The organism is Psychromonas sp. psych-6C06, from assembly GCF_002835465.1.
Lineage (GTDB): Bacteria > Pseudomonadota > Gammaproteobacteria > Enterobacterales > Psychromonadaceae > Psychromonas.
Window position 1 is genome coordinate 1 of record NZ_PIZM01000010.1, and the last position, 49620, is coordinate 49620.

General features: G+C 39.4%; 42 protein-coding genes. 18 read left to right on the plus strand and 24 right to left on the minus strand.

Annotated elements, in window-relative coordinates; translation table 11 throughout:
* Positions 1–215: 215 nt before the first annotated feature.
* The 3 genes from CW745_RS17055 to CW745_RS13640 form a co-directional block, all read right to left on the minus strand.
* Positions 216–740, minus strand: a complete 525-nt coding sequence (locus CW745_RS17055; protein ID WP_343226085.1) for a hypothetical protein — start codon at positions 738–740, stop codon at positions 216–218.
* Positions 674–1207: a transposase gene (locus tag CW745_RS17060; protein ID WP_343226086.1), complete on the minus strand. Its 534-nt coding sequence runs from the start codon at positions 1205–1207 to the stop codon at positions 674–676. The genes CW745_RS17055 and CW745_RS17060 overlap by 67 nt, the downstream gene beginning before the upstream one ends.
* 148 nt (positions 1208–1355) lie before the next feature.
* Positions 1356–2726: a PIN domain-containing protein gene (locus CW745_RS13640; protein ID WP_101109249.1), complete on the minus strand. Its 1371-nt coding sequence runs from the start codon at positions 2724–2726 to the stop codon at positions 1356–1358.
* Positions 2727–2936: 210 nt separating this feature from the next.
* On the opposite strand from CW745_RS13640, the gene CW745_RS13645 reads away from it, so the two are divergent.
* The gene (locus CW745_RS13645) at positions 2937–3191 is read left to right on the plus strand and encodes a hypothetical protein (protein ID WP_193755610.1); all 255 of its coding nucleotides are present in this window, start codon (positions 2937–2939) and stop codon (positions 3189–3191) included.
* Between the two features lie 11 nt (positions 3192–3202).
* Here the strand turns inward: CW745_RS13645 and trxC are convergent, their stop codons facing one another.
* On the minus strand, positions 3203–3634 hold the full coding sequence (gene trxC, locus CW745_RS13650) for a thioredoxin TrxC (protein WP_101109250.1): 432 nt from the start codon (positions 3632–3634) through the stop codon (positions 3203–3205).
* 18 nt (positions 3635–3652) lie between these two features.
* Positions 3653–5071, minus strand: a complete 1419-nt coding sequence (locus CW745_RS13655; protein WP_101109251.1) for a PLP-dependent aminotransferase family protein — start codon at positions 5069–5071, stop codon at positions 3653–3655.
* A 196-nt stretch (positions 5072–5267) separates the two neighbouring features.
* Here CW745_RS13655 and CW745_RS13660 point away from each other — a divergent pair, with 196 nt between their 5' ends.
* Together CW745_RS13660 and CW745_RS13665 are read left to right on the plus strand one after the other, a co-directional pair.
* Positions 5268–5474, plus strand: coding sequence for a hypothetical protein (locus CW745_RS13660; RefSeq protein ID WP_101109252.1), 207 nt, complete (start codon positions 5268–5270; stop codon positions 5472–5474).
* A 1-nt stretch (position 5475) separates the two neighbouring features.
* On the plus strand, positions 5476–6084 hold the full coding sequence (locus CW745_RS13665; RefSeq protein WP_101109253.1) for a LysE family translocator: 609 nt from the start codon (positions 5476–5478) through the stop codon (positions 6082–6084).
* 21 nt (positions 6085–6105) lie between these two features.
* On the opposite strand, the gene CW745_RS13670 is transcribed toward CW745_RS13665, so the two are convergent.
* The gene (locus CW745_RS13670) at positions 6106–8499 is read right to left on the minus strand and encodes a DNA polymerase II (protein ID WP_101109254.1); all 2394 of its coding nucleotides are present in this window, start codon (positions 8497–8499) and stop codon (positions 6106–6108) included.
* Between the two features lie 129 nt (positions 8500–8628).
* Here CW745_RS13670 and CW745_RS13675 point away from each other — a divergent pair, with 129 nt between their 5' ends.
* The 4 genes from CW745_RS13675 to CW745_RS13690 are packed head-to-tail and all read left to right on the plus strand — an operon-like array spanning position 8629 to position 15834.
* Positions 8629–10389, plus strand: coding sequence for a long-chain fatty acid--CoA ligase (locus CW745_RS13675; RefSeq protein WP_101109255.1), 1761 nt, complete (start codon positions 8629–8631; stop codon positions 10387–10389).
* A gap of 37 nt (positions 10390–10426) precedes the next feature.
* A complete protein-coding gene (locus CW745_RS13680) occupies positions 10427–11716 on the plus strand; it encodes a thiolase family protein (protein WP_101109256.1) in 1290 nt (429 codons plus the stop codon).
* 58 nt (positions 11717–11774) lie between these two features.
* Complete coding sequence (locus tag CW745_RS13685; RefSeq protein WP_101109257.1) at positions 11775–13946, plus strand: 3-hydroxyacyl-CoA dehydrogenase NAD-binding domain-containing protein; 2172 nt, start codon at positions 11775–11777, stop codon at positions 13944–13946.
* Complete coding sequence (locus CW745_RS13690) at positions 13939–15834, plus strand: acyl-CoA dehydrogenase family protein (RefSeq protein WP_193755611.1); 1896 nt, start codon at positions 13939–13941, stop codon at positions 15832–15834. The genes CW745_RS13685 and CW745_RS13690 overlap by 8 nt, the downstream gene beginning before the upstream one ends.
* Before the next feature lie 131 nt (positions 15835–15965).
* On the opposite strand, the gene CW745_RS13695 is transcribed toward CW745_RS13690, so the two are convergent.
* A complete protein-coding gene (locus CW745_RS13695; protein WP_101109258.1) occupies positions 15966–16667 on the minus strand; it encodes a PEP-CTERM sorting domain-containing protein in 702 nt (233 codons plus the stop codon).
* A 558-nt stretch (positions 16668–17225) separates the two neighbouring features.
* Between CW745_RS13695 and CW745_RS13700 the strand changes: the two genes are divergently transcribed.
* The 4 genes from CW745_RS13700 to CW745_RS13715 all read left to right on the plus strand — a co-directional run bounded on the left by CW745_RS13700 (position 17226) and on the right by CW745_RS13715 (position 22150).
* Entirely contained in the window at positions 17226–17465 is a 240-nt protein-coding gene (locus tag CW745_RS13700) for a hypothetical protein (protein WP_193755612.1), read from the plus strand.
* 546 nt (positions 17466–18011) lie between these two features.
* On the plus strand, positions 18012–19553 hold the full coding sequence (locus tag CW745_RS13705) for an ethylbenzene dehydrogenase-related protein (RefSeq protein WP_101109259.1): 1542 nt from the start codon (positions 18012–18014) through the stop codon (positions 19551–19553).
* Complete coding sequence (locus tag CW745_RS13710; RefSeq protein ID WP_101109260.1) at positions 19547–20182, plus strand: DUF1566 domain-containing protein; 636 nt, start codon at positions 19547–19549, stop codon at positions 20180–20182. The genes CW745_RS13705 and CW745_RS13710 overlap by 7 nt, the downstream gene beginning before the upstream one ends.
* Positions 20183–20251: 69 nt before the next feature.
* Positions 20252–22150: a pre-peptidase C-terminal domain-containing protein gene (locus CW745_RS13715; RefSeq protein WP_101109261.1), complete on the plus strand. Its 1899-nt coding sequence runs from the start codon at positions 20252–20254 to the stop codon at positions 22148–22150.
* Between the two features lie 109 nt (positions 22151–22259).
* Here CW745_RS13715 and leuB read toward each other — a convergent pair whose 3' ends face one another.
* From leuB to phoB, 6 genes are all read right to left on the minus strand, one after another.
* Positions 22260–23363 (minus strand): 3-isopropylmalate dehydrogenase, encoded by a 1104-nt coding sequence (leuB, locus tag CW745_RS13720; RefSeq protein ID WP_101109262.1) that lies wholly within the window; start codon positions 23361–23363, stop codon positions 22260–22262.
* A gap of 508 nt (positions 23364–23871) precedes the next feature.
* A complete protein-coding gene (locus CW745_RS13725; protein WP_101109263.1) occupies positions 23872–25413 on the minus strand; it encodes a methyl-accepting chemotaxis protein in 1542 nt (513 codons plus the stop codon).
* 14 nt (positions 25414–25427) lie between these two features.
* Positions 25428–25991 (minus strand): hypothetical protein, encoded by a 564-nt coding sequence (locus tag CW745_RS16700; RefSeq protein ID WP_193755613.1) that lies wholly within the window; start codon positions 25989–25991, stop codon positions 25428–25430.
* Between the two features lie 250 nt (positions 25992–26241).
* A complete protein-coding gene (locus CW745_RS13735) occupies positions 26242–26997 on the minus strand; it encodes a Nif3-like dinuclear metal center hexameric protein (RefSeq protein ID WP_101109264.1) in 756 nt (251 codons plus the stop codon).
* 81 nt (positions 26998–27078) lie between these two features.
* Entirely contained in the window at positions 27079–28368 is a 1290-nt protein-coding gene (phoR, locus tag CW745_RS13740) for a phosphate regulon sensor histidine kinase PhoR (protein WP_101109265.1), read from the minus strand.
* 36 nt (positions 28369–28404) lie between these two features.
* Positions 28405–29088: a phosphate regulon transcriptional regulator PhoB gene (gene phoB, locus CW745_RS13745; RefSeq protein ID WP_101109266.1), complete on the minus strand. Its 684-nt coding sequence runs from the start codon at positions 29086–29088 to the stop codon at positions 28405–28407.
* Between the two features lie 187 nt (positions 29089–29275).
* Here phoB and rdgC point away from each other — a divergent pair, with 187 nt between their 5' ends.
* The 4 genes from rdgC to CW745_RS13765 all read left to right on the plus strand — a co-directional run bounded on the left by rdgC (position 29276) and on the right by CW745_RS13765 (position 32371).
* Positions 29276–30184, plus strand: coding sequence for a recombination-associated protein RdgC (rdgC, locus tag CW745_RS13750; RefSeq protein WP_101109267.1), 909 nt, complete (start codon positions 29276–29278; stop codon positions 30182–30184).
* Positions 30185–30331: 147 nt separating this feature from the next.
* On the plus strand, positions 30332–31522 hold the full coding sequence (purT, locus tag CW745_RS13755; RefSeq protein ID WP_101109268.1) for a formate-dependent phosphoribosylglycinamide formyltransferase: 1191 nt from the start codon (positions 30332–30334) through the stop codon (positions 31520–31522).
* Positions 31523–31708: 186 nt separating this feature from the next.
* Positions 31709–32125 (plus strand): SulA-like leucine-rich domain-containing protein, encoded by a 417-nt coding sequence (locus CW745_RS13760; RefSeq protein ID WP_101109269.1) that lies wholly within the window; start codon positions 31709–31711, stop codon positions 32123–32125.
* Between the two features lie 42 nt (positions 32126–32167).
* Complete coding sequence (locus CW745_RS13765) at positions 32168–32371, plus strand: YaeP family protein (protein WP_101109270.1); 204 nt, start codon at positions 32168–32170, stop codon at positions 32369–32371.
* 81 nt (positions 32372–32452) lie between these two features.
* Here CW745_RS13765 and CW745_RS13770 read toward each other — a convergent pair whose 3' ends face one another.
* The 8 genes from CW745_RS13770 to CW745_RS13805 all read right to left on the minus strand — a co-directional run bounded on the left by CW745_RS13770 (position 32453) and on the right by CW745_RS13805 (position 39204).
* Positions 32453–32926 carry a copper chaperone PCu(A)C gene (locus CW745_RS13770; RefSeq protein ID WP_101109271.1) on the minus strand — a complete coding sequence of 158 codons (474 nt, stop codon included), beginning with the start codon at positions 32924–32926 and terminating at the stop codon, positions 32453–32455.
* Positions 32920–34044, minus strand: coding sequence for a hypothetical protein (locus CW745_RS13775; RefSeq protein ID WP_101109272.1), 1125 nt, complete (start codon positions 34042–34044; stop codon positions 32920–32922). The genes CW745_RS13770 and CW745_RS13775 overlap by 7 nt, the downstream gene beginning before the upstream one ends.
* Entirely contained in the window at positions 34037–35203 is a 1167-nt protein-coding gene (locus CW745_RS13780; RefSeq protein ID WP_101109273.1) for a methanobactin export MATE transporter MbnM, read from the minus strand. The genes CW745_RS13775 and CW745_RS13780 overlap by 8 nt, the downstream gene beginning before the upstream one ends.
* A gap of 5 nt (positions 35204–35208) precedes the next feature.
* Entirely contained in the window at positions 35209–36129 is a 921-nt protein-coding gene (locus tag CW745_RS13785) for an MbnP family copper-binding protein (protein ID WP_202973201.1), read from the minus strand.
* A gap of 421 nt (positions 36130–36550) precedes the next feature.
* The gene (locus CW745_RS13790; RefSeq protein ID WP_101109274.1) at positions 36551–37000 is read right to left on the minus strand and encodes a hypothetical protein; all 450 of its coding nucleotides are present in this window, start codon (positions 36998–37000) and stop codon (positions 36551–36553) included.
* An 89-nt stretch (positions 37001–37089) separates the two neighbouring features.
* On the minus strand, positions 37090–38001 hold the full coding sequence (nlpI, locus tag CW745_RS13795) for a lipoprotein NlpI (RefSeq protein WP_101109275.1): 912 nt from the start codon (positions 37999–38001) through the stop codon (positions 37090–37092).
* 127 nt (positions 38002–38128) lie between these two features.
* Complete coding sequence (locus tag CW745_RS13800; RefSeq protein ID WP_101109276.1) at positions 38129–38830, minus strand: DUF4124 domain-containing protein; 702 nt, start codon at positions 38828–38830, stop codon at positions 38129–38131.
* 92 nt (positions 38831–38922) lie between these two features.
* Positions 38923–39204: a DUF1315 family protein gene (locus tag CW745_RS13805; RefSeq protein ID WP_101109277.1), complete on the minus strand. Its 282-nt coding sequence runs from the start codon at positions 39202–39204 to the stop codon at positions 38923–38925.
* Positions 39205–39273: 69 nt separating this feature from the next.
* Here CW745_RS13805 and CW745_RS13810 point away from each other — a divergent pair, with 69 nt between their 5' ends.
* On the plus strand, positions 39274–40116 hold the full coding sequence (locus CW745_RS13810; protein ID WP_101109278.1) for a DUF2989 domain-containing protein: 843 nt from the start codon (positions 39274–39276) through the stop codon (positions 40114–40116).
* 56 nt (positions 40117–40172) lie between these two features.
* On the opposite strand, the gene glgX is transcribed toward CW745_RS13810, so the two are convergent.
* Genes glgX through malQ form a run of 3 tightly spaced genes read right to left on the minus strand, consistent with a single transcriptional unit; the run spans position 40173 to position 46845 of the window.
* A complete protein-coding gene (gene glgX / locus CW745_RS13815; RefSeq protein WP_101109279.1) occupies positions 40173–42284 on the minus strand; it encodes a glycogen debranching protein GlgX in 2112 nt (703 codons plus the stop codon).
* The gene (gene glgB, locus CW745_RS13820) at positions 42285–44630 is read right to left on the minus strand and encodes a 1,4-alpha-glucan branching protein GlgB (RefSeq protein WP_101109280.1); all 2346 of its coding nucleotides are present in this window, start codon (positions 44628–44630) and stop codon (positions 42285–42287) included.
* 10 nt (positions 44631–44640) lie between these two features.
* A complete protein-coding gene (malQ, locus tag CW745_RS13825; protein ID WP_101109281.1) occupies positions 44641–46845 on the minus strand; it encodes a 4-alpha-glucanotransferase in 2205 nt (734 codons plus the stop codon).
* A 296-nt stretch (positions 46846–47141) separates the two neighbouring features.
* Between malQ and CW745_RS13830 the strand changes: the two genes are divergently transcribed.
* Positions 47142–48035: a D-hexose-6-phosphate mutarotase gene (locus CW745_RS13830; RefSeq protein WP_101109282.1), complete on the plus strand. Its 894-nt coding sequence runs from the start codon at positions 47142–47144 to the stop codon at positions 48033–48035.
* A gap of 412 nt (positions 48036–48447) precedes the next feature.
* The gene (gap, locus tag CW745_RS13835; RefSeq protein WP_101109283.1) at positions 48448–49440 is read left to right on the plus strand and encodes a type I glyceraldehyde-3-phosphate dehydrogenase; all 993 of its coding nucleotides are present in this window, start codon (positions 48448–48450) and stop codon (positions 49438–49440) included.
* The last annotated feature ends 180 nt before the right edge of the window (positions 49441–49620 follow it).

Here is a 49620-nt window from a genome sequence, read left to right on the forward strand (position 1 = left end):
TTTACAAGCAATCGAGGACATCCCAACTTCTATGTTGAACAAGGGATACAATTTTATTTATTTCAGTCGTCATCACATGGAATATTTCAGTTCAATTGTTAAAATTGCCTTGAAAATGAAATTAAAGAGAATATTTGAAGACTTTATTGATTTTAAGATGCAGTAAGCCTTAGTGGAAACTAATGCTATGTGTTTATGATGATGCGCCGTTATTGTTAATGATATATTCGTCGTAGTTTATTTTGACCTGAAATCCACTGCTTACCTGTATGCTCAGCAAATAATGCCAACTCTTCTAATGATCCCACTGCTCCGTGATATTCTTTGCCAAAATCATTCGCTAACTTAAGCCAGATTTCGTTATCTAGCCCAAGTATGCCTAGCAAAGCAGGAGTTTTCTCTGATATTACACCACGCTTGCCTTCCCGAAGAATACGCCCACTCCAATCAACCAACTCAAGATAATCAATCAGTGAAAAATGAATGCCTTGTGGTTGATGCTGTTGCTCTGCACCAATAAATTTAACCAGTGGCTTGCTTTCAACTTCCCCTTTATTTTCCGTATCGTTTGACTTGTTATGTAACCGTTCAAATACAGAGGTATATTCAGATTCTTCAACACTTGCTGACATCTTTGCACGGATAGGGTTCAAGTCTACATAGGCCATGCAAGTCAACAGTGCTTTTTCATCGAGTAATGCTTGTGATTTAAACCGACCTTCCCAGAAGCGCCTTTGCACTTGTCTTCTTTGTTTGCTTTACAGGCTATAAACTCATTTAAACAACGCATAAACCACGAGATGCTTGATAAACGTTGGCGCCACTCGGTAATCACTTCAAGCGCATTCTCTTTTTGGGCATCTGAATTCAACTCCCCTTTCTGCCATCTCGATACAATTGGTGTCAGTGAGTATATTTTATTCCAACGCTCGCATATTTCGCTGTCAGAACAATGAGCTAACGCTTCTTCATTAACAAACAATACAAGATGATAATGGTTAGACATGATCGCATAAGCACAAATTTCAATAGGAAACACATCCGTTAAATATTTCACTCTATCAATAACCCACTGACGTCGATGTTCAAAGCTTTGCCCTGTGTATTTGTCTTCGCCACACAAAAAGGCACGGCGGACACAGCGGGAGATACAATGGTAATAAGGGGTATCGGAAAGTGAAATTAAGCTATCGCGAGATTGAGTCATAAAACCTCCAACTAATTACCTATGGTGTATATACAACCATAGGTTAATCGCGGAGTTCAGTCAAAAAGATACGGCTGTCCCCGTTTATCCGTATCCGTATGCCCCTAGAATGCAGAAAGCCCATCAACGGGGCAAACCTTTGATGGGACTATAGAAAGCTAGGGCTGTCGATTTGATCAGGATTTAGCCGACTCGCACCAACAACTGAACGCTTTTCACTCTGCATGTTTGCAATATTTTGACTTAAACCCATAAGTATTGTGTCTAGACGTTCAAGCTCTCTCTTTGACGCCTCAATCATATTACCTAGCTCAATACCTCGACTTGAGGAATCCCCTTCTGAAATAACTAAACCCGAATATTCTTTTTCTAAGTTGAATGAGATTTTGCGCTGTTCACTGATTTTAGCCAAAGTAGTGAGTCTTTCGTGTCGCAACCTTTCAATCTCGTTAAGAGCGGCATCGTACAAAGCTCTTAAATTTTTTCTCTTCTTCGTTGAAAATGAGTGGTCGATAAATTCTGAATCATTCTCGCCTCTATCATTATAGTATTCCATCGGAAGATCGTATTTATCAGGGCGATCATGATGCCGATATTTATTAAAACTTTCTAAAACATCTGCAAATTCAATTGTCTCTCTTTGGCTTACTTCTTGGACCTCTTTCAATGTTTCATCACTAGCTTCACTACCCAGGTATTTTCTAGCTAAAACCAAAAACTTATCAGCTGAGTACATATGGAAATCTTTTTTAACGACGCTAACGAACTCTTCTGTAAGCTCCGGTCTAGGCCCAATAGTCACTTTACCTGCTAGTTCCCACCAATCTTCTTTACTATCATCAGTAATGAAGATTACACTGTTATCTTCCTCTTTGGCTTTTTCCAATAACTGCTTCCAGACAATCAAATCACCGTAAGGTCTACATTTTTCCTTTAATACCTTGCAATCACCATTAACTTTCTTGGTCTTAGCATCCATATAACCAGGAGGTATCTGTTGTTCATACCGTTTAGCGCCGTCCATGATAATTTCTTCTAATGTCTTATCAGAATAGCTTTCACCTGTTCGTCCTTCAAAAATCAAACCAAGGGAGTCTTTTATATCGTCGTTAACAATTCGGTCTGTATGTACTGCTTTGTTCCCGTTAAGCTCTGTTTTCAACTCTTCGAATACATCGTCTAATTTGTCCAGAATTTCAGATTTCACAAATGGGTGTTGAGTAGACTCTTTGAGACTTTTTCTGACCTTTCCAATGCTATTGATGCTATCTTCATAACTCTTTTTTTGCGCATTAATAGTCGTAATTCGGTTTTTCAAATATTCCGCGGCAGCCTGATGAGGCAGGAAAATTCGGTCTTTTATCTGTTCCATCAAAGCCAAAAAATCTTGTCGGGTAGTATCAGAATACCTGTAAAGGTTTAGTAAAATATTCGCATCAAAAACAAACAGGGAGTTTTCCCAAATATCAGTTAATTTGGTTTCATCATGCTTGAAATGGCCAGGAAATACATTTTTCATCGACACCCTTATATTTGAAAATTATTTAATTGCCTTATTATTGGCGACAACTTGCTATTAAACAATAGGTTATTTCTATCTTGATTGTTTATTTGATTTCGACCTAATCGGCGACACCCAAAGACCAATTATAATAACTAGTTGTTTTTATTCGTTTCAAACTTTGGGTGCTCATCTTTTTTTTCGGCAGAAAGTTATCAAGCTATTATCGTGTTTCGCTATTTACATCGCCCACTAATGGCGCAAATTCACCAAGCGATTGCGCCGGCTGGATTGATTATTTACGAAACCTTCATCACTGAGAACAGGCAATTTGGACGCCCGAATCGTGATGCCTTTTTATTGCAAGAGAATGAATTAAACATGCTCTTGCAAGGCTGGCACTGTTTGCACTATTTTGAAGGGATAAAGCGCAATCCAGATCGCGCGATTGCACAGATAATCAGTCAAAAACCGTACGTTTAACTTTCTGTAGATTACTTTAACAGCGCCTGCTGTAGCCAAGATTGGAACTGCGCTTTAGGTAGCGCACCATTTAAAGTATCCACCACTTTTCCCTGTTTAAACACCATTAATGTTGGGATACTACGAATATGGTATTGCGCCCCCAGCTGCTCCTGCGTTTGAGTATCTACCTTCACAAACCGTACTGTTTTGTGTTGCTGCGCAATATCACTAAAAATAGGTGCGAAGTTAATACAGGGACCACACCATGGCGCCCAAAAATCAACAACCACAGGTTGTGCTGCATTAATCAACGCATTTAAATTTACCGCGGTACCTTCAATCGGCGCACCTTGTAAGAGATCCATTTTACAGCGACCACAACTAGGATTAGCATCGATACGCGTTATCGGTAATCGATTCATCGATTGGCAGTGGGGGCAACGGGTGTTGATCATCGTCATGCTTATTTACTCACTTTATTATTTGAATTGATTTTGCTGATTAATATAAAACGCCAATTGACGAATGCCTTGTTCGCGTTCAATTTCTGTTTGCTCACTGAAATTAAGGCGCATGCAGTGTCGATATTTCCCCGTTGCTGAAAACAACGTGCCGGGTGCGATACTCACTTCCCCCTCTTTACACTGGGAAGCAAGTTTAACCGTATCATAGTCTTTGTTTAGCTCGACCCATAAAATATAGCCCCCCTGTGGAAAGCTAATACGCGTATCACTAGGAAACTCACGCTTGATACATTTAATTAAATGATCTCTTCCCTGTTTATATAACAAACGCACCCGCCGCGTATGCTTGCTATAACCACCAGATTGAATAAAGTCAGCAATGGCGAGTTGTGGTAACGTCGGGCACATAGAGCTACTCACATACTTTACATGGGTCACTTTATCGCGATACCGTCCCGGTGCAATCCACCCCACTCGCACGCCGGGAGCGACGGTTTTAGAAAAAGAGCTACACAGTAAAACACGTCCATCTTCATCAAAAGATTTAATGCTTTTAGGCCGCGGTAACTGATAACTAATATCTCCATAAATATCATCTTCGATAATGCAGATATCATAACTTTGCGCTAACTGATAAAGGCGTTTTTTATCAGCCTCTGGCATGCTATAACCCATCGGGTTATTACAGGTTGGCGTCACTAAAATCGCCTTAATAGGCCACTGTTCAAGAGTTAACTCTAGCGCCTCTAAACTTAAACCGGTTGAGGCATTGGTAGGGATTTCAATCGCTTTTAAATTAGCGGCTTTAATCGCTTGCATTGAACCATAAAAACTCGGTGACTCCACAGCGACGACATCCCCGGGATTTGTCACTGCACGTAAACAAACCGACAAACCTTCTTGGCATCCAGAGGTGATCACCAGATCATCTGGGTGTAATAGTGCACCAGAATTAAGCGCTAATTTAGCAATCTGTTCACGTAATACTAACGCTCCCTTTATATCGCCATAGGGCAAGCTCAATGCCATTTGATGGCGCATCAATTGCGACATTTTTTTCAGCAAAGGTGTTAACGTCGCCTCACTCATATTAGGCATTGCATGTTGCAACTGGATCGTATCCACGCCCTCTTTGGTCAGTAATACCTCTAACACCTCTTGCCATTGCGACACTTCAATTGGGCGCTGTGCAGGCCGAGAAGTTTCTGGCAATACTGGAGGTGTTGCTTGATAACAGACGAAATAACCGGATTTAGGGCGTGCTTCAATCAAATTTTCTAGCTCAAGCTGATGATAGCCCTGTTGTACGGTTGAAATGCTAACTTGGTGCTCTGCCACTAATTGACGAATAGAGGGCATTTTATCACCCACAACAAATAAACCGGCATAGATATCGTCACGTAACTGATTCGCTATTTTTTCGTATAATTTCATACTCATCACCTTCTTATCATTCAACCGTATCATCCTATATAAGAAACACGCGATCAAACCACACAGATAACAGAAATATGTGCAATACAGAAGCTAAAACAGCACATCTGTATCGTAAATATAGTTTATTTTGGGTCTGTATCCAAAAACGGCAATCACTACAATAATTATTCAGTGATTTAAAGGAGGAGATACTATGAAGATTAAAAACGGCATACTCAATGGCTTACGTCGCCATCAAACACGTCAACAGCTTAAATATATACCTGAGCATATTTTTAAAGATATCGCGCGTACGCCTGCTGAGGTCAATAGAGAGATCAATAAGCGCTCTATCACATCACTTATATTAACCGGTTTACGCCGATTACAACGATTACAACGATTACATCGAGGAGGTTAATATGGATGGTTCACTTATTTTAGCAATTTCATTGTTTGCCTTCGTGATGTCTGTGACACCGGGGCCAAACAATATTATGTTGCTCGCCTCTGGGGCGCAATTTGGTTTTCAAAAAACTTTACCTCATATTTTCGGGATTTTACTGGGAATGGCAAGTCTACTCTCTGCTGTTTTACTTGGTTTGGGCGCCGTTTTTGAGTTATACCCAGCGCTATATGATCTGCTAAAAGTATTGGGGAGTATTTATCTCTGTTGGCTTGCATGGAAAATCGCCAATGCCCCCACCAATGATCAACTGCGTGATAACAAGCATCGTAGCGATAAACCGATGAGTGTGTTTGGCGCGTTAGTATTCCAGTTTGTGAACCCTAAAGCATGGGCAATGTGCATTGGCAGTATCAGTAGTTTTACCTTGGCTGGTGAGCAATATATCGAATCGGGATTGTGGATCATGCTCTGCTTTGCACTGATGGGGTTTATTGCGATTAGCCTATGGGCTTATTTAGGAATGGAAATTGCAAAATGGTTAACCACAGCAAAACGTAAACAGCGTTTTAATTACGCCATGGGCTTAATGACCTTTGCCACGCTGTTTTTTATCATCGCTTGATGAAACTAAAATACGCATAACTTAAAATAGAGGCATCTGTTGTGAAACCAGCGAATCAAAATTATCCCCTTCTGGGAGAAAAGGTAAAATAGCGTCGGCAATCGGCTTAAGTTGTTTATCAATATAATGCTGATAGTCGATGCTTGAACTGACATATTCAATCGGCTCGGGGCCATTAATAGTGATGAGATAAGCGATACGCCCTTGGCGCTGATAACGTAGCGGACGCCCCAGTTTTATGTTTTGCGCATCGGCGAATCTGGCTGCCCGCACCTGCGGAGGCACATTTTTCACATAGGCATCTAAGCGTCGTCGAAGGCGTTTATGATATACAAGTTGTGTATCTAGTTGGCCCGCTTTGAGTTGGCTGACGGTTTCGATAATAAACTGTGTCACGCTTTGCTTGGCAAATACTTTCTCAAACAGGGTTTCTTGGAACAGTCTCGCTAATTCAGTCCAATCACTGCGCACGCTTTCAAGCCCTTTAAAAATGATTTCATTACCCTGCTCGGTGGTTTTTAATCCCGCATAGCGTTTTTTCGATCCCGACTCCGATCCCCTTAACGTCGGCATAAAAAATTGACTAAAACAGGTCTCATATTCAATTTCCAATAATGAAGGCAGTTGAAATTCTTCAGCTAATTTTTGTTGCCAATGCAAATTGATTCGTTGCTCAAGCATCTTGCCGATCTCATTAGCATCGCCTAATTTTTGACAACCCTCAAGCCATACAAAAGTGGAGTCGGTATCACCATAAATCACCTGATAACCCAGCTTTTCAATAAACTCGCCAGTTTCAATCATAATTTGATGGCCACGAAGCGTAATAGAGCTTGCTAATCGGGTATCATGAAAGCGGCAACCCGCAGAGCCTAATACGCCATACATACTGTTCATTATGATCTTAATCGCGTGCTGAAAGGGTTGATTATTGGCTTTTTTGGCGCTTTCTCGTGCGAGACTCAAGCCGTCTAAAATATTGGGCAAATGATGCTCTGTACGACTAAACCTTGCCCCTCTAAAACCTGCAATGCTCTGTGTTTCAGGCTCTTTAAGCCCTTCAATCATCCCTAGCGGGTCAATCTTAAAAGTACGAATAATAGAGGGATATAGCGATTTGAAATCAAGTACTAACACCCAATCATATAGCCCAGGTTTAGAGTCCATCACAAAGCCACCCGGCGAATGTTGCGCCTCAACATCGCCAATGTTAGGTGCTATGTAACCACTGCGGTGTAATAGAGGTAGGTATAAATTGGTAAAAGCGGCCACCGAAGCGCCACGTCTATCCAGTGCTAAACCGGTCAACTCCGCACGTTGAATCGCATATTCAATTAATTGTGCATGCTCAAAAATACGCGCGACTAATAGGCAGTCTTGCAGGTTATAGGCAGCTAATTTAAGTGGTGTGTGCTCATATTGATATTTTATCTCTAAGCCTTTATCAACAAACTTGCTGTTTTCCTCGGTGATCAACTTGCCCTCTGAGAAAAGACTTTGACTGACCGATTCCAAGCTGTAACTTTCAAAGTGACGGCTACTGTTTTTTAATTGCTCAATACCATCTAGCACAACGCGTCCGGCTAACTTTAAACTACCTTGGCCACTGTTATCTTGATGGGCATACCATTGTAACGCTTGATTATCACGCCCTAAACACAGTTTTAAATGGTGATATTTGGCGCGTTCAGCCAGTAGTCGCATATCAAAATTGACCACCGCCCAACCGATGATGATATCGGGATCATGTTGTTGAAACCATTTTTGTAAGGCGAGTAACAGACTCAGTTCATCCTTTACCCAGAGTATATTAACGTTATCGCAGGGTTGTGGCTCTCCGACCATGATGACACAGCTTTGGCTTTCATCAGGCAGTGTTAATCCGATACTATACAAAACCTGCTCGGGGCTACATTCGATATCTAAGGAGACAGTTACCAGCGAGGCGCTATTCTTGGCAGGGCTGATTTTGGGATTATGGCAAGTGTAATAAGCACCGTGTTTTATGATCTCACCTGTCACTTTCACGCTACCAAAAATAAAACGTTCCATCAGATAACGGTCGATGACTTTAATATCCGCTTCAAAAATTGCAATCCCGTGATCTGTCAATGCATGTTCAAGGCGTCTTGACGATTTTAATGATTGGCTATAAATCGCCACTACTTTTTGTTGCCCAAAGGTCATCAGGGGTAATAAACGTAGTTCATCAAAAACGAGGCCTTTAGCCGAGAAAATATCTTGTGTTTCTTGAAGATCATCCTGTTTGATTAAAAAAACAGCGCGTTGCCCAGTAAGTACAATCTGACAGGGGCCCTGCTCCGTTTTAATCCAGAAAATAAGCTCAATGCCAATAGCAGTATCACGCTGTTGTCGTGATAATATTAAACCTTCAAGCTGTGTGATATTTTCCATAGGAGCTCTTATTTTAGCGGGAGTTCAAGTTTAACACAGTCAGATTAAACACAAAGCAACGAACTAGGCTATATTAAAAAGAGTGCGCTAACTCTCTCATTAATCTAGGTAATTTCTTAGAGGATCAATATGCAAAACTATACAACACTTCCAGACATGATCCAGCATGTAGTGAATACCTACATGCACTCTTCGGCATTGAATTATAAAGTTAATGGTCAATGGCAAGCCCTTTCAAGTGAAAAGTTTTATGAGACAATTCGACGCTTAACCCTTGGTTTGCGTGCTTTAGGCGTTAAAGAGAATGAAGGTTTTGCGATCATCTCTCCTCCCTCTCCGCAATGGATCATGATGGATCTTGCGATCATGTTAAACCGCGCTATTTCGGTGCCAATGTTTGCCAATGTCTCCAGTAAACATTTTGAATTTCAGAAAAAAGACAGCAACATTAACTATATTTTTATCAGCGACAGTAATTTACTCGACGACACTATTTGTAACGAATTAACCGGATTTAAAAAAGTCATTTCACTAGACAGTAATTACAGTGAAAAAAATGGTTTAACTTTCCAAAAGCTACTGGCGTTAGGCGACCAACTTTCCAATCAACAGCCTCAACTGTTTGCTTTAATGCGAGATGCTGTTAATGCCAGCGATATTGCCACCATTATTTATACTAGCGGTTCTACTGGCATGCCTAAAGGTGTCGAGCTCAGCCACGAAAATATAATTTCACAAATTAAAGCGACTGGCGAACGTTTCCCACTCGATCCGAGCCGCGATAAAATTCTCACCTGTTTACCCCTAGCGCATGTATTTGAGCGCATGGTTAGTTACTATTACCTGTCCACAGGCACGCCACTTTATTTTGCTGATGATATAAAAAAAGTGGGCGATCTATTACGCGAGATTAAACCAACAGTTATCACACTGGTGCCTCGATTACTGGAAAAAGTGTACGCTAAAATGCATAGCCGAATCGATGAACAATCTTCGATTAAACGTAAACTAATGAGCAGTGCCTTTGAACGCGCTATCACTAAGGTGCCCGCTAAAAACACCCTCGCAGATAATGTCTTTGATAAGCTTATTTACAGTAAATTGCGTGCCGCGTTAGGTGGTAATTTACAGATGCTGATTGTCGGAGGCTCAGCCTTAAGTGAAAGCATGGAGCATTTCTTCAAAAATATCGGTTTTAATATTTATCAAGGTTATGGTTTAACGGAAACTTCTCCCGTGTTAGCAGTTAATTATCCAGGTCATGTTCGCTACCGCACAGTGGGAAAAATCTATCCCGGCGTTGAAGTTAAAATTGCCAGCGACAATGAAATACTAGCCAAAGGCCCTAATATTATGATCGGTTATCATAATAATACCCAAGCCACGCAAGAAACCATCAATGATGAAGGTTGGCTTCATACTGGTGATTTAGGCTCACTCGATAGCGATGGATATTTAACCATCACAGGGCGTAAAAAAGAGTTATTTAAAACCTCGAACGGCAAATATGTTAGCCCTGTACCCATTGAACAACGCCTGTGTAAATCACCGCTCATCGATATGGCCGCAATTATTGGTGAAAACCGCCGTTTTGTCTCCTGCCTACTTTTCCCTGACTACGAAAACCTGGATGCGATTCGAGCACATCGCGGTTATAGCGATATGAGTAACAGTGAATTTTTAAATTCCAGTGAAGTACGTAAAGAGATAAAAATCGCAGTACAACAGGTTAACGATCAACTCAGCGCTTGGGAAAAAGTACAAAAATATAAATTTGTAAAACACCCTATTACTATTGAAACTGGTGAATTAACACCGACTATGAAACTTCGTCGCCATGTTGTGGAGGAGAAGTTCAAACAAATTATCGATGATTTTTACAGTGAGTAGTTAAGCGATTTTTTTATGAACTAATTAGGAGTTCACGATGAAAGAGAGATTAGCGATTGTAGAGGGAATACGAACCCCATTTTGCCGAGCAGGCTCAGAAATGGCAGGCATTGCACCCGATGATTTAGCTGCGGTGATAGTTAAAGAGTTGTTAGCAAAAACCAACGTCGATATTAACCTTATCGATGAACTGATCATGGGCAATGTGGGTCAACCTTCTAACGCCTGTAATATCGCAAGGGTGATCGCCTTAAAAGCGGGGTTACCTGAACATCTTATCGCTTATACCGTGCATCGTAATTGTGCCTCCGGTATGCAGTCTATCACCACTGGATATGAAAAAATGCTAGCCGGAAATGGCGAGATTGTGATTGCCGGTGGCACAGAAAGCATGAGCCAATACCCACTGAAATTTGGCAGTAAAATGACGCAACTGTTTGCCGATTTAATGAAAGCCAAAACAACACCACAAAAACTCACTACTCTTTCACAGTTTCGCCCGCACTTTCTTAAACCAGTTATCTCTATTGTTGAAGGGTTGACGGATCCTATTTGTGGCTTAAATATGGGGCAAACTGCTGAAGTGCTAGCACGTGAGTTCAGCCTATCGCGCAGTGAACAAGATACCTTCGCTTTAAACTCCCATTTAAAAGCAGCTAAGGCACAACAGTCAGGATTTTTTGAGCAAGAGATCCACCCTATTTTATTACCACCTCATTACAACAAAGTACAACAACAAGATAACGCTATCCGCACGGATCAAAGTATTGAAAAACTCGCTAAGTTAAGACCTTTTTTTGATCGTGCAGCAGGCACCATTACCGTGGCAAATGCTTGCCCGATAACCGATGGTGCTGGCGCGGTATTAATTATGTTAGAGAGCAAAGCCAAAGCATTGGGTTATCAGCCACTCGGTTACCTTAAAGATTATGCCTACGCGGGGTTATCACCAGATAGAATGGGGCTTGGACCCGTTTACGCTACCAGCAAACTTTTAGATAAATCAGGCATGAGTATGAGCGACTTTGATCTTATAGAGCTCAACGAAGCCTTTGCAGCCCAAGTTATCGCTAATCAACGCGCCTTTGAATCTGCCCTTTTTTCACAAACCTACCTCAACAAAGATAAAGCATTAGGGCCGATTGATGATGAAAAACTTAACGTACATGGAGGCGCAATTGCCTTAGGTCATCCCGTTGGAGCAACCGGAACTAGGTTGGTTATTACCATGCTCAAGGCATTGCGAAGCAAAAAGCAGAACAGCGGTTTAGTGACACTGTGTATCGGCGGTGGTCAAGGCGCAGCACTTGCCTTAGAGGTTGAATAAGCACAAAAATTAAAAACCAGATAATGAGTTACCACTGACATTCTCAGGAGTACGCATAATGAATTTTGATTTATCAATTAATAATTCTGGGGTCGCCACCCTACTCTTTGATTTTAAAAATGAAAAAGTAAACAAGCTGGATGGAAACACCTTACTTGAACTCAAAGATCACCTCGCCACCTTAAGTCGCGATAACAGTATCAAATTACTGGTATTTAAAAGTGCTAAGGCAGCTGTTTTTATCGCTGGTGCGGATATTAATGAGATAAAAGATATTCGTAGCAAAGAGGAAGCTTACCAAAAAGCAGGTATTGGACAGAAAATTCTGCATCAAATATCACAGCTTCCCTTCCCCAGCTTAGCGGTGATAAATGGTGCTTGTGTTGGCGGTGGCTGCGAACTCGCGTTAGCCTGTACTTACCGTATTATCAGCGATGACAAAAAAGCAGTGATTGGATTACCTGAAGTGAGTTTAGGTATTATTCCCGGCTTTGGTGGTTGCGTACGTTTGCCCAAGCTAATCGGCTTACAAGCCGCACTACAGATGATCCTCAGCGCTAAAGTGGTGGTAGCAAAAAAAGCACTTCGTTTAAAACTAGTCGATGCCATTTATAATCACACGCTAGCAGAGCAGTCGGTTAACGACTTTATAGCGCAATTATTAGCAGATAAAACACTGCCTAAAAAGCTCCTCAAACAGCGTAATAAAACATTGTCGCAAAAATTATTGGAAGACAACCCTCTTGGGCGAAAGCTGATCTTCAAGAAAGCATTTCAAAACCTCCAGCAAAAAACCAAAGGCTTTTATCCCGCCCCTTTTAAAGCATTACAGGTGATTGAAACTATTGTGGATCTATCCATCGAGGATGCACTCGAAGAGGAGTTACATGGTTTCTCAGAAGTGGCCGTCACCGATATCAGTAAAAACCTGATCCAACTCTTTTTCACCAATGAAGCACTTAAAAAAGAGAGTGGTATTAGTGATACAACTATCACGCCACAACAGATAAATAATGGCGCGGTTATTGGCGCCGGAGTGATGGGTGGCGGAATTGCTTGGCTATTTTCTAATAACAATAAAAATGTCCGACTCAAAGATATTCAATGGGATGCCGTCGCAAAAGGTTATCAGACAGCCAATCTGTATTATCAACAGATGAATAAGCGCCGTAAAATCAAACCGAATCAGATCCGTTATCAGATGAATCATATTGCAGGTACGGTCAATTATAATGGTTTCAAACAACTCGATATTGCGATTGAAGCCGTTGTCGAAAACATGGATATTAAAAAAAGTGTTTTAGCAGAAGCGGAAAGTCAGCTCCCCAAAAATGCGATTTTAGCTTCTAATACTTCTAGCCTCTCTATTACAGAGATGGCTAGCGATCTAAAACGTCCTGAAAATATGATTGGTATGCATTTTTTTAATCCCGTTAACCGAATGCCACTGGTTGAAATTATTCCCGGCAAACAAACCAGTCCACAAACGATCGCAAGCACTGTAAAACTGGCTAAACAATTAGGTAAAACACCTATTGTGGTTGGCGACTGCGCTGGCTTTTTAGTCAATCGTATTTTAATTCCCATGCTCAACGAAGCAGCACTTATTTTACAAGAAGGCGGTAATGTCACCGAAATAGACCATTGTCTTGAAGCTTTTGGACTGCCCATGGGCCCCTTTGTACTCGCTGATGAGGTGGGGATTGATATTGGCTTCCATGTAGCGTCTATTTTAGAGCAAGCCTACGGAGAAAGAATGCAGGTTGCCGGATTATTTAAACATATTTATGTCGAAGAGAAACTGTTAGGCAAAAAATCAGGCGCAGGTTTTTACAAGCACCCGATAAAATCGCCCCGTCGCTACAATAAAAATATCGATACGATTTTAACATTCTACCGTGCAGAGCATCATATCAAGTTAAACACTTTCGATAATGAGTTGATGATAGATCGTTGTATCTTAATCATGGTTAATGAAGCGATACGTTGCTTAGAAGAGGGAGTGATAGAAAACCCTGCTTATTTAGATATGGCAATGTTGATGGGAACCGGCTTCCCTGCCTTTCGTGGTGGATTATTAAAATATGCAGACAACCAAGGCCTACAAACAGTTTGTGACAAATTGATGCAACTTAGTGATCAGTATGGTTCACGCTTTGCTCCAGCAGCACTGCTGATCGAAAAAGCAAAAAATGGGCAAACATTTTATGAGGGAGAGAAACATGAGTAAACAACATGAAACACAACAGTCGATGATTGATACCTCTAAAATGAATAGCGCAAAGGCAGCCGCAATGCAACTTGCAGAGTCCGCTCGTGACACCAGCGAACAAACGACGAGTTTTGCCGGTCAACTGTTCATGGGAAGTTTAAAAACTGAGCTTATTTTCCCTTTTCCTAGCCAATCAAGCGCCGAAAAAAAAGTAGGTGATCAATTAGTTAAACAGGTATGCGCGTTTTTAATTGAACACCTAGATGCCGAAAAAGTAGATGAAACACGTACTATCCCGCCTGAAGTCATTCAAGGGCTGGTGGATATGGGGTTATTTGCGATGAAAGTCCCTAAAAAGTACAACGGTTTAGGGTTATCTCAAGTTAACTATAATCGGGTTATGATGGCCGTTTCTGCGCATTGTGGCGCAACGGCAGTGCTATTAAGTGCACATCAATCCATTGGCGTACCGCAGCCTTTAAAAATGTTTGGCACTGAGGCACAAAAAGAGAAATACCTACCCCAATTTCGTGACGGAAAGATATCTGCCTTTGCACTGACAGAGCCAGAGGTTGGATCAGATCCCGCTAAAATGGAAACCAGCGCAACACTGGCGGATGATGGCAAACACTTTTTAATCAACGGTATTAAATTATGGTGTACTAATGGCTTAATCGCCGATGTTCTTGTGGTGATGGCGCAAACGGCACCAAAAACCTTAGCGAATGGGCAACAGGTAAAACAGGTCACCGCTTTTATCGTTGAAAAAGAGATGCCCGGCATGGAAGTCTTACATCGATGTGATTTCATGGGTATTCGTGGTATTCAAAATGGTTTAATTAAATTTACAGATGTAAAAGTGCCCATCGAGAATATTATTTTAGGTGAAGGAAAAGGGTTAAAGCTTGCCCTTGCGACGCTTAATACCGGCCGTTTAACACTACCAGCAGCCTCTGCGGGTATGGGTAAATACTGTTTGGCAGTCGCTCGAGATTGGGGCAATGAGCGGGTTCAATGGGGTATGCCAATTGGCAAGCATGAAGCTGGCGCTAAAAAAATCGCTTTTATCGCATCCAGTACCTTTGCCATGGAAGCGGTCACCTATTTAACCTCGCATATGGCTGATGATCCCAAGCTTGATCTGCGCATTGAGGCCGCCATGGCAAAACTGTTCTGCTCTGAGGTAGCTTGGCAAGTGGTTGATACCACCATGCAACTGCGCGGTGGTCGTGGTTATGAAAAGGCATCGTCGTTAAAAGCACGTGGCGAAAAGCCCTACCCTATTGAGCGCCTAATGCGCGATTGCCGCATCAATCGTATTATTGAAGGCACGACCGATATCATGAAGCTATTTTTAGCACGTGAAGCGATGGATCCCCACCTTAAAGTCGCAGCAGATATACTCAAAAAGAACCTACCGGTCGGTGAAAAAATAGAAGCCGGACTAAAACTAGCGGCTTTCTATGGCAGTTGGTACCCTACACAATGGTTAAGTAGCACACTATGGAGCTCACACCCAAGCCTAGGAAAATTAGCCAAACATATCGATTTTGTAGAAAACACCGCTCATAAATTGGCACGCACTATTTTTCATTATATCGGCTTATACCAAGATAGATTAGAGCGTAAACAGCATATTCTAGGAGTATTGATGGAGATAGGTACAGAGCTGTTTGCCATTTCAGCAACCTGCTCCTATGCAGTTTCTAAACTAAACAACCAACACAGCGATTTAACTCCACAATACCTAGCAGATGTGTTTAGTTTAAATAGCAAACGTAAAATCAAACGTCTATTTGATGAACTGGCTGATAATGATGATAAGAAAGAGAATAAATTAGCCAAGAGTATTTTAAATGGTGAAATGGCGTGGTTAGAGGAAGGCGTGCCTTGGGTTGATTATTAAATTAATAGCTTAATCTTTAGCATTATCTGTTAAGCGAATAAACGATTAATATCGCTTTAGAGGATGTAAAACTAATAAGCACTGGCTGTTATGCTCAGTGCTTACAATCATTGCAATATGATGAAACTAAATTATCTCTTAAACTTACGAGAAGCTAACCCTATTAAACTTAAAGCAAAAATGACTAAAGTCCCTGGCTCTGGCACTCCTTTAGGAGAAAAGGATAAACCGGTTATATCATTTACTAACAATTGGTTCATTGGGTTTAACGCATTAGTGTCTACCCAATCCCAACCTAATGCAACGACATTTCCAAGACCATAACTTCCAGCGATACCAACATTATATCCATTTGCAGTTGCAATAATATCAACCCCTTCCCCTATACCTGTAAATGAACGAAAAAACTCAGTCGCTCCTTCATTTGAATAAGGGTTCGGCAAGTTTGTAGTGAAGCCTAAATCAATACCTTCTTGTGTAAACGTCACCGATGTTCGACTAGCAAAACCAAAACTATCATCTGCTTCAAGCATTGACATTGAATTCACAGCCCAAGAAGCCCCAGACCACTCTGTAACAAGCGTACCGCCATTTAAAACATAGTTGTTCAAGTCCGCATCTCCATCGCGGCGAATTAACCAAACTTGCTCTAAAGTATCTAGCTCTTCTAAAGTAGTAGCCGAGTTAACATTAACAAATGTATGTCCTGCATTTTGAATAGGAGTAGCAAAAGGGGTACTATTTCCCCAAACACCTATAAGGCCAGCGTTTGCGCCTGCACTAATAGCCAAAGCAAAACTTGCTATTACACCTTTCAAAAAAAACTGTTTCATTTGTACTTTTCCTTTAATAATGTTGCATCTAAGTTGAAGAGTTTTTATGATATATAAAAACAAAACCACAAGAAGCAAAAATCACGCCAATATAAAATAAAAATAAAATCACTTTAAAACATAAGGTTATAGAGAAAATAAATTAAACCAATAAATACATGTAAAAAATTCTGACACCAACATCAGCTTTCATAATAATTTCCTAAGATAAAAGATCTGCTTATAAATCAAATTCTATTTATACAAAAAGAATTAATGTTGCGAGCAATAATTACGTAGGAAAAAACTATCACGAACAAAACCAATTTCAATAATACCAATGGAATTGAGAAAGTGAGCTAGTAGTGCGTGGAAAAATGTAAACTACCAAGGCGTGAGTTGTAACATTAAATTTATTTCACTTAAGGGCTAGCAACCTCCCTTAACCAGTAAACCACTTTTTATTATCTATCTGTCACTAAATGAAAAATTAACGATTTATATAGGTATTGCAGCTCGTTTTTCACAAACCATATCACCAAATTAAGCAGTGCTTACTAGGTTCGCTTCCCCCCCCTTTTGAAAGGCCTGATTTCAGCAACCTGCTCCTATACCGTTTCTAAACTAAACAACCAACACAGCGATTTAACTCCACAATACCTAGCAGATGTGTTTAGTTTAAATAGCAAACGTAAAATCAAGCGTCTATTTGATGAACTGGCTGATAATGATGATAAGAAAGAGAATAAATTAGCCAAGAGTATTTTAAATGGTGAAATGGCGTGGTTAGAGGAAGGCGTACCTTGGGTTGATTATTAATACCAAATCCACTAAATAACTGATTTAAATGGTGAAATGGCGTGGTTAGAGGAAGGCGTACCTTGGGTTGATTATTAATACCAAATCCACTAAATAACTGATCAATCTTGCTGGTTAAAAGAAGCTATTTCAGCGTTAAAAATTTCGTAAAGGGAAAAACCATTTACATCAATTTTCGCCTGAACTAACTACTTTTTCCTGCGTAATATTTGATCACTATATTAGCGGAATTGGTATAACACTTTTCTTCATTATTTAATTATGTAGTTAATTATGAACAACCACTAAGCGTCCTTCGCATAAGCTAATGGACGCTTTTTAGTGCGTTATGAAGCCACCACCTATAGCCTATTAACATCACCCTCGAATATTTTAGTCAAGGGCTTTAAACTTTCGCTCTTTTTTTCAACAAATTGTTGTAAAAACAAACAATAAAGATCACCCCCCCCCTAGCCACTTAACTAATAATATAAATAAAACTAACATGTAACAAAATTGTAAATATCATAGTTTATATTACTCCGAAATTGGAGGTATAACGATAAAATGCAATTAAATTCAAAACGTTACAACTTTATGTTTCTACATATTATTTGTGTGGTGGCTGTACTTATAAATTTATTAAGTGGATCGCGTATTCGACTTGTTTCTGATCCGACCTTAATGTGGTTATCCCCTCTATTACCTCAAGGGCAACTGCATCAATTACATCTGCTAGCAGGGATCGCGTTAACTGCCGTTATCTTAATTGCTCCCTTTCTTAATACTAATATCAACAGAAAAAAATCACCTTATCACCGTTGGATAAACCGACTTGGTTACGTCGTTATCATTGGTGCGGTAATAAGTGGCTGGTTAAGTTATTTTTCGAGTCCGCTACTCACGGCATTCGATTTACATTACTTTTTTTCCTGCGCAGTTTTTTTATATATCCTATTGCATGGGATAGTTCATCTACTACAACAGGGAAAGAGTTCTCTTAAAAAAATATTACCGCTCAACACAATACCTATCAGTCGTTGCATATTTCCTATTATTGCGGTTGTTTGTCTATCTAGTTTTATCTATTTACTGCAACAGAAAAACAAAACTACCTCACTTGAAGTGATGCCTATTTCTTATGATCAGTTGATCGAAATTGATGGTTTACCCAACGAACCATTTTGGCAACGCGCAAAAATGGTCAGTGTATTAACGACAGGCGGCGCAAACTTTGCAAATGGACAAACACAAATCACAGTTCAAGCGGTAGCCAATAAAGAGGAGGTTTATTTTCTGTTCACTTGGCAGGATTCAACACAAAGCTTACAGCACCTTCCTTTAGAGAAGCGCAATAACCAATGGCAGATTAAGCAACAAGGTTTTTATCAATTTGATGAGCAACGTTATTATGAAGATAAATTTGCTGTCATGCTGTCAACACATTGTGAGTCTGGTGCTGATGGAACAGCACATTTAGGCCCTCAACCTATTAAAGATAAACCCAGTAACTTTCACGGAAAAGGTTATCACGCCAGTTTAGATGGGCGAACGCGTGATTTATGGCACTGGAAAGCAGTGCGAACTAACGATATGTTTCTCGCCGATGACAATCACTTTACTTCCCCTAAAAATGTGCGGACGGGAGAGCGACGCTACACTGCCGGTTACAATGCAGACGCCAAAGAAGGTGCCGGTTATGTAACGAATTGGCAATGGTATTCTGCACACACGATCACCCCCAAACGTCTGCCGATTAATGCAGATACTTTTCAACAAGATAAGATAGTTTCTAACCTGAAAATATTACCTTGGTTTGAAAGTACCCCTTACAAACTGAGTAATGACAACTATGCTGAGGGCAGCGTAATACCCTCCGTATTATACCGATCCAACCGATTTGAAGGAGATCGTGCAGATGTTCGTGCCCGCGGTCAGTGGCAAGCGGGAAAATGGACATTAGAGCTTTCACGTAAACGTGATACAGGCTCTACATATGATATTTTCTTACAAAATAATGTATGTCTGTGGGTATCAGCATTTGACCATTCTCAAATAGCCCATACTCGCCATGAACGACCTTTTAAGTTGGTGTTTTCATCATGGTAAAACGTATCTTAATTTTAGTTATTACCCTGCTATTGACTGCCTTTTATCTACTTAAGGGAGAACAATCTCCGGTGCAGACCCAAGATTTACGTTTTGAAAAAATTAGCCACTCAGGAGAGAAATTAACACCTTGGCAAGGACCTTGGGACTGTGTCTTTGATAAACATCATGGCTTGTTATGGGAAGTAAAAAAAGATGATGAATCAATTCATGATGGCTACTGGACCTATTCATGGTTTGATGGACAACGTGGCGTTGAAAATATGGGAGACTGCTATTTTCAACCCAGCCGCTGTGATGTGCTTGACCTTATTACAAAAACAAACCAACAAAAACTCTGCGGTGTGAATCAGTGGCGTCTACCATCTCACAATGAATTACTAACCTTACTCATGACGAATGATCGCCCAAATGAAAATAATCTAGCCGTTGATTATTTTCCTCATATGCAACGTGGTGATTTTTGGACCAGTGTGCATTCCATGCCACTCATAAAACGTTATCGTGAGATAAACCAAGGAGCAGTTGCTGTTAACTTCCTCCATAGCGACTCATTGGTTTTACCTTATCGAAATGCAGCTTTTGTCATTTTAGTGAATGACAAATTTCCCGCCTCGCATTCAAAATAAACGAATGTGCGGTCATTATTTTAATAAGTCGATTTTTTTAAATAAAATATCACATTGCAAGGATGTATGATGAAAACATATGTTAACGCTATTTTACCACTTACTTTAGCTTGCTTAACACACACAGTAAGTGCTAGTAGTTCACAACACCGCCTAGTATGGGATACAAATCCTTCATCACAAGCAACCATAGGATTTACTCCCACTGGAAGTCGTAATCATTATGTAAAATATGGTTTGAGTACCAACGAAATTCAGTGGCAAACGGAACGTGTTAATAACACACAAACTTTTGCCGGCTCACTCACGAGCCAGTTTGTAACATTAACCGATTTACCAGCGAACAGTCCTGTCTATTATCGCGTTTGTGATGACAGTGGTTGTGGTGATCGTCTTTGGTTTAAAACTGCCCCTAACGATAATAGCCCTTTTACAGTTGTTGCAGGCGGAGATACACGTACAGGTTGGACAACCCGTCGCCAAGGTAACCAATTAATTGCCAAAATAAGACCACTATTTATCATGCATGGTGGTGATTATACTAATTCAAATAGTGCCTCTGAGATGTCAACCTACCTTAATGACTGGCAACTTACTTTTTCGGATGATCTTATTGACGGATTGAGTTATCAGCGGATTTACCCTTTTATCGCTACGCATGGTAATCATGAAGATGGTAACTACAATACACTTTGTCAGGTATTTGGTGTTGATTATGATCAGAATGGACGCTGTGATGCAAAAGATACCTTCGGGGCTTTTAATATTTCACCGTTATTACGTGTTTATACCCTTAATAGCCAGTTCAAAAATAGTGGTTGGTCAAGTTATGCAACGGCGATGAATAATTGGCTAGCAAATGATTTAAGTAATAATGGTAATAGTACGCAATGGCGTATCGCTCAATACCATAAACCGATGTATCCGCACTATTCTGGCAAAAGCGATAACACCATATTATATACCTGGTGGGCACAGCATTTTTACAATCATGCAATGAATTTAGTGGTGGAGTCTGATACCCATATTAATAAAATAACTCAAGCATTAAAGCCTGTTGGAAATAGCTACAGCGAAACAACCACAGGTGGAACTGTCTTTATTGGTGAAGGTAGCTGGGGCGCTCCCGCACGTTCGGCAAATGACCCAAAATCGTGGACTATAGATTTAGCAAGTATTCAACAATTTAAAGTATTGCGGGTCACTAACAGTAATATTGAAGTTAAAACAGCGCAGTTTGACAGCAGTACCTCACGCTTAACTCGCCAGCAACGATTAGATGATCCATTAATACTACCGAATAACATTAACTGGTGGGTTGCGAGTAGTATTGGTGACACATTACGACTTAAAAAAGCAACATCGGGTAAAACAATTATCGAATTGGAAGATACAACGCCGGTTGATCCACCTAGTAATGGGCAAGTATTAAAAAATGGACAGCCTGTTTCTGTATCGGGTAACAAATCACAAACTCTTTATTTTAGTATTGATGTTAATACAAGCGGTACGTTAACGGTAAAAACATCAGGAGGGAGTGGAGATGTCGACCTTTACCTACAAAAAGCAAAGCAACCCACAACATCGAGTTATATTTGTCGCCCTTATAAAAATGGTAACAATGAACAATGTGATGTGAATAATGCGAGTGGTACTTATTACATTATGCTGAAAGGTTATTCTTCATTTAGCAATGTTTCATTGCTCGCAAGCTATGAAGGAGTAGCCTTACCACTGCCTACGTCAGTTCCCACGGCGGTGCCGACTCCAACACCAAGTAATACACCAACACAACCACCAACTTCGCAATGTGGCTCAGTTTGGTCGGCAAACAATGTTTATACAACAGGTGATCAAGTGACACAAAATGGTAAGTTGTATCAGGCAAATTGGTGGAATGAAAATAGTTCTCCTGCCGATAACAGTAACGGCTGGGGCGTTTGGCAATACATCGCAAATTGTTCATGATAGGGCCAATATCAGGTTAACATTGGATTTATCAGCACCCAAAAAAAAACCACGTTTAATAACGTGGTTTTTTATTATCTAGCTGTCACTAAATGGACAAATTAACGATTTATACAGGCATTGCGGCTAGTTTTGCACAAACCATATCACCAAATTCAGCAGTGCTTACTAGGTTCGCTTCACCCGCTTTAGAAAGGTCTGATGTAGAGTAACCATCTTCAAATACACCTTGCATTGCAGCCCAAAGGTTCTTCGCTTCTTTTTCCATACCAAAGCTCATTTCAAGCATTAGCGCAACAGAGCCGATCATTGAGTATGGGTTTGCAATACCTTTACCAGCGATATCTGGTGCAGAGCCGTGTGAAGGTTCGTAGTACGATTTTTCAGGACCTTTACATGCAGAAGGCATTAGGCCTAAAGAACCTAAGATACCGCCACCTTGGTCGCTTAAGATATCACCAAACATGTTTTCCATTACCATTACGTCAAACATACCAGGGTTTAAACATAGGTAAGTTGCAGCTGCATCAACAAGAATATTGATCACTTCAACTTCTGGGTAGTTTGCTTTCTCTTCTTCTACAATCTCATTCCAAAGTACGCTTGATTTTAATACGTTTGATTTATGGATGTTATGCAGTACTTTTTTACGTTTCATTGAAACATCAAAAGCTACTTTTACGATTTGACGGATTTGATCTTCATCGTATTCTAATACTTCACGTACAAAACGTTTGCCATTAGCGTCAACGCCAGTTTCTTTCTCACCGAAGTATAATCCGCCAACAAGTTCACGAATTAACATGATGTCGATACCTTCACCAACCACAGACTCTTTTAGCGGAGAAAAGTGCGCCAGACCTTTTGGTAAATATACAGGGCGGAAGTTAGCGTAAGTGTTGTAACGACGACGTAATGGTAAAAGTGCACCACGCTCAGGTTGCTCATCAACAGGAATCTTTTTAGAGTCTTCATGATTAAGACCAATTGTGCCTTTTAAAATAGCATCCGCTTTATCACAGGCAGCTTTAGTTTCTTCAGGGAAAGATTTGCCAGTTGCAAAGTATGCGGCCGCACCAAATAATACGTCGTTTAGTTCAAAGTTTACATCTGCGTTTCGCTCTTCAACTAAGTTTAATACTTTAACCGCTTCTTTCATTACTTCAGGACCGATACCGTCACCTGCAAGTAATGCGATGTTATATGTTGTCATTTTATTTCCCTAAATGATTATTGTAGATTGTGTAAAATTGCTGCATGCATAATAAGGAAAAGTATCACCAGTTTCAAACGCCACGACACTTTTTTACACTTTAGATGATTATTTATGCATTTTAGATGAATATTAAGCAAGACCTATTTTTAAAATTTACGCCATAGTTAATACCAATGAAATTTAAACTGAAAAGTGATGCAATGCAGAAATGAGTTTATTGCCCTTCAAAGCTAACAACAAAGTTAACATAAATGCTAACACGTATGACAGCGCGCTTTTTTTATTATTTCCTATCACTATCAGCCCCTTGGTTATACGGAAAAATGAGGTCAGTGTGATCAGGAAAATAAAATATGTAAGCGGGTCATGCTCGATGTAGATAACGGAGAAAGAAAGTTACTATTAAAAAGCTGAAATAAACTACGTTGCAATATTTCAGTAAATTGCTTCTACGCCAGGTTAATTACCTTGGACACTTCATTCAAAATGCCCCTTGATAATTTTTTTAGAGATTATATTTAGCTAAAAACTGAGTGGTATTTATAGATTGCGAATGTAATTCGGAGCTACTTGTGGCTATTTGCCCAAAATCTTCCGTTAAGCTGTCAATCTGTTTATCTATTTTACCTAATTGTAGTCCAAGACTTGATGTTGCTAATAATTGCTGATCCGCAGAAGTGGCAATCAGTTTGCACACTTCACTGGCCTTTGAAACATCATTAAGCGCCACTTCGATATCTTCAACCGAACTTTCAATCGAGGAAAGACTGTTATCACTTGCTTCAATTCCTTCTTGAGCATGTTGTAGTAGTTGTGTCGATATTTGCCCTAATTGATCGAGTATCGTTTTGACTTGGTTCGTCGAAGAAGATGTTTTTTCTGCCAAACTTCTTACTTCATCAGCAACGACAGCAAAACCTCGCCCATTTTCACCAGCACGAGCGGCTTCAATCGCAGCATTTAACGCGAGTAAATTAGTTTGCTCAGCGATATTACGAATAAAATCCAGAATATCGGTCACTTTATCGACTTGTTCATTGAGTTCGATGACCGAGTTTGAAGTATGGTTACTTTTCTCAGCCATAACGCGATTACCGTCTAATGTATTGACTAAACGGATTTTTCCTTTTTGTGCGCTCTCAACAGCCCTACTTAATGAAATGCTAGTTTCATTACTATTCTTCATTACGCTAGCAACAGACTGCTGCGTTTGCTCCCCAATCTCAACAGTGGCTTTGATTTCATCACGTTGTGTTTCTATTTTTTGACGCATCGACAATAGGTGTTGATCTAAACCACTTGAAATATGAGTGACAGATGAAGCTCCTTGCTGAATAGGTCTAAGTGTTTCTTCAATTTTTAAGATGAATTTATTAATACTAGAAGCCAGTTTGCCAAGTTCATTTTTTCTTTTAAAAATTAGCCTTTTACTCAGGTCACATTGTCCGGAACTTAATTCTTCGCATAAAAGGTTAAGTTGATTAAGTGGTTTCGATAATACTTGATTAAGTATAAGTGCTAGAATAATCACCGAAATGAAGATTGCCCCGCCACCAATAATTAGTTGTTGTTGAGTTAAACTCGCATTCAAAGATTGTGCATACAAGTAACTCCACTCAGCAACCATATAACCTACTAACACTTTCTTTTTACCGGAGTACAGTGGAACCCCATAATTGAAAACTTCATTATCATTAAAGAGTACCTGCTCCTTCTCAATATTAATATGTTGCGAAAGAGGAACGCTTTCAACCTTATTCGAACCATATAATAGTGAGTTATCGAGTAGATATATATTTATCCCTGAAAGATTGTTTTCACTAGAATTAATCGCAATGTTAACTTTTTCAGATATGTTTTCTATTTTTTTAAACCTAACTGCACTACCGAGTTGCTCTGCAAGTGCTTGTGTTGACTGAGTATATGCTCCTTGACTTAATGAATACACAGCCTTCGAACTACTTTTCCAAGAAAAGTAAGAAATAAACGACATGGAGCATACTGATAAAACGGTAGCAATTAAAATAAGTTGCTTACTAATATTCATATAAGCTCCGTCACTTAGAGTTCTTCTACGTTAATACCGATGGTAATAGCGCCAATCACTTTTCCTGTCGAGGGGTCTGTAATGCTATGGCTAACTTGTGACTGGAACATTTGCGTTGATTCATCTTCTTCAACATCGCTAATATGATAAGTATTAGGCCCCATCAAGTATGTTTTTTGCCACTTATCTTCATCACCTTGCCAATAATCAGATGTGATCGCGCTTTGAGCTACATTGAGGCCTTTATTATCCATGATGAAAACCTCTGTAATTGTGCCTTCACTTTTATTTTGAATCTCGACAAGTTTTTGCGCAATCGGGCTATTTAGTTTTTCCGTGATAATCTTCGCATCCGCTTCGCCTATTTTACTACGCCACTCAACATCTAAGGCCAAAATTTGTGCTTCAGTTAAATCATTATTCTTAATGTTTTGTTCATTAATCGCTTTAATAATATCTGCATTACTCGCAATTTCTCGGGCTTCATTGGTCGCAAACGCAGTCAGTACCTCTTCAAATTCATTAGCAAAAACACAAAAAGGTGAAAGTAAGAAAATTGCAACAACGATATTTTTCATAATATTATTCCTTTTTATTAACAACATAAAAGCATCATCACAAAAGAGTAGTTTAAAAAAGCAAATACTAAAAGTTGTAAGTAACATTTAAATAAAGGAAGAGAGCGGTGTGTGAGGAATCACCTTTATATTTTAACTGTCAGGTAAAATAAAAGAGATCAAGAGAAGTGAATATAAAAGTAGCAGAGAGGCTAAACAGTGCTTTAATCGAGCGGGGAAGCCCCGCATTTAATTGACAGTAAAACTGAAGTTATACTGGATTATCGATATCGATAAAGGTTACATCAAACTCAAGCTCATCGTTTAACCACTGTCCCAGTGCCTGCACTCCGTAACGCTCAGTTGCATGGTGCCCTGCAGCAAAATAATGAATCCCCATTTCATGGGCGATATGGGTAGTCCGCTCTGAAATTTCACCGCTGATAAAGGCATCGATACCCTGCTCTGCTGCTATCGTAATGTAGTCTTGTCCGCCCCCCGTACACCAAGCAATTGTTTTGATCTCTTTTTTACCACCGTCAATATGTAAGGGTGCACGTCTTAATACTTTTTCAATACGAGCGCTTAATTGGTCTGGGGTGATCACATCTTCAAACTTACCAACTCGGCCAACACTGCGTTTATCCCATGGCTCTAATGGACGTCGGTCAATGATCTGGAGTAATGAAGCTAATTGCGCATTATTACCAAATTCTGGATGAACGTCTAAAGGCAAGTGATATGCATAAAGGTTAATACCATTTTCAATCAGCGCTTTAATACGATTGTACTTCATACCCACAATCTCTTGCTTTTCACCTTTCCAGAAAAAACCGTGATGTACTAAAATAGCATCCGCCTGCTGTTCAATAGCGGCATCAATTAATGCTTGGTTAGCAGTCACTCCGGTGACAATGCGTTGTACTTTTTCACGCCCTTCTACTTGTAAGCCATTTGGGCAATAATCTTTAAACTGGTGTATTTCGAGTAACTGGTCAAGTTTGTTAGCAAGTTTTCTGTTTTTCATCGCAGGCTCATTATTTCTGGATTAGTGACTTTGTGGCCTGCAAAACAGGCCTTATTAACGAAGGGATTGTAACTCAATGTGTTAAATGAGGTAACTATTTGGGATAATAAATGAGAATTGACTGCCTTCACCAAGGTTACTTTCGATATTTAGCTCAGTGTCGTAATGACTTAATGCATGTTTCACAATCGATAAACCAAGGCCAGAGCCTCCGGTATCACGAGAGCGGGATTCATCAACACGATAAAATCGCTCAGTCAGATGTAGAATATGCTCAGGGGCAATACCATCGCCATTATCCATCACGCAAAAATACGCGCCGGTTGAACAACTGCGCCAAATTACTTTTATCGCGCCGCCTTTCGGAGTGTAGTTGACCGCGTTATATACTAAGTTCGCCATCGCACTGCGTAGCTGCATCTCATCACCCAATAGCTGTAAATTGTCTTCAACTGCAAATTTAATCTGTAGCTTTTTCTTTCTGCCAAGTGCTTGCGCTTCGTTTTCTATCTGAGATAGGAGAGCAGGTACATTAACTTTATCATCAAGGTCTATACTTGGTGCACCTTCAATTTTTGATAACGTCATTAATTGCTCAACTAATGAACACATGCGTGTTGTTTGTTGCTCTAAGACAGCCACTGCTTTTTCTTGACGCGAGCCCTCTTCACTCTGCATGCCTAAAATCTCAATATAGCCTTGTAATACCGTTAATGGCGTACGTAACTCATGGGAAACATTGGCGACAAAATGTCTACGTTGTTCAGCAATTTGACGATAGGTTGTGACATCTCGAACAATTAAAATACGTTGATGTTTTGCGTAGGGCATCACACGAAATTCCAAGATTTTGTCGTGATTAACGGGCGAGGCTAGATCTAAAGGTTTGTCATAATCTTCGCTTTGTAGATGCTCAACAAACAGCGGATTACGAATCAGGTTGGTAATATTATCGCCACTGTCTCCCGGCCACTTAAAACCCAATTGGAATTGGGCTAGACGATTACACCAGATTATTTCACCACTTTTATGAAACACGACAACCGCATCAGGTAATGCTTCCGAACCTTCACGAAATCGGCTAATAACAGAAGCGAGATTATTACGCCTTTTTCGATGACGTTGCTGCATATTATGGATACCAACAAAGGCATGTTCCCAATCGGATTTACCATGTGGCAACACAGTACTTTTGCTATTCCATAACCAATTATTAAGCAGTTTCAAATAATAATAATGCCAGACGATATGGAGAAAGAATGAGATCAATAACAGTTCGCTTAAACAGTTAAATAGCACACCAATAAGGGTGATTGGGAGATAGATGAGTATCAATCCCCGCATTAACGCTTTCCATGAGTAAATCTTCAAAGTAGCAAATTCTCTATCAGCTATTAGATAAAACAGTTACAGTTTGGTTGAAAAACGGTAACCCGAACCACGTACAGTCTGTACTAAATGGTCGTGATCTTTTAATGCTTTTCGTAAACGTCTAATATGAACATCAACGGTTCTATCTTCAACATAAACATTCGTTCCCCAAACATTATTAAGTAACTGCTCACGACTATAAACACGCTCTGGGTGAGTCATGAAAAAGTGTAATAATTTAAATTCAGTCGGGCCCATTTCAAGTGGATGCTCTTCGAGGGTCGCTCGATGTGAGACAGGATCTAACTTTAATTTACCCACTTCTAGGGTATCATCTAATGATGTGGGGTTAACACGACGTAATACTGATTTTAATCGCGCCATTAATTCTTTAGGTGAAAAAGGTTTGGTAACGTAATCATCAGCGCCATTTTCAAGCCCACGCACTTTATCTTCTTCTTCACCCCGTGCAGTCAACATGACTACAGGTATTTGTCGTAACATCTCATCAACTTTAAGATGTTTTAGTAGTTGAATACCGCTGCCTCCTGGGAACATCCAGTCAAGCAAAATTAAATCAGGGTAAGGCTCTCCAAGTTGCTCTAAGGCAGCTTGATAAGTGTCTGCTTCTGCACATTCATAACCATGTTGCTCTAGAACAAAACATAACATATCACGGATTGCGACTTCATCTTCAACAACTAATATACGACTTGCCATTTAACCTTACCTGTTTATCTCAATTTTAAGTGACACTATTATTACGGCGAAGTATGACACTTATATGACAATTAATCACAAACTGTCATAAAAGTAGCGATAAAATATCATTTCTTAAAAAATGTTAAACTCTTTTTTAAATTTCATTTACACTCACAAGCTGTTTATTTTTATAAAGGTGTTTCCCATGTTTTTCAAAAACCTACAAGTTTATCGATTTACCCGCCCGCTCGAACAAGACGAAAAAGCCTTAGAACGAAACTTAGAAGAGTTTAAATTTAAGCCCTGTGGAAGCCAAGATGTGTCCAAATTAGGTTGGGTATTTCCAATGGGGAAAATTGGTGCAATGTACACCCATACTGCAAATAAACAGATCCTCATTTGCCTTAAGAAAGAAGAAAAAATGTTACCTGCTGGTGTTATCAAAGATCAGCTTAATGAACGTGTCGAATCAATTGAAGCAGAACAAGGTCGCGCATTAAAGAAAAAAGAAAAAGATGCATTAAAAGAAGATATCGTGATGCAACTGTTGCCACGTGCATTTAGCCGTAGTTCAAACACCTTTGCATGGATTGATCCTGAAGCAGATATGTTATATGTCGATGCATCTAGTGCACGTAAAGCAGAAGAGTTAATTTCACTCTTACGCAAGACCTTAGGCAGTCTGCCAGTTGTACCAGTACAGTTAAAAAATCAAGCTGATGTAGTCATGACTGATTGGTTAGTTGAAGGTAATATTCCAGCTAACTTTAAACTCGAAGACGAAGCAGAGTTATGCTCTGCGCTAGAAGGTGGTGGCATTATTCGTTGTAAACAACAGGACTTACTTTCAGATGAAATTAAGAATCATCTTGCTTCCGATAAATTTGTAACTAAATTAGCGCTCAACTGGGCAGATAGTATCTCCTTTATTATAGGTGAAGAGTTCGCGCTAAAACGCCTTAAATTTTCAGATGTATTACAGGAGCAAAACGAAGATATCGAAAAAGATGATTTTGCTGCACGGTTCGATGCTGATTTTGCATTAATGACAGGTGAAATAACACAGCTGATACCTGCAGTTATCGAGGCCTTTGGCGGTGAGCAAAGCCTTTAATAGTAAAAGTGTCCAACCTCTTTGTTACGATTTAGAAAAAAGAGGTTGGTAAATTAATGCAATAATTAAATCCCTTAAACACTTATATTCTACATGGGTTAACTGTTATTATCCTGCTTCCCCATGACAGATGAGAGTTGAAATAATATGAGTGTTTCTATTTTTGGTAATGCGACTTCCCCAAGTGCAACAAAGGCGCTATTACTTGGTTCCGGTGAATTAGGTAAAGAGGTTGCTATTGAGCTGCAACGTTTTGGTATTGAAGTGATTGCAGCAGACAGTTATGCCAACGCCCCTGCAATGCAAATTGCCCATTCTTCACATGTTGTTTCGATGTTAGACGGTGAAAAGCTAGAAAAAATTATCCGCGCAGAAAAACCCGACTTTATCATTCCAGAAGTAGAAGCGATTGCCACCGATACACTAGTTAAGTTAGAGAGTGAAGGTTTTAATGTGATCCCTTCAGCGCGTGCAACTAAACTCACTATGGACAGAGAAGGTATTCGTCGCCTTGTCGCTGAAACACTGAACGTTAAAACCTCACCCTATTTTTTCACAGATAGCAAAGCGCAATACTTACAAGCAGTGAAAGAAGTGGGTATTCCATGTGTGATAAAGCCCGTAATGAGCAGCTCAGGTAAAGGACAATCAGTCATTAAGTCAGAGCAGGAATTAGATAAAGCTTGGGAATACTCTCAACAGGGTGGACGAACCGGTGCTGGTCGTGTGATTGTAGAAGGGTTTATTCCTTTTGATTATGAAATAACACTGCTCACTATTAGCGCGGTTGATGGCGTCCATTTTTGTGCACCTATTGGTCATCGCCAAGAAGATGGTGATTATCGCGAATCTTGGCAGCCACAGGTGATGTCAGAAACAGCACTTGCTCAGGCGCAACAGATAGCTGAAAAAGTGGTCACTGAATTGGGTGGCTACGGCTTATTTGGGATGGAATTTTTTGTCAAAGGTGACGAAGTATATTTCAATGAGGTCTCCCCTCGCCCACACGATACAGGCTTAGTTACTTTACTTTCGCAGGATGCGTCAGAGTTTGCATTACATGTGCGTGCAATATTAGGATTTCCAATTGGACAGATAACCCAATACGGCCCTACGGCATCTAGTGTTATTTTAGGTAATGGCACATCGAAAGATATTCAATATAGCAATATCGGTAACGCATTAGCGCAAGTAGCAGGTTCACAAATGCGTCTATTTGCTAAGCCTGATATTAACGGAACACGTCGTTTAGGTGTCGCGATTGCCCGAGGAGCTGATGCACAATCAGCGGTGGAAAATGCCAAACTGATTTCAAGCAAGGTTGAAATTAGTTACTAATCAACAAAACTCTATTTACTAAAGGTAACCTCGGTTACCTTTTTTTATGCCTGAAAAATAACAATTGAATACAAAAACAGCACTAATTTGATAAAAACTGCAAATAAAGCTTGAAATATATACAAAACGATATTACTGTTGTTTTATACAGTGTTTTTACATACAGTAAAGTTAAGGTGGTTATTTATGTTATCTCGTTTTCAGCAACAAGCAAGCAACGCACTATTTACTATCAATGGTTCAGTGCAACAGCAAGTTCATCACAATGACAGATTAACGTTAAGTTACGACTTAAATAACTACCAAGCACTACTAAGTCATCTTCAAGAAAGCGATGATCCACGTTGGATCTTGTTTATTGCGCCACCTGGAAAGCCTAACTTTCAATTTCTACAGCAGGCAGGCATCAACAAAAGCCGCATCATCACCCTCAGTTCAAAACAGATCAAAACACCAGAGAAATTATTTAAGGAGGCATTAGCGAGTAACAACTATGCGGCGGTTATTCGTTGGGTGAATAGTGGTGAACAGCCATCGGTTGATGAGGTAAATCAATTAACAGAAAGATCTAAAACGCACTGTTTTGTTTATTGTGCACAATAAAAGGTATAATGAAGCTCTTTAATTTAATTATGGAAATCAACCATGTACCCATATTGCGACAAAACAAAAAACATCATTAATTTAATCGGCAGTGGCGATGCGGCTTATGTACCAAAAGCAATCACCTGTGCTTTAAAAACCTTAGATGCGATTGCTGCCAATGAAGAACTTGATAATAAAATCCGTGAAGATGCCGCTTTTGCAGCAGCTAACTTAGCATTAAGTGATTACAACGATAACGACTAATGCGTTAATAATAAAATACAAATAGACAAAATAGATAAGCAGTAAACCTCATTCACTGCTTATCTGATCTTTCATCTGATATCAATCATGATGATGTCGATGTGCTTTATCCTCTACAGCCACCTCGATTTCAACTTCACCGGCATGTTTGAAATTTAAAACCAGTGGAAAACGGGCACCCGACTTAAATCGCTTAGCTGGCCCAAATAGCATCAAGTGTAAACCGCCAGGCTGTAACAGCGTCAGTCGTTTCGCTTTAATACTCAATGATTCGAGCACTGGCATGGTTACTTTTCCATTGACCATTTGATGTGTATAAATACCAACCTTATCAGCCAGCGGACTGCTTGCAGAGAGTAAGACATCTGCATTTTTTCCACGGTTTTTAATTTGCATATACACAGCTAATACTTTGCTATTTGGCGCTGTTTCAGGGCTCCAAGGATGGTCAATATTAATTGAACCCAAGCTATAATCGTGCGCATAGCTTTGAGAAGTCAATATCGCACCCATCAACAGTAACATCCATTTTATTAAAAGAGCACGATTTACCATGATAATTTTCCTTGATACACCATCCAAAAGGCGGTTTCACTTTCTTCACTGAGTTGCTCAAAATTAGCTTGTAAGCGAAGCATCTGATACTTAGCAAACGACCAATTAACCACAGCACTTAATCGACTTGGGTTATGCCCGCGACTATTAAGCACTTGTGCAAAGTCATTACTGTTAATGCTGAGTTTGTTGTGGGAATTTAGCCAATCGTAGCGAATTGCCGTTTCTACAACGTTCCACTGCCAATACCACTCACTACTAATACCATAGTAGCGAGCAGATATATCAGCTTGTAACTGTAGCGAATCAACTACCCCTCCTTCAACATCCGCGATCATCGACTCAACTTGCCAACCTCCTTGTAAATATTGCCACTCTGCCCCAAGTGTTAATAAAGTGGTTTCACCGCTGAGGCTAAGATTAACCTGATCGGCATTATGGTGATCACTATTACTATTATCACGCTCAGTAGCATTAAATTGACTTAGTGAATTATTGAGTAAAAAACTACTTTCAGTACCTAGCCACAACCATTGCCAACCTAATCCATAGGCATTTGGCTTAGCGCTATCTGGATTCACGGAACTTGGAAAGTTAGCCCCTCTGCCAATCCAAGTAAACAGTTCCAAATCACCCATATTGTAATTAACGGATACAGCATCATCGGTATATTGCCCACCTAAAAACACGGTTTGTGACAAAGTTGCATCAATAAATCGCCATTCATGATCATGAATAGCATTGTACAAACCGATATTAGCAAGTTGCCGGCCGAACCGAATTTGCCATTGCTGACCCAACCAAGGCTGTAACCAGAGTTCTTCAATTTCAGGAGATTCAAGGCCATGAGACCCGATAATAATATTTCCTGAAAGTACCTCCTCAATATTTCCCCATAGTGCCAGTTCACCATGAAAAAGTTGCACCCCTGAATCATGGGGCTGACTTTCTCCTCCGGTAATAAAACCAGGAATCTGCCAGCTTTGCTGCTCAGTACTTTGTTGAAAATATCCAAATTGAGCAAAAATACTTGCCTGCCAATCAGTGCTTTCTTGTGGCTGTTGCGCATGAGCAAAAAATGGCCACACCAATAACATCATTAAACTATTTTTAATCATTATTTACTTCATTTAAAAATGGGTTATTAAATCGAGGATTAGCGACAAAAGCATGGTCAGTTAACGCGGTTAAGAATGCGATTAAATCGGCCTTTTCTTGCTCTGATAACGAAAAACCATTCACAAATTCACTTTTATTCGGGTTATTTCGCCCATCTCCAATAAACTCACCCTCTATAATATTTCGTCCTCCCTGCGCATAAAATGCCAGCACTTCATCAAGTGTAGCGATACTGCCATCATGCATATAGGGGGCTGTTAAGGTAATATTCCTGAGTGTAGGGGGTCTAAACTTGCCTTTATCTCCAGGTTGTTGGGTCACTTCAAATAATCCGTTATCGATAGCTGGGTAGCTACCCTCCTCATCTAAGTTATATAAACCAGTATTAAAAAATGGTCTACTGACAAAAACCGTATCTTCATGCAAAGTAGAGTCAGTAAAATTAAAACCACTATGACAATGAAAGCACTCCATTTTCTCACTGTTGAATAACGCCTGACCACGCATTGCCGATGAACTCATTTCACCACGATCAAAATCAGAATCATTAGAAATAAGTGCACGATTAAATACCGCTAACGATTTAATGATATTAGGCAGTGAGATTGGCGCATCCTGATTAGGAAACGCTAAATTAAATCGCTGCACATACTCATTATCATCTTTAAAACGCGATAAAATAGCTTCTTTATTACCATCATTGATGCCAAGTTCAACTGGAAATTCGCCAAACATGGGGATCACAAGCTGAGATTCGATATGCTTGAGGACAGGATTTGACCAGGTATAAGTCGCGTTATAACCCACGTTAGTGAGTGTGGACGCATTACGGCTTAATAGATCACCGGTAGAGCCTATCGATTGCACCTTTCCGTCAGTAAATGCTAAGGATTGAAAGTGACAGGATTCACAGGATTGTGTTTGATTACCTGAAAGACGTTTGTCATAAAAAAGATGCCTCCCTAACTGAAATTTTGCTTCTGTTGCTTTATTATCTTCTGGCTCATGTGGCTCAGGAAAAGCACCATTCAAATAATCAAAACCTTGATCATTTGTGCTACTCACTGGTGCAACCTCATAATGAGATTCACTGTCACAACCCGCGAGGTAAAACCCCGCGGATAGTATCAGCAAACAGATTTTATACTGCGCTGACATAGTGACTACTCCACTGAAACCCATGACTGAAGCGCACTGCAATTACCATCAGTACATTCACCAGAGGACAACGTGAGCCCTAAATTGTTAAAAATAGCTTCACAATCACTGTCGTTACTACCAGACATACAACCTAATGGAGTGTTATCTGCGTTAACAGCTAAGTCACTATTTTCAACTAATTTTAAGTAATCTAAAACAATAGTATTATTAGCAGCATCAAAGTTATCTAATTGATAAGTTGGGCGATTACCGCGTGAATTAGCACAATCAACTGTTTCTGTTGCGGCATCTACCAATTCACAGCCCGTTGTACCAAGGTGCAGGTTCCAACCTTTAACATCCATACGCAGGTGTTTATGACCTTTTTGCCAGCTCCAGTTCATCCCCGTTACGTCAAGTGGAGAAACTGCATCATCTCCATCTATACCTAGATGATTTAATCCTACAGGTACACCGATTGTAAACTCCACACCGGTATAATCGCCTGCAGGTACGGTACCAGAGACAACGTTATTTAGATCTGGATTACCATTTGAACAGCTGCCGGTTCCATTTTCAAAATCAAGTAAAGCGACTTCTTTATATTGCCATTTTTGATCATTATTCAACGTGACTGGTACAGAGTCCCCTGCACTATTAATAAGTGAAAATGATGAAACGTAAAGGCGCACATCTGTAAACTCAGGATTTACGTTACTGCTACCCGCAACAATACTTTCCATCTTTTCACAGGCAATATCTTCACTACCTACACGCGCAGCAAAATTAATTTTAATCTCTTGATCTAGCGTTTCCAGACTCTCTGCCAAAGCCTCTGTTAACTCAGGTTCAATAATACGATCAATTTCTGAGCTAGTTACACTGCTTCCACAACCAGCTACAAGACTCACTAACATTACTATTGCACTATTTTTATAAAGCATTTTTTCTTCCTTTAAATTGGAAGCCTAAAAGACGGCTTCCTCCCTACTATTCATTAGTAAAGATAAATATGAATTGCCATAAAATGGCCGTTGATGGGTGTTCAAAATCCGACTAAAACAATCTAAACATTACTAAGAAAAATAAATTTATTACTAGAAATTAAGTTAAGTAAATGGGGCTTTACCATTAAAAACTTATCGCTATGTAGTAAATTATTAAGTCCTTGAACAGAAACACTCATATTTCGGATTTATTATCAATCGAAGTAAATATTTACGCTAAGTTTTGCTAGAAAAATAGATTTATTAAAAGCGAACGTTTTGTGAATCGTTCTTTGCTTTATAAAAATTCCAGCGAATTGTTAAGTTTCTTTAACTAACAAAATAGAGCAGTTATTTATTTCGTTTATATCGATACATATTAAAAAGATATTGCAGGGGGAGATTGCTTAGGAGCAAGACTTAAATAGGATTTTTGTGAAGAAATAGAAACAATGAAAATAGAAACAGCAAAACTATAGTGCCTCATCCAGCTAATCATTGCGGCAATAAATATCGCGAAGAAAATAGCTGGATACTTAAATGCTTCTAACAATGGGCATTGATATTTACTTATTTGGTGAGCGCTTTCAGATTCAGCTAGTAACTGGTTGTTTTGTTTGACAATTCGACTCATGCTAACCCATTTAAACCCGTCCTCTGAACACACGAGCACCTTGTCTCCAAGTAGTTCAGAAAGCCAGTTAGGCTGTTGAATCGTATTAATGTTAAGTGTCAAAAAAGCAGATAAATAAATTTGAAATAAAACAGAGCAGATAGCAAAAATTGCGACCTGCTGTTTTATAAAATTATTTATCCATTTGTTTTGCATAATATTCACCGAATCCATTCGCGCGAAATATTAGCAAAACCTTATATAAAATGTAACTACATTATGCAAATATTTAACAAACTATTAACCTAACCGCCAGAAGATTGGGCTAATTCTTTTTGAATAGAAGCAAGCTCCATTAATGCATATTTATATTCAATAAACTCATGGATATTAGTTGTAGTTGCTAGTTTAAAGTAATAAATGGCTTTATCTAAATTACCGGCAAGTTTATGCCAATAACCAAGATAAAAATATGCTTCACAAAGGCGCTCTGCCATCTGTTTATTACTATTCACACCCTGAGATATTGATTCAAAGAACTCTTTCTCTGTTGTTCTCTCTGCAATTACATCCACAATGGTCCATGCATAACGATTATCTTCTGTTGTTATAGCTTGCATTTGCAAGTCAGCGAGTGCGGTGGCTTCATCGATTTTACTATCAATAACATATCGCCATAAGGTCCGGTAAGGATCATTTTTATCAAGTTGATAAAATTTATTAATATCACGTGAAGCAAGAGGATATCGTTTAACATGATATAAGCCGATAGCACGATGTAAATAACTATATTGCATCTTATCGGATAACTCTAACGCGGCATCAAACGCATCAAATGCTTCGTCATAAGATTGGGCTAACAATAAGTAAACACCCAATGAATTATAGGCTTCGGGAAAAGCAGGAAAAGTATTAATCGACTGCGTAAAGTCGTAACGGCTGTGAGCACTGAGCCCCATACGGTCATATATAATACCGCGCTCATAAAATAACAGTGCTTTTTGTTGTTTTTCACCTTTATGCTCAGAAATTAGTTGATTTAGACGTAATAGCTTAACTTCATCTTGATAATCAATTTGTACGGCAGTTGCAATAGGTAAAACAACCATGGGATTATTATTGTCTATTTGACGTTGCTCTTTTTCCGGTAATGTCCCGCATGCAGTTACTAGCAGAATCAATGGCAGTAAGGCGAATGTTGATAATTGCAATTTCATGAATAAACCCTTAAATATAGGAGCTTTAAGAGTGAACTATAATAATAATAAAGTAAAGGAGGATAATGAGTTGAACATGAAAAGTAAGAAGAATTAAAGCTTTTAACGTGAAATTACAAAGAAAAACCTAAAAGCAACGACCTGCTCTGCACAGTTTAACTTTATTTTTCAAATACCTTTGAGCGATATTTATTTTATCTTTCTGCTGTGTTTCTTGAATCACATCAGGCACCTTACCCTCCTCTATCTCAAAGGAGTCGACTGACCACTTTATAGCAATCATGTAGATGCTGTTTTCACCGCGCATTATTTTATAATACCCTAGCTCACCGCGTTTAGTGTCGCGCTTATAAGAACATGCATATTGCCCATAAAAAACGGTATCAGGTAACTTCTTCGCCAACTTAGGTTGATAGATTAATGCGTTTGCACAGATACTTTCGATAATATCTTCTACCGATATTGCAAATCGTTGCACGCTCATGGACTGAGGTAGGTTGGTTAATTTTTGTTGATTAATCGAAGAGTGCATTTCTGAAGCAGAGGGTGAAATAGGCTCATATTCGATTTCAAAAAAGCGCTCTAGCTTTAAATCTTTAGTTTTTTGCCAGCCATTTTTCCACCCCGTATAGCGTGGAGTGATAAAACGCTCTTCTTCGCTAACTTCGGGCTCTATATCAGTATCGTCGAGATCTAAATTAATAACTTGACTACTACAAGGGGTTGTTGAATAGCGCACTACACCATCTTCATCGCACTTATATACCTCTGCATAGACGGGCGCAGTGAAAATAAGTATCAGTATGAATACAGCGGAGTGGATAAACATATATATAAAAAGAACCTTTATTCCTTTGAGTTACTTTAGCTTACTTCTTATTTGAAAATAGAGAAAGAAAATTGCCTTAATTGTTTATGATTTTATTCTAAATCAACCTGATAAATATCGTTATTGGAACTTGCAAACTGCTCCTTTAAAACAGATTTTTTCTCCATGTAGATCTCACCACCTTTAGCAATGCTAAAGTGATCGGGTTTATCATTATGTAAACTTTGGTAAGCCATGATTAACTGCAGCGTATCTGCTTTTTGGTTTTCATCTAGCTTGTTACCATCTAACCATTTACCTGTTTCAACCGCTTGTTTTAGTTGCTGATAAAGTTCAGGAGATAAGTTTTTAGCATACTCTGTAATATTTGACACCCAAAATACCCACTATTATTATAAATTGTTCTAAGCTAAGTATATTGATTTAATAGAAGATTTCTACCTATGATTATTAAGACAGCGATTCAACTCTCAATTGTATCGGTTACTATGCTACTTACGGCCTGTGATTCTTTCAGAAATGACGACATAAACAGCATTTGTAAAGACTCACCAGAGTTATGCGCAGATATACATAAAATTGGCGACTGCCGCTTTAAACGTACAACGGTTATTAGAGCCCGCTATTACGATAAAATTGAACCATCAGAAGATAACCAACGGAAACTGCTAAATGAACTTGATGAATATGAGTCATGTCTAGAGTTAACGCTTTTCATGCAATTTACGCGAAATAAAGTGCGTAAGCAAAAACGAGTTGAAAACTACTTAACAGCACAAAAATTAATGCAAGAGCAATTACTTGAAAGCAAGGGTACACAGGATCCAATGCTCGCCTACTACCTATGGACACGGCATCAAGATCTCAAAGCACGGGAGGTGTTTTTATCAGCTGCGACTAAAGAGGATGTTACGGATACGCGGTTACTCTTTAAACTTGCAACCGTTAATGCACAATCAGATCCCCAACAGGCACTTACGATTTTTTATAGAGCATTAAAGAGTAGCCAGTCGTTAGAGGAGATCCCGCACTCTAGTTACGCCATTATCATGACGATATTTTATCAGCATAAACAGTTTGAAGAGGCTTATGTATGGGCTTTATTAGCAGAGGAAGAAGACGAAGAGGATGAATTTCCAATCAATTTAGAACTTATTTTAAAAAAAGGGATCGTAAGCGGTGATAAAGTAATTCGTAATGAAGTCCAGCTAGAGGATAAGGCTGAATATTATTATAAACTATTGAAATCAGGTAAGTTTAATGAACAGGCTCCAATTTTAAAATAGCAACAAATATAAAAAAAGGCCCATCAGGCCTTTTTTCATTTCTTATTAACTGAAACTTAGCGTAAGTGCCTAATACATTTTAGAAGCATTAAAGAATGCCCCTTCAAGTGCACTGATTCACGGCAATTTAGCTGTTCATCTACAAGTTGCCCGCTCTCACAAGCAGTATCAACTTTGACTTTCCAAATAAGGCCTTTTTTCAATTCAGGCAACTTACACCCTATTTGATAACTTGAAGCATTTAAAATCACAAACCAATGCTCACCTGTTGTGCTAGCTTCCCTTAACTCAACAGCAATTGCCTGTGAGTTATGCGCATGCCAATCCACAGCTTCCATCAAATAGCCATCAGGGTGATACCATTTTACTAAGTCTGAGTTTTCACATCCATTTAAGCAGTCATCACTAAGTACTAACTTGCCAAATAAACGTGACTCTCGGCGCAATTTGATTGTCGCAGAAGTAAAATCAAACAGCTGTTGGTCTACTTTTGCAAGCTTCCAACTTAACCAAGTTATTTTATTGTCTTGGCAATAGGCATTATTATTTCCTGATTGATGGTTGCCCATCTCATCACCAGCTAAAAAGTGCGGTGTTCCCTGTGATAATAAAAGAGTGGTGATCAGGTTGCGCTTTTGTTGCTCTCTTAAGGCATTAATACGTGGATTATCCGTATCACCTTCAGCGCCATAATTTGCCGATAGGTTATTACCGTGTCCATCACGATTATTTTCTTCATTGGCAAGGTTATGCCGATCCGCATAAGAAACAAGGTCATCGAGGGTAAAACCATCATGGTAGCAAATGTAATTGACACTTGTTGAGTTAGAACGGTAATGTTTTGCAAACATATCACGAGAGCCTAACAAGCGAGTCGCTACATCTGCGACATGTCCCGTATCACCTCGCCAAAATGAGCGTAGTGTGTCTCGGAAGCGGTCATTGCATTCAAGCCAATCACTTGGAAAACCACCTAAGCGGTAACCACCTGGGCCAATATCCCATGGCTCAGCAATCAGCTTAACTTTGCTCAGGACAGGATCTTGTAATAAAGACTTGAAGAATGCACTCTGTTCATTAAAACCATTCTCTTCTCGCGCTAGTGTTACCGCTAAATCAAATCTGAAACCATCAACCTGCATCTCTGTTACCCAATAACGTAAAGAGTCTAAGACTAATTTCAAAGTCCATGGGTTATTAAGATTTACCGTATTACCGCACCCCGAATGGTTACTGTGATTTAGGTAATCGGGTGCTCCACTATTTGCGTGTTTTTCAAAAGTATAATAATGACGATTATCAAAACCTTTAAAACTTAAAATAGCACCATCAATACCTGACTCTGCAGTATGGTTGTAAACTACATCTAGAATAACTTCAATACCTGCTTGATGAAGCTCTTTAACCATCGTTTTAAACTCATTCACCGCATCGTATTGTGCATATCGACATTCCGGTGAAAAGAAGTTGATCGGGTTATACCCCCAATAATTAGTTAAACCCAGAGCTTTCAAACGAGGCTCGCTCATAAAACTGAAAACAGGCATAATTTGTAAACTAGTGATGCCTAGCTTTTTATAGTGCGCGATACTTGCAGGGGCTGATAACCCCAAATATTTGCCCCTTTTTGCAAGAGGTATCGCTTCATTAAGCTGGCTAAAGCCTTTTACATGCACCTCATAAAGAATTCGTTCATCATCAAGAATAACCGGCTTTTTAGTACCTTCCCAATCAAAAGTCCCATCTATCACCATCGATTTAGAAATGTGCAAGCCATCAGCTTTGTTTTCTAATGTTTCAAAGCTATGCTGCACACGATTTAATGCTTTTGCGTAGGGGTCGATTAACAAATTATCAGGATCGAACATCATCCCATTAGCAGGATCATTTTCACCGTAAACACGATAACCATATAGTTGTCCCGCTTTGACATTGTGCACAAAAATACTCCACATATGCCCTAACTTTACATCCAAGGCATAACGTGAGACCTCATTTTCACACTTATCAAAAAGACATAGCTCAATACGAAATGCCCCTAAACTATAAACTGAAAAGTGGCAACCTTTCCCATCTTCATCTAAGTGTGCACCAAGTGGCAAAAATTGCCCACTTGATACAGAAAATGGGTGCTCATGAGTACTTAAAGTCAGTAATTCATCACGCACTTAACTACCCTTTTTTTGTAAATACACAGTTGATAACGGCGGTAAATTTACCGTAAATGAATATGCTTTTCCTTGCCACTCATGTTCTGTCGCAACAAAAACACCCATTTTATCCCCCATTGCAAAGTTACTTCCCCAATAATAGTGACTATCTGAGTTTAAAATAACTTCATATTCTCCTGCTTCGCTTACTGGCACTCGGTAACCCTCACGTGGAATTGGCGTAAAGTTTGATAAACAAATCACCTGTTTATCTTGCTTCGCATTCTTGCGTATAAAAGAGAATACGCTATTTTCGCCATCACTATGATCTAACCACTCAAATCCATCAGTACTGTAATCAAGTTCATAAAATGCACTATTTGATTTGTATAGATGGTTAAGATCTTTAATCAGTAGTTGTTGTCCCGCATGCTTATCGTAGTCTAAAAGGTGCCAATCTAAACTACCATCATGGTTCCACTCACGACTTTGCGCAATTTCAGCCCCCATGAAATTTAATTTTTTCCCTGGATGCGCATACATATAACCAGAATAAGCACGTAAGTTAGCCGCAGCTTGCCACTCATCCCCAGGCATTTTATCAATCATACTTTTTTTGCCGTGTACGACCTCATCATGAGAAATAGGCAACACAAAATGCTCGTTATAATGATATACCATGGCAAAAGTCATCTCATGATGATGATATTTACGGTACATAGGATCCTGCTCTACATAACTCAAAGTGTCATGCATCCAGCCCATATTCCATTTAAAACCAAAACCTAAACCACCCTCAAAGGTAGGTTTAGAAACACCTGCGAATGCAGTTGATTCTTCAGCGATAGTCATAGCATGAGGATATTGTGCATACACCTCTTCATTAAACCATTTTAATAAACTAATCGCTTCATAGTTATGGTTACCACCATCAACATTAGGCACCCACTCGCCTTCATTACGCGAGTAATCCCAGTACAGCATCGAGGCAACAGCATCAACTCGCAAACCATCAACATGGAATTTATCAAGCCAGATCAGTGCACTAGCAACTAAAAATTGACGAACATTGTCGCGGCCAAAGTCATAAATATATGAGTTCCAATCAGGGTGCCAACCACGGCGAGGATCTTCATATTCATACAAAGGCGTGCCATCAAATCGCGCTAAACCATGAGGGTCTGCAGGGAAATGAGCAGGTACCCAATCAACGATAATGCCAATACCCGCTTGGTGAGCTTGGTCGATAAAATATTTTAAATCATCAGCATCACCGAAACGACTTGTTGCTGCAAATAAACCAACTGGTTGATAGCCCCATGAGCCATCAAATGGAAACTCTGAAATAGGCATCACTTCGAGGTGGGTATAGCCCATCTCAACTAAATATGGAATCAAGTCAGCAGCGAGTTCACGGTACGTAAGCATCCGTTCAACGCCTTCTTCGTTCTTACGCTTCCAAGAACCTAAATGCACTTCATAAATACTCATAGCAGCAAAGCGTTTATCGCCCTGCTGTGATTCACGCCATGCATCATCATTCCATTGATACTGGTCATGGTCCACGACAATGGAAGCATGAGAAGGATATTGTTCCGCTTGAAAACCAACTGGGTCGGCTTTATGAGGAAGGCGATTGCCTAGGCCATCTTTTAATTCAAATTTATAAGCGCAACCAGCAGAAATTCCTGGTACAAATAATACCCAGTGGCCACACCAGCTTCGTTGCATTGGTTGGCGCTGACCATCCCAGTGATTCAACTCAGTAATCAGGCTAACACTAGATGCATTTGGCGCATATACAATAAATCGTACACCGCTAATGTTGAGATCATGAGAGGTTACAATCTTAAGTTGAGCCCCCAACGTTTTGTAAACATTTTGAGGTGCTTCGTGTAGTGTTGATAAACCGTCAAAAGCAATATCATGAAATTGATAAGGGTCGATAAATCGATGTTCTGCACCTTTATATATAGCATTAAATTCATAAGTAAACTTTTCTTTAAGCGATGGAAGCGCTAATTCAAAAAGCCCAGCTTCATCAATTTTGACCAGCTCTGCGATCGCTTTATTTTCGCCTAATTTAAAAAGCTCAACCTTATCTGCATCAGGTAACCAAGCACGTAAAATATAACCTCCTGAAGTAGATGGTATTAGACCTAAACGCTCAAAAGGATTATTCAATTTTGCTTCTTTTAGAAGCGAAATTAATGATGCATGCTCGATATGAAGTGACTCCTGTTTCTTGACAACATTCGCAGGTGCTAGTTTAGCGCTTGTTTGTTTAGCCACTGCCTTTTTGGTAACCCCTTTTTTACTTGTTACTTTCTTGTCCGCTACTTTTTTAGTCACTTTTTTGTTCATAATTTATAACCTAGTTGTTTTTCGACGCTTCATTACGTGCATTAGTTAAGTTTTCTAGCAAACTTTTTATTTGCTCATTGCTAAACAATTGCTCTAAATTTTGGCTAAGCTTACGCTGCCAGTTTCGATATTCATCACTTGTACCCGGTACGTTCACCGGATGTTCCATCTCTAAAAAATCCTCCAATTGCAAGCTAAGTAAAGCAGCATTTCCCTTCGCTAAATGTGCTTGCATTGAAAAGTTTAAGGTTTGATCCATCCCTGTTTGCGTTGCATCCCGATTGTACTCTGTCGGCAAACTACTATGTCCATGTAAACTATTTAAAATCTGTTGCTTGCAAAAGACACGATTCTCCATGAGCTTATCTAATACTTGCTGATCAGGATACAAGCCTAACTCTTTACCGAGATATAGATCATCACAATGCCAATACCCTTTAATAGTCGGCATATCATGAGTAGAAAGCGTGGCCATCGCTTGTTCTTTATAATGCGCTGGTGAAATGTAACCACCATCATCAGCTTGCTCGAAAAAGAAAACTTTATATGAATAGACCCCCGCATCCTGAAGCAAAACATCAATTCCTTCAGGCACTGTCCCCAAATCTTCACCAATCACTAAACACTGATTACGCTGACTTTCTAGCGCTAATAAATTTAACAGATCTTGTACAGGATAATAAATATAAGCGCCCTCTTTTGCCGTCGCATTGTCTGGCACCCACCATAAACGTAAAAGTGCCATCACATGATCAATTCGAAGTGCTCCACAATGACTCATATTTGCTTGTAAAAGATCAATAAAAGGCTGATACCCATTTTTGTACAACTGATCGGGTGAAATAGGTGGCAACCCCCAACTTTGCCCTAACGGACCAAGAATATCTGGTGGTGCCCCTACACTTATTTGTTCGCAGTAAAGGTCATGATTTGCCCATAATTCAGAACTTCCTTTGCCGACACCAACCGCTAAGTCTCGATATATACCCAAAGTCATGCCCAGTTTTTTTGCTAATTGATCAGCTTCTTCTAGTTGAAGTTCAGCCACCCATTGGCAATAACTCCAAAACATAACTTCTTGGTAATTAGCTTCAATCCAAGCTTGCGTTGTATCGCTTTGAAATGACTGAAAATCTGTAGGCCAAACAGGCCAGCCCCACATCGAAGCGTCTTCCTCTAAGAATTTAAATTGCAATGCATCGTAACAAGCTTGCTGAATCAAGGACTCGCCTTTCACCTCTACGTATTGTTTAAACGAAGCTAAACGTTTCTTACTTGAGCTAGCACTATTCAAGATCTTAAATAATGAACGTAATACATTAAGTTTTAAAGAAGTAACGCCTTCATAATCAACCCATTGTGTATCACGAAGTTCATTTAACTGGTCTTGGAATGCTACGCTTTCCACCTTCGCTTGAATGTCAGGATCTTGCTTAAACTCGTCAATATTAGTTAAATCACTATATAAGATATTTAACCATTTACGAGATGATGGGCTGTAAGGACTAGCGTTGTTTGGAAAAGCAGGGGAAAGCGCATGGATGGGGTTCAATCCAATAAAGTCACCACCGTGTTGTGCGGTTTTTTCAAGTAATAATTTAAGATCAGTAAAGTCACCAATACCCCAGTTATTTTCACTTCTCAAACAATATAACTGGACACTTGTACCCCATATTTTTTTACCTTGTTGCATATCTTTTGGTGTAAAGCAGGCACTTGGGGTAATAATTAATGACATAGTTGCCAAAGGCTCATCATTACCTTTTTCAATTAGTGCTAATTGATGGTACCCATAGGGTAAATCCAATTTTAGCTGGACTTGATAACATTGAAACTCTATGTCAGCTATCTCATTCACAGCAACAAGTGGAAAACCTGTTGCGGTAATTGTTTGCTTAAGAATTTGATTTTCTTCGGTGGTTATCTGATATATCAACGCATCAGTCACAAAATCGATCGGCAAACAAACATCTATCGTATAGCAATCTGATTGTTGCGCGACGGTAACAGGAGGAAGTAAAGATAACCAATGACGTTTTTCTTCTTCTTTATAATGAGCAAGCAGTTGTGCTTCATTGTTGGCATCATACCCCATCTTATTAATAAGGTTTTTTACATGTTGCTCGGAAACAATTGCAGGACTTCCCCAAGCATCAACGAAGTTAGGATCAATTCCTTTTAACTCCATAAACATATCTAAACTAGAACGAGTCATATAACACCTTATATTAATTGTATATATGCTGGGTTGGCCAGCATCAAATTGACATTAGTTTAATATCAGAACATTTATATCATATTTTGATGCACTGTAAATTCATTATCTACACAAAAGCCAAAGGGCTTAAATATTCTGCTTACAACTTGATATATAACAACTGATATTATGAACATATTTATTGATCGATATTATTACTTTTAAAAATCGACACTTCATAATAGAGTAAATAAAAAATGAGTTAACCCCTTGTTACATTTCATTACGTTGTATTCCATTACAAAGGTAAATTTATGATCTCACACCTCTTTTTAAATAAAACAAAATCACTGACACCTTCTGCAAGCTTACAAGTTGATAAAAATGGATTTGAATTTTTAATCATCGAGCATAAAAAATTAGCAGCAGCTTTTACCTTGCATGGTGGTCATCTCATCCACTTCCAACCGGTAAATCAAGCACCTATTATCTGGTTAAGTAAAACGGCTATTTTCGATGATCAAAAAGCAATTCGCGGAGGAGTGCCAATTTGTTGGCCTTGGTTTGGACCTGCAAGCCCTGAATTAGGAGGCAACTTACCTTCGCATGGATTTGCTCGAACCAGTAAATGGTCAATCGGTAACATTGAAGAAACAGAGGAAGGCGTTGAGCTTGAACTTAAGTTAGTTAGCGATGAGAAAACCTTGGCAATGTGGCCTTATCAGTTTGAGTTAACACTCAAAGCCTCATTAACCGAGCAGTTACAGTTACAGTTAATCACTGAAAATAAAGGGACACAAAACTTTACTTATAGAAGTGCACTTCATACCTATTTAAATATTGGTACACCCGAAGCTGTTAAAGTGTCAGGCTTAAACGAAACATTTGCAAATTCCCTACAAAATAAACAACTTGAAACGGGTGATGGCAGTTTAGCGATTGATCAAGCAATTGACTCTATTTACAACAAAGCGCAAGGAGAGATACAGCTTGAAGATCAACAGCTGCAGCGCACTTTAACGATCACTAATACAGGCAATGACTCAGAAGTTGTCTGGTCGCCATGGATTGAAGGTGCAACTGCATTTGCAGACATGCCAGATGACGGCTATCAAACGATGTTATGTATAGAGTCAACTATCACACGTAGTGAAGGTCATTTTGTAAGTTCAGGGGAACAGCACATATTAAGCACGCTAATTAAATAACCAATTCGTTATTTAATTACACCCTCTGCCTTCAGGGATAGCTTTCAGCTATCCCTTTTTATTAGGACCAACAACATAACACTCACTTTTCTTCTCTATTTTCTGATCAATTAATGACGTAATAAAATTAATCCCACCTCATAATCTTTCAATTAAGTGACAATTGACGTTGAAAATTGGGGTTTTACTTTCTTTTCTGTGAAATTGCACTTAATATGGTTGCGTAATTTAATTACAGAGTCATTTTGCTCAAAAAAACAGCAAAATGATAAAACTTGTTTGTAAAGTGGTAATTTTATTAGTTAATTGTAGTTTTCAGAGCAAATTTCTTGACCAACATCAAGTCAGCTCAATTTTGGAACTCTATAATGAACACAAGTTTTAAAATCAAACCATCTAAAAGGATCTAATAATGACAATTAAAATCGGTATCAACGGCTTTGGTCGTATCGGACGTTTCGTATTTCGTGCTGCTTGTGAACGTGCAGACGTAGAAGTTGTTGCAATCAATGACTTAATCGATGTTGACTACATGGCTTACATGCTAAAATACGATTCAACTCACGGTCGTTTCAACGGTACTGTTGAAGTTAAAGACGGTAACCTAGTTGTTAACGGTACGACTGTACGTGTTACTGCTGAACGTAACCCTGCTGACCTTAAATGGAATGAAGCTGGTGTTGACGTAGTTGCTGAAGCAACTGGTCTTTTCCTTACTGACGAAACAGCTCGTAAACATATCGAAGCTGGTGCTAAGAAAGTTGTTTTAACTGGTCCTTCTGGCGACGTTCCAATGTTCGTAAACGGCGTAAACTTTAACGAGTACGCTGGTCAAGATATCGTTTCTAACGCTTCTTGTACTACTAACTGTCTAGCTCCTATGGCTAAAGTACTTAACGACAAGTGGGGCATTGAATCTGGTCTTATGACTACAGTTCACGCTACTACTGCAACTCAAAAAACTGTTGACGGTCCTTCTGCTAAAGACTGGCGTGGTGGTCGTGGTGCTTCTCAGAACATCATCCCATCTTCAACTGGTGCTGCTAAAGCGGTAGGTAAAGTAATTCCTGCTCTTAACGGTCTTCTAACTGGTATGGCTTTCCGTGTACCAACTGCTAACGTTTCTGTTGTTGACTTAACTGTTAACCTTAAAACTGCTGCATCTTACGAAGAAATCTGTGCTGAAATGAAGCGTGCTTCTGAAAACGAAATGGCTGGTGTTCTTGGTTACACTGACGAAGCTGTTGTTTCTCAAGACTTCATCGGTGAAGTACAAACTTCTGTATTCGATAGCGCTGCTGGCCTATCTCTAACTGACAAATTCGTTAAAGTTGTATCTTGGTACGATAACGAAATCGGTTACTCAAACAAAGTTCTTGACCTAGTTGCTCTTATCTCTAAATAAGATCTGACATAGTCAAATTTGTTTACAAGCCTGTATCTCGATACGGGCTTTTTTGTGTCTGTAATTTGTAATAACAAATTTGTATAACTCAATTCCATATCTTGGAACAAGAACGAAATCTAGCGTTATTAAACCAGCAAACAAAGTTCTTGAACTAGTATCTCTAAATAAGATCTGACA

What these genes read in the sequence shown, in the direction of transcription:
- CW745_RS13760 (WP_101109269.1), top strand. Translation starts at nt 31,709, where the DNA reads ATGTTATCTCGTTTTCAGCAACAAGCAAGCAACGCACTATTTACTATC.
- trxC (WP_101109250.1), bottom strand. Translation starts at nt 3,634, where the DNA reads ATGACGATGATCAACACCCGTTGCCCCCACTGCCAATCGATGAATCGA.
- CW745_RS13780 (WP_101109273.1), bottom strand. Translation starts at nt 35,203, where the DNA reads ATGTCAGCGCAGTATAAAATCTGTTTGCTGATACTATCCGCGGGGTTT.
- CW745_RS13640 (WP_101109249.1), bottom strand. Translation starts at nt 2,726, where the DNA reads ATGAAAAATGTATTTCCTGGCCATTTCAAGCATGATGAAACCAAATTA.
- CW745_RS13770 (WP_101109271.1), bottom strand. Translation starts at nt 32,926, where the DNA reads ATGGTAAATCGTGCTCTTTTAATAAAATGGATGTTACTGTTGATGGGT.
- CW745_RS13715 (WP_101109261.1), top strand. Translation starts at nt 20,252, where the DNA reads ATGAAAACATATGTTAACGCTATTTTACCACTTACTTTAGCTTGCTTA.
- CW745_RS13705 (WP_101109259.1), top strand. Translation starts at nt 18,012, where the DNA reads ATGCAATTAAATTCAAAACGTTACAACTTTATGTTTCTACATATTATT.
- CW745_RS13810 (WP_101109278.1), top strand. Translation starts at nt 39,274, where the DNA reads ATGATTATTAAGACAGCGATTCAACTCTCAATTGTATCGGTTACTATG.
- CW745_RS13800 (WP_101109276.1), bottom strand. Translation starts at nt 38,830, where the DNA reads ATGTTTATCCACTCCGCTGTATTCATACTGATACTTATTTTCACTGCG.
- CW745_RS13775 (WP_101109272.1), bottom strand. Translation starts at nt 34,044, where the DNA reads ATGATTAAAAATAGTTTAATGATGTTATTGGTGTGGCCATTTTTTGCT.
- rdgC (WP_101109267.1), top strand. Translation starts at nt 29,276, where the DNA reads ATGTTTTTCAAAAACCTACAAGTTTATCGATTTACCCGCCCGCTCGAA.
- CW745_RS16700 (WP_193755613.1), bottom strand. Translation starts at nt 25,991, where the DNA reads ATGAAAAATATCGTTGTTGCAATTTTCTTACTTTCACCTTTTTGTGTT.
- CW745_RS13680 (WP_101109256.1), top strand. Translation starts at nt 10,427, where the DNA reads ATGAAAGAGAGATTAGCGATTGTAGAGGGAATACGAACCCCATTTTGC.
- nlpI (WP_101109275.1), bottom strand. Translation starts at nt 38,001, where the DNA reads ATGAAATTGCAATTATCAACATTCGCCTTACTGCCATTGATTCTGCTA.
- CW745_RS13675 (WP_101109255.1), top strand. Translation starts at nt 8,629, where the DNA reads ATGCAAAACTATACAACACTTCCAGACATGATCCAGCATGTAGTGAAT.
- malQ (WP_101109281.1), bottom strand. Translation starts at nt 46,845, where the DNA reads ATGACTCGTTCTAGTTTAGATATGTTTATGGAGTTAAAAGGAATTGAT.
- phoB (WP_101109266.1), bottom strand. Translation starts at nt 29,088, where the DNA reads ATGGCAAGTCGTATATTAGTTGTTGAAGATGAAGTCGCAATCCGTGAT.
- leuB (WP_101109262.1), bottom strand. Translation starts at nt 23,363, where the DNA reads ATGACAACATATAACATCGCATTACTTGCAGGTGACGGTATCGGTCCT.
- CW745_RS13670 (WP_101109254.1), bottom strand. Translation starts at nt 8,499, where the DNA reads ATGGAAAATATCACACAGCTTGAAGGTTTAATATTATCACGACAACAG.
- CW745_RS13725 (WP_101109263.1), bottom strand. Translation starts at nt 25,413, where the DNA reads ATGAATATTAGTAAGCAACTTATTTTAATTGCTACCGTTTTATCAGTA.
- CW745_RS13655 (WP_101109251.1), bottom strand. Translation starts at nt 5,071, where the DNA reads ATGAAATTATACGAAAAAATAGCGAATCAGTTACGTGACGATATCTAT.
- CW745_RS13660 (WP_101109252.1), top strand. Translation starts at nt 5,268, where the DNA reads ATGAAGATTAAAAACGGCATACTCAATGGCTTACGTCGCCATCAAACA.
- glgB (WP_101109280.1), bottom strand. Translation starts at nt 44,630, where the DNA reads ATGAACAAAAAAGTGACTAAAAAAGTAGCGGACAAGAAAGTAACAAGT.
- CW745_RS13765 (WP_101109270.1), top strand. Translation starts at nt 32,168, where the DNA reads ATGTACCCATATTGCGACAAAACAAAAAACATCATTAATTTAATCGGC.
- gap (WP_101109283.1), top strand. Translation starts at nt 48,448, where the DNA reads ATGACAATTAAAATCGGTATCAACGGCTTTGGTCGTATCGGACGTTTC.
- CW745_RS13695 (WP_101109258.1), bottom strand. Translation starts at nt 16,667, where the DNA reads ATGAAACAGTTTTTTTTGAAAGGTGTAATAGCAAGTTTTGCTTTGGCT.
- CW745_RS13710 (WP_101109260.1), top strand. Translation starts at nt 19,547, where the DNA reads ATGGTAAAACGTATCTTAATTTTAGTTATTACCCTGCTATTGACTGCC.
- CW745_RS13665 (WP_101109253.1), top strand. Translation starts at nt 5,476, where the DNA reads ATGGATGGTTCACTTATTTTAGCAATTTCATTGTTTGCCTTCGTGATG.
- CW745_RS13690 (WP_193755611.1), top strand. Translation starts at nt 13,939, where the DNA reads ATGAGTAAACAACATGAAACACAACAGTCGATGATTGATACCTCTAAA.
- CW745_RS13735 (WP_101109264.1), bottom strand. Translation starts at nt 26,997, where the DNA reads ATGAAAAACAGAAAACTTGCTAACAAACTTGACCAGTTACTCGAAATA.
- purT (WP_101109268.1), top strand. Translation starts at nt 30,332, where the DNA reads ATGAGTGTTTCTATTTTTGGTAATGCGACTTCCCCAAGTGCAACAAAG.
- CW745_RS13790 (WP_101109274.1), bottom strand. Translation starts at nt 37,000, where the DNA reads ATGCAAAACAAATGGATAAATAATTTTATAAAACAGCAGGTCGCAATT.
- CW745_RS13685 (WP_101109257.1), top strand. Translation starts at nt 11,775, where the DNA reads ATGAATTTTGATTTATCAATTAATAATTCTGGGGTCGCCACCCTACTC.
- CW745_RS13785 (WP_202973201.1), bottom strand. Translation starts at nt 36,129, where the DNA reads ATGCTTTATAAAAATAGTGCAATAGTAATGTTAGTGAGTCTTGTAGCT.
- CW745_RS17060 (WP_343226086.1), bottom strand. Translation starts at nt 1,207, where the DNA reads ATGACTCAATCTCGCGATAGCTTAATTTCACTTTCCGATACCCCTTAT.
- CW745_RS13830 (WP_101109282.1), top strand. Translation starts at nt 47,142, where the DNA reads ATGATCTCACACCTCTTTTTAAATAAAACAAAATCACTGACACCTTCT.